Below are 56,097 nucleotides of genomic sequence, written 5' to 3'. Positions count from 1 at the left end.
TGCATCTCGCGATCCCGAAGCCGTCGGTGTTCGTGCGCGACAAGGAAGCGCCGAGCGCGTCGGTGTTCGTCGACCTCTACCCGGGCCGCGTGCTCGACGAGGGCCAGGTGCAGGCGATCACGCGGATGGTGTCGTCCGGCGTGCCCGACATGCCGGCGAAGAACGTGACGATCGTCGACCAGGACGGCAACCTGCTGACGCAGACCGCGTCGGCCTCCGGCCTCGACGCGAGCCAGCTCAAGTACGTGCAGCAGGTCGAGCGCAATACGCAGAAGCGCATCGATGCGATCCTCGCGCCGATCTTCGGCACCGGCAACGCGCGCTCGCAGGTCAGCGCCGACATCGATTTCTCGAAGCTCGAGCAGACCTCGGAAAGCTACGCGCCGAACGGCACGCCGCAGCAGGCCGCGATCCGCAGCCAGCAGACCAGCAGCGCGACCGAACTCGCGCAGGGCGGCGCATCGGGCGTGCCGGGCGCGCTGTCGAACACGCCGCCGCAGCCGGCCTCCGCGCCGATCGTCGCCGGCAACGGCCAGAACGGCGCGCAGTCGACGCCCGTCAGCGACCGCAAGGATCAGACCACCAACTACGAGCTCGACAAGACGATCCGCCACGTCGAGCAGCCGATGGGCAACGTGAAGCGGCTGTCGGTCGCCGTCGTCGTCAACTACCAGCCGGTCGCCGACGCGAAGGGCCACGTGACGATGCAGCCGCTGCCGCCGCCCAAGCTCGCGCAGATCGAGCAGCTCGTGAAGGACGCGATGGGCTACGACGAGAAGCGCGGCGACTCGGTCAACGTCGTGAACAGCGCGTTCTCGAGCGTCGGCGATCCGTACGCCGACCTGCCGTGGTGGCGCCAGCCGGACATGATCGCGATGGCGAAGGAAGCCGCGAAGTGGCTCGGCATCGCGGCAGCCGCGGCGGCGCTCTATTTCATGTTCGTGCGCCCGGCGATGCGCCGCGCGTTCCCGCCGCCCGAGCCGGCCGCACCGGCGCTCGCGGCGCCGGACGATCCGGTCGCGCTCGACGGCCTGCCCGCGCCGGAGAGGGCCGACGAGCCCGATCCGCTGCTGCTCGGCTTCGAGAACGAAAAGAACCGCTACGAACGCAACCTCGACTACGCGCGCACGATCGCCCGCCAGGATCCGAAGATCGTCGCCACCGTCGTGAAGAACTGGGTGTCCGATGAACGCTGAAGGCCTGACCAAGAGCGCGCTGCTGCTGATGTCGATCGGCGAGGAAGAGGCCGCTGAAGTATTCAAGTTCCTCGCGCCGCGCGAGGTGCAGAAGATCGGCGCCGCGATGGCCGCGCTGAAGCACGTCACGCGCGAGCAGGTCGAGGGCGTGCTGCAGGAATTCGCGAGGGAAGCCGAGCAGCACACCGCGCTGTCGCTCGATTCGAACGAATACATCCGCTCGGTGCTGACCAAGGCGCTCGGCGAGGACAAGGCCGGCGTGCTGATCGACCGGATCCTGCAGGGCAGCGACACGAGCGGCATCGAGGGCCTGAAGTGGATGGATTCGGGCGCAGTGGCCGAACTGATCAAGAACGAGCATCCGCAGATCATCGCGACGATCCTCGTGCATCTCGACCGCGACCAGGCGTCCGAGATCGCATCGTGCTTCACCGAGCGGCTGCGCAACGACGTGCTGCTGCGGATCGCGACGCTCGACGGCATCCAGCCGGCCGCGCTGCGCGAGCTCGACGACGTGCTCACCGGCCTGCTGTCCGGCAGCGACAACCTGAAGCGCAGCCCGATGGGCGGCATCCGCACCGCGGCCGAGATCCTCAACTTCATGACGAGCAATCATGAAGAAGGCGTGCTCGAAAGCGTGCGCCAGTACGACGCCGACCTCGCGCAGAAGATCGTCGACCAGATGTTCGTGTTCGAGAACCTGCTCGACCTCGAGGATCGCGCGATCCAGATGGTGCTGAAGGAAGTCGAGTCGGAAACGCTGATCATCGCGCTGAAGGGCGCGCCGCCCGCGCTGCGCCAGAAGTTCCTCGCGAACATGTCGCAACGCGCGGCCGAACTGCTCGCGGAGGATCTCGACGCACGCGGCCCGGTGCGCGTGTCCGAGGTCGAGACGCAGCAGCGCCGCATCCTGCAGATCGTGCGCAACCTCGCCGAGAGCGGTCAGATCGTGATCGGCGGCAAGGCGGAAGACGCCTATGTCTGATTCCGTGCGCGATCGGGCCGCCACCCTCACCGCGTACCAGCGGTGGGAGATGGCGTCGTTCGATCCGCCGCCGCCCCCGCCGCCGCCCGACGACGCGGCCGCGGCCGCCGCCGCGCTCGCCGAGGAACTGCAGCGCGTGCGCGACGCCGCGCATGCCGAAGGCCATGCGGCCGGTCACGTCGAAGGCCAGGCGCTGGGTTACCAGGCCGGTTTCGACCAGGGCCGCGAACAGGGTTTCGCGGCCGGCCAGGCCGAAGCCCGCGAACAGGCCGCGCAGCTCGCGGCGCTCGCCGCCTCGTTCCGCGAAGCCGTGTCGAGCGCCGAGCACGATCTCGCGTCCGATCTCGCGCAGCTCGCGCTCGACATCGCGCAGCAGGTCGTGCGCCAGCACGTGAAGCACGATCCCGCGGCGCTCGTCGCGGCCGTGCGCGACGTGCTCGCCGCCGAACCGGCGTTGTCCGGCGCGCCGCATCTCGCGGTGAATCCGGCCGACCTGCCCGTCGTCGAAGCCTATCTGCAGGACGATCTCGATACGCTCGGCTGGACCGTGCGCACCGACACGTCGATCGAGCGCGGCGGCTGCCTCGCGCACGCCGCGACGGGCGAGGTCGACGCGACGCTGCCCACCCGCTGGCAGCGGGTCGCCGCCGCGATCGGCAAGGTGAGCGCATGGTGACGCCCACGCCCGAATCGATCCTGTACGACGGGATGACGCCGCTCGAGCGCGAACTCGCGCTCGCGTCGTTCGGCCCCGACGGCGCGCATGACGCCGTACATGGCGACCTACATGGCGCCGACCCGCACGCGGCCCCCGTTTCGGACGATGCGCCGCGCGCCCCGCACAATCCGCATCTCGCGCACTGGCGCACGCACCTGAACGGGCTCGCGACGCGCAGCCACCGCGCGCTGCCGCTGCGGCCGTGCGGGCGCCTCACGCGCGCCGCGGGCCTCGTACTCGAGGCGATCGGGCTGCGCCTGTCGGTCGGCGCCGAATGCACGATCGAACTGCCGCCCGGCAGCACGCTGCCGCACGCGGAAGCAGAAGTCGTCGGGTTCTCCGGCGATCGCCTGTTCCTGATGCCGACCACCGACGTCGCCGGCGTGCTGCCCGGCGCGCGCGTGTGGCCGCGCGAAAGCGCGCCCGTCGCCGATCCGCTCGCAGGCGCCAAACGGCTGCCGGTCGGCTGGGAAATGCTCGGGCGCGTCGTCGACGCGTCGGGCCGCCCGCTCGACGGCCTCGGCCCGCTCGCGTCGAAGGTCGACGCTTCGCTGTCGGCGCCGTCGATCAACCCGCTCGATCGCGAGCCGATCCACCACGTGCTCGACGTCGGCGTGCGCGCGATCAACGCGCTGCTCACCGTCGGCCGCGGGCAGCGGATGGGCCTGTTCGCGGGTTCCGGCGTCGGCAAGTCGGTGCTGCTTGGCACGATGGCGCGCTACACCAGCGCGGAGGTGATCGTGATCGGGCTGATCGGCGAACGCGGCCGCGAAGTGAAGGAATTCATCGAACAGATCCTCGGCGAAGACGGGCTCGCGCGCTCGGTCGTCGTTGCGGCGCCGGCCGACGTGTCGCCGCTGCTGCGCATGCAGGGCGCGGCCTACGCGACGTCGCTCGCCGAGTATTTCCGCGACCAGGGCAAGCACGTGCTGCTGCTGATGGATTCGCTGACGCGCTACGCGATGGCGCAGCGCGAGATCGCGCTCGCGATCGGCGAGCCGCCCGCGACCAAGGGCTATCCGCCGTCGGTGTTCGCGAAGCTGCCCGCGCTCGTCGAGCGCACCGGCAACGGGCCCGAAGGCGGCGGCTCGATCACCGCGTTCTACACGGTGCTGACCGAAGGCGACGACCAGCAGGACCCGATCGCCGACTCGGCGCGCGCGATCCTCGACGGCCACATCGTGCTGTCGCGCGCGCTCGCCGAGGCCGGCCACTATCCGGCGATCGACGTCGAGGCGTCGATCAGCCGCGCGATGACCGCGTTGATCGACGAAACGCATCTCGACCGCGTGCGGCAGTTCAAGCAGATGCTGTCGCGCTACCAGCGCAATCGCGACCTGATCGCGGTCGGCGCCTATGCGCCGGGCCGCGACGCGCAGCTCGACCGCGCGATCGCGCTCTATCCGCGCATCGAATCGTTCCTGCAGCAGGGCTTTCGCGAATGCGCGCCGTTCGCGTCGAGCCTTGCCGGGCTCGATGCGCTGTTCGACGTACACGGAGGCTGATTCCGATGGCACACGGCTTTCCCCTTCAACTGCTGCTCGACCGCGCGCAGGAAGATCTCGACACGGCCACGCAGCAGCTCGGCACCGCGCAGCGCGAGCGCACCGCGGCCGCCGAACAGCTCGACGCGCTGCTGCGCTATCGCGACGAATACCACGCGCGCTTTTCGCAGTCCGCGCAGCACGGGATGCCGGCCGGCAACTGGCGCAATTTCCAGGCGTTCATCGATACGCTCGACGCGGCGATCGCGCAGCAGCGCAACGTGCTGGCCGCGGCCGAGCTCCGCATCGACGAGGCGCGCCCGAACTGGCAACAGAAGAAACGCACCGTCGGCTCATACGAAACCCTGCAGGCGCGCGGCGTCGCGCAGGAAACGCAGCGTGCCGCGAAGCGCGAACAGCGCGACGCCGACGAACACGCCGCGAAGATCCTGCGCATGCGGGCCGACGCGGCCCGCTCGGCGTAACCGCCCACCGCTTTCGAACGAGAGAATCGCCATGCCTCCCCTGCCCCTGCTCGGCGCGCTGCTCGACACCGCCGGCACCGCCATCAAGGCCGTCCGCGCCGCGGGTTCGTCCGCCTCCGCGACGTCCGCCGGCAACGATGCCGCGACCAGCCCGGCCGCCGTGCCGTTCGCGCAGACGCTGAAGCAAAGCGTCGTCACACGGCACGACACGGCGAACGCCCGCAAGCCGGATACCGCGACGCAACAGGCGTCGTCGACGTCACCCGCCGGCGCGAAGCCCGCCGAGCGCGTCGACGACAAGTCGACCGACGACGCGAATGCGACGCCCAACGCCGACGCCGCCGCGCTCGCCGCGGCCGCCGCCGTTCAGGCGCAACTGCAGGCGCGTGTGAACGACGCGACGCCGGCCAGTGCCGCTGCCGATATCGCCGCCACGGCCACGCAAACGACGGCCGTGTCCGGCCAGCCCGACGCCACGGCCGCGCTGACGAATCATGCCGGCAAGGATGCGGCCGCCGCGCCGGCGTTGCCGGTGTCGGGTCGCGACGCGCTGCAGGCCGCGCTGGCGAAGCTGACCGGCGGCGCGGGCGCGATCGCGCTGCCCGCGACGGGCACGGCAGCGACCGCGCCAGCGACAGAGACAGCGCCGGCATCGACGACATCCGCATCCGCCGCCGCCGCCGCACCGCTGACGCCGAAAGTCCCGACCTTCGAGCGCACGCTCGCCGACGCGAAAGGCGCGCTCGCGCCGCAGCCGACGCCCACGCAAGCCACCGCCCAGGCGCTGCAGGCGAGCGCCACCGGCCAGCCGGCCGCGCATGCGCTCGCGGCCGCCGAGGAAGCCGCCAGCCCGGCCGCCGACGCATCGGTCGCTGCCGCCGCAACGGCCGCGGCAGCCGCGCAGGCGAACCTCCAGGCAGCGCCCGCCGCCAGCTCGGTCGCCGCGGCCAACGCCCATGTGCTGGCCCCGCATGTCGGCACCGCCGACTGGACCGACGCGCTGAGCCAGAAGGTCGTGTTCCTGTCGAATGCGCATCAGCAGAGCGCCGAGCTGACGCTGAACCCGCCGGACCTCGGCCCGCTGCAGGTCGTGCTGCGTGTCGCGGACAATCACGCGCATGCGCTGTTCGTCTCGCAGCACGCGCAGGTGCGCGACGCGGTGGAAGCCGCGCTGCCGAAGCTGCGCGAAGCGATGGAAGCGGGCGGGCTCGGCCTGGGCAGCGCGACCGTCAGCGACGGCGGCTTCGCGTCGCAGCAGCAGAACCCGCAACAGAACTTCGCCGGCGGCCGGCCGTCGCCGCGCGCACGCGCCGGATCGTCAGCCGTCGACGCACCGGTCGACGCTGCGCAATCCGCAGCGGCCGGCGCGACCGTGAGCCGCGCGGGCCTCGTCGATACGTTCGCCTGAGCATCGTGCCGCTCGCGTGACGGTACGCGGCCGCTCAGCGGCCGTGCACCGCCGCGGCCACCTCACCGCGCGGCACCGCGCCCTTGCGCGTCGCGACGATGAAGTCCGCCGCGCGTTCGCCGATCATCACCGCCGGCGCATTCGTGTTCCCGCCGATCAGCGTCGGCATCACCGACGCATCCACCACCCGCAGCCCGTCCACACCTCGCACGCGCAGTTGCGGATCCACGACCGCGCGCACATCCGAACCCATCCGGCAGGTGCCGACCGGGTGATAGATCGTGTCGGCGTGCGCGACGATCGTCGCGCGCAGCTCGGCTTCGCTCTGGTCCGCCCGCGTGTACAGCTCGCGCCCGCCCTGCGACGCGAGCGGCGCCTGCGACACGATCCGGCGCATCGCCTGCGCACCGCGCACGAGCAAATCGAGATCGCGCGTATCGCTGAAGAAGCGCGGATCGATCAGCGGCGCGTCGCGCGCATCGCCGCTCGCGAGCGCAACCGTGCCACGGCTGAACGGGCGCAGCGCGCACACGTGCAGCGAATAGCCGAAGCCCCAGTGCATGTTGCGGTTGTGGTCGTCGACGAGCGCCGCGCAGAAATGCAGTTGCAGGTCCGGTCGGTCGAGCGACGGATCGCTCTTGATGAAGCCGCCGGCCTCCGCGACGTTGCTCGTCATCATCCCCGTGCGGCTCGAGAGATAGCGCGCGAGCGCCGGCGCCATCTTCGCGATTCCGCGCAGGCAGATGCCGACCAGCTCCGACGAATTCACGCGCGTGTTGATGATGAAGTCGATATGGTCGATCAGGTTGGCGCCGACGTCCGGCGCGTCATGCACGATCGCGATCCCGTGCCGGCGCAGCTGCTCCGCCGGACCGATCCCCGAGCACATCAGCAACTGCGGCGAATTGAACGCGCCGGCCGACAGAATCACCTCCGCCCGCGCGCCGAGCGTCTCGACGCGTCCGTCGCGCGACACCACGACGCCGACCGCGCGCTTGCCGTCGAAGCCCACCCGCAGCACCGTCGCATCGGGGACCACGTGCAGGTTCGGCCGGTTGCGGCCATAGATATACGCACGCGCGACGCTGCAGCGCGAGCCGTCGCGATGCGTGACCTGATAGAAGCCGACGCCTTCCTGCGTCGCGCCGTTGAAATCGTTGTTCAGCGGATAGCCGGCCGCGTGCGCGGCCTGGATGAATCGTTCGGAGAACGGATTGCGAAAGCGCAGATCGGCAACCGTCAACGGGCCGTCCGCGCCGTGCCATGCATCGGCGCCGCGCTCGTTGCCTTCCGCGCGGCGGAAATACGGCAGCACGTCCTGCCAGCCCCAGCCCGTTGCGCCGAGCTGTGCCCACTCGTCGTAGTCGCCCGGATGGCCGCGCGTGTAGATCATCGCGTTGATCGCGCTCGAGCCGCCCATCCCGCGCCCGCGCGGCTGGTAGCCGCGACGGCCGCCGAGGCCCGGCTGCGGCACCGTCTCGTAACCGTAGTTCGTGCCGAGCTTGAACGGCACGAGCGCCGCGATCCCCACCGGCATGTTGACGAGCAGGTTGCGCTCCGTGTGCGAGCCGGCCTCGATCAGCGCGATCGTCGCGTCGGGGCATGCATCGGCGAGGCGGCCGGCGAGGCTCGAGCCGCCCGACCCGCCGCCAACGATGATGTAGTCGTATTGCATGTCACGTCTCCTTCGTGTCATGAACGGCGCCCGGCGCGGCCGGCTCCCGCTTGTAATGTCCGGGCATTGTAGGAATGGCTGTCGCGCGCGCGGCACGCCGATTCAAGAGCGATTCCTCTAAACGCCCGCGTGAACTAAATTTAAGATGTATCGATTGATGCGACGCGATGTACCGGCCGCCAGAAGCCACGCTGTCGCAAAACTGGGGAGACGACGATGCAGCGCGACGTTCTGCAGGCCGCGTGCCGACCGGGTCGTCCGGACGCACCGCGCGCGGCCCGCATTTCATTTCAAACGGACGCCCAAATGGTTGCGACCGGCACCGTGCGCGCGGCCGGTCGAAATCGAACGACGCCACGTGTGGCCGACCGTTTGGACGGCCTGTCGAATGAGCGATCCGATCTGCCGATGCATCGGTCGACGCGCGCTTCGCGCAGCCTCGCTTCGGTGCGCGCGCAAGCGCCCGCAGCGCGCCATCGCGCGGCAGCAGGAAATCGCATCGGGCCGTACGCATGCACCGTGCAACCGCGTTTTGGGACGCGAACACCGTCGCGCGGATGCGACGCTTGCCGCACGCCGCACCCTGTTTTCACCCGCGCATCGCATCCGGCCCCGCGCCGCGCGACGCGCGCCGCCCTGATCCGCCCCGCCACGCTCGTCGAGCGCTCACGTGCGACCTGACTGCTGGCCGACGTGCCACGCCCAACTGGAGGAGACGATATGAAGAACGACCTGCCCGAACTGGCCCCGCAAGCGCTGCCGTCGGTCGATGCGCTGACGGCGCTGCTGCGCGACCAGCGCGCGGCCTACCTGCGCGCGCCCTATCCGGAGTGGGACACCCGCGCGCAGCACCTGCGCGCGCTGCGCACGATGCTGCTCGATCACGCGGATGCACTCGCCGACGCGATCAGCGCCGACTTCGGCCACCGCGCGAAGCAGGAAGTGCTGCTGTCGGAAATCTGGATGGCGAAGGAAGAGATCGACGACGCGCTCAAGCACGGCAAGCGCTGGATGAAGCCGGTCAGCAAGCCGATGAACAAGTGGCTGCGGCCGGCGCGCGCGAAGGTGCTGCCGCAACCGCTCGGCGTGGTCGGCATCGTCGTGCCGTGGAACTATCCGATCCTGCTCGCGGCCGGGCCGCTGATCTGCGCGCTCGCGGCGGGCAACCGCGCGATCGTCAAGATGTCCGAACTGACGCCGCGCACGTCGGCGTTGTTCGAGCAACTGATCGCGAAGACCTTCTCGCGCGACCACGTCGCGGTCGTGAACGGCGACGCCGAGATCGGCGCCGCGTTCAGCGCGCTCCCGTTCGATCACCTGCTGTTCACCGGCTCGACGCATGTCGGCCGCCACGTGATGCGCGCCGCGGCCGACAATCTCACGCCCGTCACGCTCGAACTCGGCGGCAAGTCGCCGGCGATCATCGGCCCGAATGCGCGCTTCGATGCCGCGGTCGACGCGATCATCGGCGGCAAGACGCTGAACGCGGGCCAGACCTGCATCGCACCCGACTACGTGCTGCTGCCGCGCGGGATGGAAGCCGCGTTCATCGAGCGCGCGCGGGCGCGCTTCGCCAAGCTGTATCCGGACCTGTCGACCAACGGCGACTACACGACGATCGTGTCGCCGCGCCATTACGCGCGGCTGCAGCAGCTTGCGACCGACGCGCAGGCGGCCGGCGCGCAACTGCATCCGCTGTCGGACGCGCAGTCCGATCCCGCGTCGCGCCGCTTCGTGCCGTGCGCGGTCACGCACGTGCCGGCCGCGTCGCAGCTGATGCAGGAGGAAATCTTCGGGCCCTTGCTGCCGCTCGTGCCGTACGAGCGGCTCGACGAGGCGATCGCGTACGTGAATGCGCGCCCGCGCCCGCTCGCGCTGTACCTGTTCGACGAGGATGGCGGCACGGTCGACCGCGTGATGCACGAAACGATCTCGGGCGGCGTGACGGTCAACGACGCGCTGCTGCACATCGCGTGCGGCAGCTTGCCGTTCGGCGGCGTCGGCGCGAGCGGGATGGGTGCGTATCACGGCTACGACGGCTTCGTGACGTTTTCGAAGATGAAGCCCGTGCTCACGCAGGCGCGCCTGAATACCCGCGGGCTGATCGCGCCGCCTTACGGCAAGCGCTTCGCCGCGGTGATCCGGATGATGCTGAAGTTCTGAGCGATGCGGGCCGCGCGCCATGCGTGGCGGCCCGCGCTGAACATGCTGCGCGGCGACGCTGCCGCGCGCACCGTCACACGGGCCAGAGCGGCCCTTCCTGCATCGCGCCGATCTGCTCGCGCAGCTCGAGTACGCGTGCTTCCCAGTAGCGATGCGTGTTGAACCACGGGAACGCGGCCGGAAACGCCGGATCGTCCCAGCGACGCGCAAGCCACGCCGCGTAGTGGATCAACCGCAGCGTGCGCAGCGCTTCGACCAGATGCAGCTCGCGCGGCTCGAATTCGCAGAAGTCCTCGTAACCGGCGAGCAGGTCCGCGAGCGCGCGCGATGCGCCTTCGCGATCGCCCGGCAGCAGCAGCCACAGGTCCTGGACCGCCGGCGCCATCCGGCTGTCGTCGAAGTCGACGAAATGCGGCCCCGCGTCGGTCCACAGCACGTTGCTCGGATGGCAATCGCCGTGCGTGCGCAGCAGGCGGATTTCGCCCGCACGCTCGAACGCGGCCTCGACGCCTTCCAGCGCGAGCATGACCGCCGTCTCGTACGCAGGTCGTACATCGTGGGGAATGAAATCGTGCGCGAGCAGGTAGTCGCGCGGCTCGTAGCCGAAGGTGCGGATGTCGAGCACCGGACGCGCGACGTAAGGCTGCGTCGCGCCCACCGCGTGAATGCGGCCGATGAAGCGGCCGAGCCATTCGAGCGTGTCGCTGCGGTCGAGATCGGGCGCGCGTCCGCCGCGCCGCTCGAAGATCGAGAAGCGGAAGCCGTCGAACGCGTGCAGCGTGCGGCCGTCGAACACGGTCGCGGGCACCACCGGAATCTCGCGCGCGGCAAGTTCGGCGACGAATGCGTGTTCTTCCAGGATCGCGTCGTCCGACCATCGCTCGGGCCGATAGAATTTCGCGACGACAGGCGGGCCGTCTTCGATGCCGACCTGGTAGACGCGGTTCTCGTAGCTGTTGAGGGCGAGCAGGCGCCCGTCGGTGCGCAGCCCGGCCGGCATCAGCACGCTGTCGAGCGCGTCGAGCACGCACTCGGGCGTGAGGCCGGCGAACGGCGGGCCGGCGGGAGCAGCGGGAGCGGAGGTGGCGTCTGTCATGCCCCGCATTGTGCCGTCAGCCGCGCCGAAACACGAGCGTCCGATGCGGCGCGCGTGCTCAGTGGATCGCGGCGCCGGCCGGCAGCACGGATTCGCCGGTGTCGATCAGGTCCTCGAGAAAGAACGGCTCGGTGTTGAGTTCTTTCGACTCGCCCGGCACGCCCGCGTACCAGGTCACCATGGCCATGTCGCCCAGAAGGCGCTGGACGATGCCGCGCGCGCCCTTGGGCACCGCGATATGGGTAGTGCAGACAATCGACCCGACATGCATGATGGTTCCCCACTCTTGAATCTTGAAACCCAGCCCGCTGACGGGCCGGCAAATGCACGATCCGCGCCGCCCTCGGCGGGGTGTTGCGCGTGATCCCATTGTTCACGGTTTATCGAAGCGCGAAAAGAAGAAGAAGCGGATGAAGTGCCGCGAATTCGTCGAATGTCTCCAATCAACCACTGCGTCGCGCGTGCGCTTGCACGGGCGGATACCCCCATCATACCCTGTCGAATGTGACTGTCCGCCGAATCCCGCCGGGCATGCGATACACGCGATACACACGCGAATTGCGCGGCGCGCGTATCGTCTGGCCTTTGCTCCGGCCGTCGGAAAGTCTCGCGTGACGGCAACCAACGAAACCCCGCCCGCGGCCGCGCGCCGTGCCACCTCCCCCGCCCTATCTCGAACGTGGCGCGCGCAACGACTGGCGCGCGAGCGTCGCGCTGCCGTCCGCCGGCTACGCGATCATCTCGCTGCGCTACTGCGCGCTGCCGCTGCTGCCGGAATGCTCGCGCACGTTCGGCGTCAGTCTCGCGCTGTCGGCATGACGTTCGCACACGCGGCGCTTTGCGCCGACAGTTGCGCCAGATAGCCGCCTTGCGGTACCGTTGAAGCTCATTCGCGTTCAAGCGCATTTCGACACGATGCATCCGTTCACGTCCGCACTCGCTCAATCCCGGCCGCAGTTCGACTCGCGGCCGCAGGCGTGCGCGCATCCGTCGGTCCTTCCTCCTCCTGTCGCACCGCCGCTCGTCGGCGCCGCGCCGCCCCCGCCGGCGGCACGCGTCGGCTGACCCGCCGGCTTTCGCTTTTTTCGTTTTCCATTCGCCCGTTTGCGGCCGTTCGTGCGTTGCCACGCACGGCGCGTCGCTGCGCGCGCGACATGGAACGTATCGATCCGTTCGACAGGTGGATTCACATGGTTTCGTTCAAACGCGCACTCGCCGCGCATGGCGTGACGTCGCTCTTCGTGCTGCTGTGGAGCAGCGGCGCGATCTTCGCTGAACTCGGTCTGCGTCATGCATCCGCGTTCGTCTTTCTCACCGCACGTTTCGCGCTCGCGTCACTCGTGCTGCTCGTACTGGCCGTCATGCGCGGCCGCTGGCTGCCGCCGCGCGGCGAGCGGCGCATGGCCGCGCTGACCGGCCTGCTGATGATGGGCGGCTATTCGATCTTCTACCTGCTCGCGCTCGATCAGGGGATCGCACCGGGCGTGCTCGCGACGATCCTCGGCGTGCAGCCGATCGTCACGCTCGCGCTGGTCGAGCGGCGCTGGCAACCGATGCGCGTCGCGGGGCTCGGGCTGTCGCTGGCCGGCCTCACGCTCGTCGTGTGCCGCGGCGTGGGGGGCACCGGCCTGCCGTTCATGGGCATTGCATGCGCGCTCACGGCGCTCGCCGCGCTGACCGTCGGCTCGCTGCTGCAAAAGCGCGTGCGCGCCGCGCCCGGCGACGTGCTGCCGCTGCAGAACGCGATCGGCCTCGCGCTGTGCGTGGCGATCCTGCCGTTCCGGCCCATCTCCGTCGATGCGAGCTGGGCGTTCGTCGTGCCGCTGCTGTGGCTCGGCATCGTGATCTCGGTGATCGCGCAGTTGCTGTTCTACCGGTTGATGCAGCGCGGCGATCTCGTCAACGTGACGAGCCTGTTCTATCTCGTACCCGTCGTCACCACGCTGATGGATGCGGTCTGGCTCGGCAACCGGCCCGCGCCGCTCGCGCTCGCCGGCATGGGGGCGATCGTCGCGGGGCTCGTGCTCGTGTTCCGCACCCCGGCCGTTCGCGCACAACCCGATCGCGCGTAAGCGGACAGCCGCCGCGCCCCACGGGTGCGGCGGCCCGTATCGAACCCGTACGACGTTTGGGCGCAAACGGAAAGGAGCCGGAAAGCATTGCGCAAGGCATTCGTCTGATTGCCGGTGGAAATGCAGAATTCCCGGGTTTTCCGCAGACTTTTAATGGTTCGGATAGCGAAAAACGCCGCGCGGTTGCCTATACTCGAACTGCCGGCCCCACCCGCAATCGGGTCGGCACACATTAGAAAATGCCCGGCATGGGCGGGTACAGGCGTGTGCGCCTGCGCCGGCCGACTATGGAGACACGCATGACGACCTATTTCACGATCGGCGACTTCATCCTGTTGATTCCGATGGCGCTGGCCGGCGCGCTATTTCTCGGCGCGGTGCCGTGCGCAACCGAATTCCGCCACAACCTGTTGCGCGTGCTCGGCGTCATGCTTGGCGTCGGCGTTGCGGTATTGCTCGTCGAAGGCCTCCCCGCGCTGCTCTAGCGACGCGTTCGCGCGCCAGTCACATCGCTGCACCGCAGCGACGTGACGGCTTGCTTGCGTGCGCCGCGATACGGGAGGCGATCATTCGCATTCCGTATCGACTGGCGTCGCTACCGGTCAGATCGCCTGATCGGTGGACGGCTTTTCCCACAGATTGATGCCGCCTTCGGTCGCATGGCGATCGATCTCCGCCAGTTCGTCGGCCGAGAATTCGAGGTTCTTCAGCGCGCCGACGTTTTCACGCACCTGCTCCGCGCGGCTCGCGCCGATCAGCGCCGACGTCACGCGGCCATTGCGCAACACCCACGCGAGCGCCATCTGCGCGAGGCTTTGCCCGCGCCGCTGCGCGATGCCGTTGAGCTTGCGCACGTGCTCCAGGTTGTCCGCGCTCAGGTGATCCTGTTTCAGCGAGCCGCCGCCCGGCTTGTTCACCCGCGCATCGGCCGGCACGCCGTTCAGGTATTTCGACGTCAGCAGCCCCTGCGCGAGCGGCGTGAACGCGATGCTGCCCGTGCCAATCTCGTCGAGCGTACCGAGCAGATCCTGCTCGATCCAGCGGTTCAGCATGTTGTACGAAGGTTGGTGGATCAGCAGCGGCACCCGGTATTGCGCGAGCAGTTCGGCCATCTCGCGCGTCTTCGCGGCCGAGTACGACGAGATGCCGATGTACAGCGCCTTGCCCTGCCGCACGGCCGACGCAAGCGCGGCGGCCGTTTCCTCGAGCGGCGTGTGCGCGTCGAAGCGATGCGAATAGAAGATGTCGACGTAGTCGAGGCCCATGCGCTGCAGGCTCTGGTCGAGGCTCGCGAGCACGTACTTGCGCGACCCGCCGCCGCTGCCGTACGGCCCCGGCCACATGTCCCAGCCGGCCTTCGTCGAGATCAGAAGCTCGTCGCGGTACGGCCGGAAATCCTCCTTCAGCAGCCGGCCGAAATTGGTTTCGGCGCTGCCGTACGGCGGCCCGTAGTTGTTCGCCAGGTCGAAGTGAGTGATGCCGAGGTCGAACGCGGTGCGCAGGATGTCGCGCTGCGTGTCGATCGGCGTCGAGTCGCCGAAGTTGTGCCACAGGCCGAGCGACAGGGCGGGCAGTTTGAGCCCGGATTTGCCGCAGGTGCGGTATTGCATGTCGGCATAACGTTCGGAAGCTGCTTCATAGGCCATGGGTCGGTTCCGTCAGGACGTCGGGGAAGGGACGCGCGCCGCACGCGAGCATCGCGCGCCGGCGGCGAAGGAAACACACGACGGCTATGGTAGCGAACGCGGCGCGAGCCTGCACGGCAATGGACGCGACCGCCCGCGTCGCCTACACTGCGGCGTCTCGAATCACCGTTACAGCGAGGTTGGTATGTCCCGGGTCATCTCGGTTGCACTGCTCGTCGGCGGCATCGTGCTGCTGTATTTCGGCGGCCAGTCGTTCCATTCGATCAACGACAACATGTCGCGCTTCTTCACCGGCTCGCCCGCCACGAAGACGATCCTGCTGATCGCAGGCGGCGCCGTCGCCTCGCTGATCGGCCTGATCGGCCTCGCGATGCCGGGCAACAAGCGCTGACCGCGCAGCCGCGCGGCTCGCGACGACTCGCGGCGCGCGGCGCGCTGCTCAAAACGCAACGGGCGGCCCAGGCCGCCCGTTTCTTCATCCGCCCGCGCGGCCGCAGCGCCGCATCGGGCGACCGGCATCGGGCGACCGGCATCGGCAACCGGCATCAGGCAAACGGCATCTCGCGACCGGCATCTGGCAACCGGCACGGCTGCGTCGCCGTCCGGACCGCTGCTAGAACTGCACTTCCGGCTTCGTCGCCGAACGCGTGCCCGGCACCGGCCGGTTGCTCACCCCGTGATACGTGTAGACGAGCGAGAACTTCACCTGGTCGGAGCGGTTCTGCCCCGCCGAATGCAGCGTGTTGCAGTGGAAGAACACGACGTCGCCCGTCTGGAGCGGCGGGCAGGTTGCCGCATCGATCATCTTGCGGTTCTCCGGCAGGTCGCCGCGGAAGAACTTCGCATCGTCGAACACTTCCGGCCCCAATTCTGCCGTGTGTGACCCCGGCACCAGCCAGAGCGCGCCGTTTTCATTCGTTTCCGGCCCGAGGGCGAGCCACACCGACACCATGTCCGCGCGTTCGAACGACCAATAGCGGAAGTCGCGATGCCAGCCCGTCAGACTCCCGTACGCGGGGTGCTTCGTCATCATGCAGTTGTGATGCGTGCGCGACAGCACCGGCTGCTCGCCGAAGTATTCGCGCATCCACGCGCCGATTTCGGGCGCGATCGCGCGTTCGGCGAACGCCGGATCGCGCCCATAGGCGTCCAGCAGCCGCCGCACCGTATGTCCGCCCGGCGCATGCTTCGACTCGGGCGCGCCCGGGTAGCGCAAATCCGCCTCGAACTCGATCGGCTCCGCCGCTTCCAGCAACTGGCGCTCGGCGATGCGCTTGAGCGCCGCGCACTGCGCTTCGCCGACGAGGCCGCGCGCGACGACGAAACCGCGTTCGCGCAATTCCGCGACTTGCGCGCGGATCGATTCCGACTGCAATGAAGACGACATGGGATGCCAGGCGTTTATTGTGTGAACTTGACGATTGTAAATCGGCGCCGGATGCTCCGAACAGCACCATTGCCGTACGCAGGGGCATGCCAATTGCCGATTTGATCAGGATCAAGGGAACTGTACGGCGCGGCGCGAGCCTCAGCGACAGGCGGTATGCGGCGACTCGCTTGCGGCACAAGGGTTTATCGCGACTTTTGCGCGTCACGAAACCCTTGTAGCCTGTCGCGGCCTGTCAATTCTGGCGGGCGCGGCGCGCAACGACTTTCGATAAGATCCGTTGCGCCATCCGAGGCCGTTCATACCAGTGCGCTCTTCAAGGGCGCCATCCATACAAGCGAAGCATCGTTCACATGCCATTCCGTCTGACTTCCCGTTTCAACCGCGCTGCGAAGCGCGTCGTGCCGTCCGCTCCCGCCCGCTCGCTGCGCCATCACCGCGCCCGCACGCAGGCGCTCGCCGAGCACACGCACGCGCACAGCCGGCTGGACGGCATCCGCGCGTGGTTCCACGCATTCTTCTCGATGATGAGCGCGCAGGCGTTCGCACGCCGCGCCGGCCTGCGTTCGCTGCTGCAGAAGCCGTCGTCGCTGCGTGCGCTCGCGCTGCGCCGCACGCTCGGCCCGCAGCGCCGCATCAACCGCCCGCGCCGCCTCGCGGCCAGCGACGGGTGGTTTGGGTTCGGCGCACGCTGAAACCGCGCCGGCGGGCAGGGCCCACCCTGATCGCCGTCATGTCGCCGGCGCTCGACACGCATAAAAAAACCCCGGCATGCCGGGGTTTTTCGTTTCAGGCGGGACGCCGCTTACGCGACGCGTGCCGTCGGCTCCACGCCGGCCGCTTCGGCCAGCACGAGTGCCTTGTCGGTTGCTTCCCACGAGAACTCCGGCTCTTCGCGGCCGAAGTGGCCGTAAGCTGCCGTCTTCTCGTAGATCGGGCGCAGCAGGTCGAGCATCTTGATGATGCCCTTCGGACGCAGGTCGAAATGCTCGCGCACGAGCTTCGTGATCACGGCATCCGACACGCGGCCCGTGCCGAACGTGTTGACCATCACCGAGGTCGGCTCGGCCACGCCGATCGCGTACGACACCTGGATCAGCGCGCGCGATGCGAGGCCTGCCGCGACGATGTTCTTCGCGACGTAGCGGCCGGCATACGCTGCCGAACGGTCGACCTTCGACGGATCCTTGCCCGAGAACGCGCCGCCGCCGTGCGGTGCGGCACCGCCGTACGTGTCGACGATGATCTTGCGGCCGGTCAGGCCGCAGTCGCCCTGCGGGCCGCCGATCACGAACCGGCCGGTCGGGTTCACCAGGAACTTGATGTCGCCCTTGATCAGGTCGGCCGGCAGCGTCGGCTTGATGATTTCCTCGATCACGGCTTCGCGCAGCGCCGGCAGTTCGATGTCCGGTGCGTGCTGCGTCGACAGCACGACGGTGTCGATCGAATCCGGGCGGCCGTCGACGTAGCGAACCGTCACCTGCGACTTCGCGTCCGGACGCAGCCACGGCAGGCGGCCGTCGCGGCGCAGGCTGGCCTGGCGCTCGACGAGGCGGTGCGACAGGTAGATCGGCAGCGGCATCAGTTCCGGCGTTTCGTCGCATGCGTAACCGAACATCAGGCCCTGGTCGCCCGCGCCTTGATCGAGGTTGTCGTCATGTGCGCGATCGACGCCTTGCGCGATGTCGGGCGACTGCTTGTCGTACGCGACGAGCACCGCGCAACCCTTGTAGTCGATGCCGTAGTCGGTGTTGTCGTAGCCGATGCGCTTGATCGTGTCGCGCGCAATCTGGATGTAATCGATGTTGGCCGTCGTGGTGATTTCACCGGCCAGAACGACGAGACCCGTGTTGCACAGCGTTTCGGCCGCAACGCGGGAATATTTGTCCTGCTCGAGGATGGCGTCGAGAATCGCGTCCGAGATCTGGTCGGCGACCTTGTCCGGATGGCCTTCAGAGACGGATTCGGACGTGAAGAGATAATCGTTTGCCACTTTTTCAGGCTCCTGTGTGGTTACGGTTGGTTTCACGTAGCCAGCTTCGTTGGGCCTGAAGCGGCGACGCTTTAGCGGATTACCAGGACCGGGCAGCGCGCTTCGCGCCAGCCGGCTTCGCCCCGCAAGTTGTCAGTTAACTCGGCGAAGCCCGTATTATAGCGGCTTTCCTGAATTGTCACAGAGCGCCGCCCGTGCTGCATCGCCCGCTGTCTTACCACCCTGTTCGCAACGTGCCGGCCAGCCGGCCCCACGGAGATTCCGCATGCTAGGCCGCCTCGGCACGCACCTCGCCATCGGCTTGCTGAAGTTGCTCGCCCTGCTGCCGTACGGTCTGACCGCACGGTTCGGCGATGGCCTCGGCTGGCTGCTGTATCAGATCCCCAGCCGGCGAAAGCGCATCGTACATACGAATCTGAAACTCTGCTTCCCGAACTGGAGCGACGAGCGGCGCGAGGAAGTGGCGGGCCAGCATTTCCGCCATGCGATCCGCAGCTACGTCGAGCGCAGCTATCAGTGGTTCGCGTCGGAACAGGCCTACCGCAAGCTGTTCACGATCGATAGCGAGATCGACCTGAACGATCCGGACATGCCGCCGACCCTCCTGCTCGGGCTCCATTTCGTCGGCATCGAGGCTGGCTCGATGGCGCTCAATCTCGCGCTCGGCCGTATGTGCGGCTCGCTCTACACGCCGATGAAGAACCCGGAAATCGACGCCGCGGCCAAAGCCGGCCGCAGCCGCTTCGGTGCGGAACTGGCGGGCCGCGCGGACAGCGCGCGCATCGTGCTGCGCTGGCTGCGCGACCGCAAGCCCGTGATGCTCGGCGCCGACATGGACTACGGGCTGCGCAACTCGACGTTCGTGCCCTTCTTCGGCGTGCCCGCCTGCACGCTGACGGCCGTCGGCCGGCTCGCGAAGACGGGCCGCGCGCAGGTCGTGCCGTTCATCGGCGAGGTGCTGCCGAACTACAAGGGCTACCGTCTGAGGGTATTCAAGCCGTGGGATCACTACCCGACCGGCGACGACGATCTCGACGCGCGGCGGATGAACGAATTCCTCGAGCAACAGATCCCGCTGATGCCCGAGCAGTACTACTGGGTTCACAAGCGCTTCAAGACGCGCCCGCCCGGCGAGCCGAGCCTGTATTGACCCTGCCGGGGGCACCCGCGGGCGCGCCGTCATGCGCGTGCCTGCGCGCTTGCGGGCCTCGCCCCCCGCCTCTCTTCGAGACTCACCGCCATTTCCGGCGGGATGCCGGCATGGCCGTGCGGGACGCCCCTCTCCGCTGCATGTATCATTTGCGGCTGAGATCAGCACGACGAACGACGCCGCCCGGCACGGCCGCAGGCCTCGCGTCGTGCTGGCCGCCTTGTTCGTCATGGAATTCCGGACCCAGTGAAACTCTCGTTCACCAAGATGCACGGCGCGGGCAACGACTTCGTCGTGCTCGACGGCTATTCGCGTGCGTTGCCGCCGCTCACCGAAGCGCAGGTGCGTGCGCTCGCCAACCGGCACTTCGGCATCGGCGCCGACCAGTTGCTGCTCGTCGAAAAGCCGACCGTCGACGGCGCGGATTTCAAGTACCGGATCTTCAATTGCGACGGCGGCGAGGTCGAACACTGCGGCAACGGCGCACGCTGCTTCGTGAAGTTCGTCAGCGACCGCGGCCTGACCGACAAGCGCAGCGTGCGCGTGCAGGTCATGAAGGGCCTGATCACGCTGACGCTGCAGGACAACGGCGAAGTCGTCGTCGACATGGGGGCGCCCGTGTTCGCGCCGGCGCAGGTGCCATTCGATGCGACAGGCCTCGACGGCCGCTCCGAAGGCCGCGACACCCTGTGGCCGCTCGACGTCGGCGGCGCGACGCGCTGGATTTCGGCGGTGTCGATGGGCAATCCGCATGCGGTGCAGGTCGTCGACGATGTCGAAGCGTATCCCGTGCTGGAAGAAGGCCCGCTGATCGAGCGCCATGCGCGCTTCCCGCAGCGCGTGAACGCCGGCTTCATGCAGATCGTGTCGCGCCACGAAGTGAAGCTGCGCGTGTACGAACGCGGCGCGGGCGAGACGCTCGCGTGCGGCACGGGTGCGTGCGCGGCGGTCGCGGCCGGGATCCGGCGCGGCCTGCTCGATTCGCCCGTGACCGTCCATACGCACGGCGGCACGCTGACGATCGGCTGGGACGGCGCGCGCGACGAAGCCGCGGCGCTGATGATGGCCGGGCCCGCCGCGACCGTGTTCGAAGGCGAGATCGACCTCACCGCCTGACCCTGCAACGTCCTTGATAACTGAACGCTCCAGCCACATGAACGATCGCGAAGTCGCCGACTACCTGCTCGCCAATCCCGAATTCTTCGCGCAGCACGCCGAACTGCTCGCGACGATCCGCCTCGCGAACCCGCACGGCAAGGCCGCGATCTCGCTGCAGGAGCGGCAGATGGAGATGCTGCGCGACAAGAACAAGCACCTCGAGCGCAGGCTCGCCGAGCTCGTGCGCTACGGCCACGAGAATGACAGCCTGTCCGCGAAGTTCAGCCGCTGGACCGCGCGCGTGATCGCGGAACGCGACCCGTACGCGCTGCCGCGCACGATCGCCGACGGCATCGCCGACGTGTTCGACGTGCCGCAGACCGCGCTGCGCGTGTGGGACGTCGCCGACACCTACGCGCAGGCCGATTTCGCGCGCCAGGTCGGCGAGGAAGTGCGCCTGTTCACGAACGGGCTGTCGACGCCGTACTGCGGTGCGAACACCGGTTTCGAGGCCGCCCAGTGGCTCGCGCCCGCGCTCGCGGCACCGGCCGCGAATGCGGCGGAAGGCGCCGAAGCCGCGCCGGCCGGCGACGGCGCGGCCACGTCGGTCGCGCTGCTCGCGCTGCGCGCGCCGCTCACCGGCACCGATGCGCCCGCGTTCGGCCTGCTCGTGCTCGGCTCGCCCGATCCGCGCCGCTTCCACGACGGGATGGCGACCGACTTCCTCGCGCAGATCGCGACGCTTGCGAGCGCCGCGCTCACGCGCCTGCTGCCGCACTGATGTCGCGCCCGCGATGACCGACGATCCGATCGCCGCCTACCTGTCGAACCTGAAGCACGTCAGGCAGCTGTCGGAACACACGCTGCGCGCGTACACGCACGAGCTCGACGAACTGAAGAAGCTCGCCGCCGGTCGCCCGCTCGACGCGCTGACGGCCGTCGACATGCGTGGCGCGGTCGCGCGCGCGCATGCGGGCGGACTGTCCGCGCGCTCGATCGCGCACCGGCTGTCCGCCTGGCGCGCGTTCTACCGCTGGCTCGCGCAGCGCATCGAGATGCCCGCGAACCCGGTCGCCGCGGTGCGTGCGCCGAAGCGCCCGAAAACTTTGCCGAAAGCGCTGTCGGTCGACGACGCATCGGCGCTGATGGACGCACCACTCGCCGGCACGACCGAAGGTATCCGCGATCACGCGATCCTCGAGCTGTTCTATTCATCGGGGCTGCGCCTCGCCGAACTGGTCGGGCTCGACGTCATGTACACGCAGGCCGACGGCTACCGCTCGGCCGGCTGGCTCGATCTCGCCGAAGCCGAAGTCACCGTGCGCGGCAAGGGCAACAAGGAACGCAAGGTGCCGGTCGGCCGCAAGGCGATCGATGCGCTGAACGCGTGGCTCGCGGTGCGCGGCGAATTCGTGAAGCACGACCCGCATCCGCTGTTCGTGTCCGTGCGCGGCAACCGGATGGCGCCGGGCGTCGTGCGCGACCGCGTGAAGCGCGCGGCGCTCGCCGCGGGCATCCCCGCCAACGTCCACCCGCACGTGCTGCGCCATTCGTTCGCGACGCACGTGCTGCAGTCGAGCGGCGACCTGCGCGCGGTGCAGGAACTGCTCGGCCACGCGAGCGTCGCCGCGACGCAGGTCTACACGTCGCTCGACTTCCAGCATCTCGCGAAGATTTACGACAGCGCGCATCCGCGCGCGAAGAAGCGCGACTGACGCGCGTCCCGTGTTACCCGCCGCGCGCGGCGGCCGGCAACGGCTGCTTCGCGCACGGCCCATTTCGATCTCATCATGCAAACCGTCACCCTCAAGCCGTCCAAGGAAAAATCGCTGCTGCGCCGCCATCCGTGGATCTACGCCAATGCGATCGACCGCGTCGACGGCAAGCCTGCGCCCGGCGCGACCGTCATCGTGCGTGCGCACGACGGCCGCTTCCTCGCGCGCGGCGCGTACAGCCCGCAATCGCAGATCCGCGTGCGCGTGTGGAGCTTCGACGAGAACGAGCCGATCGATCACGCATTCTTCAAGCGCCGCGTGCAGCGCGCGGTCGCGCACCGTACGACGATGGTGTCGGGCACGGGCGCGGTGCGGCTCGTGTTCGGCGAGGCCGACGGGCTGCCGGGGCTGATCGTCGACTACTACGTCGCGGACACGGCCGAAGCCGGCGCCGCGCCGCGCGGCCAGCTAGTCTGCCAGTTCATGGCCGCGGGCGTCGAAGCATGGAAGGAGGCGATCGTCGCGGCGCTCACCGGTGGGACCGGCTGCCCGAATGTGTACGAGCGCTCGGACGTGTCGATCCGCGACAAGGAAGGGCTCGAACAGACGACCGGCGTGCTGGCCGGCGATGCGCCGCCCGCGACGCTGATCGCGAACGAAAACGGCGTGCGCTATCACGTCGACGTGCCGCACGGCCACAAGACGGGCTTCTACGTCGACCAGCGCGACAACCGCGCGCTGGTCGCGCAGTACGCGGCCGACCGCGACGTACTGAACTGCTTCTGCTACACCGGCGGCTTCTCGCTCGCGGCGCTCAAGGGCGGCGCGAAACGCGTCGTGTCGATCGACTCGTCGGGCGATGCGCTCGCGCTCGCGCAGCAGAACGTCGTGGCCAACGGCTTCGACGCCGACCGCGCGACCTGGCTCGACGCCGATGCATTCAAGACGCTGCGCCGCCTCGTCGACGAAGGCGAGCGTTTCGACCTGATCGTGCTCGACCCGCCGAAGTTCGCGCCGACCCGCGACAGCGTCGATCGCGCGGCGCGCGCCTACAAGGACATCAACCTGAGCGGCTTCAAGCTGCTGCGCCCGGGCGGCCTACTGTTCACGTACTCGTGCTCGGGCGCGATCGACATGGACCTGTTCCAGAAGATCGTCGCCGGCGCGGCGGCCGACGCGAAAGTCGACGCGCGCATCCTGAAGCGGCTCGGCGCGGGCGTCGACCACCCGCTGCTCGCCGCGTTCCCGGAAGGCGAATATCTGAAGGGCCTGCTGTTGCAAATCGTCTGATCGCCCCGATCTTGGCGGACAACCCGGCGCGCCAGCCCGATCTGGCGGGCCAGCGCTTTCGCCTGTCGTCCGGACGACGGGCGGGGGCTTGACAGGTGTGTTTCAATGGATGGTTGTGCGCCCCCGCTCGCAGCGGGAGGCGCGACGCACATCCTGGTTTTGACCCCGATTCACGAACCACAGGCGACCGACATGGCCACTCCCGTCACCATCCTCACCGGCTTCCTCGGCAGCGGCAAGACGACGCTGCTCAAGCGCATCCTGAACGAACAGCACGGCATGAAGATCGCCGTGATCGAGAACGAGTTCGGCGAAGAGAACATCGACAACGAGATCCTCGTGCAGGACTCGAACGAGCAGATCATCCAGATGAGCAACGGCTGCATCTGCTGCACGATCCGCGGCGACCTCGCCCGCGCGCTCGGCGATCTGGCCGCGAAGAAGCGCGAAGGCAAGCTCGACTTCGACCGCATCGTGATCGAGACAACCGGCCTCGCGAACCCGGGCCCCGTCGCGCAGACCTTCTTCATCGACAGCGAAATCGCCGACGACTTCCTGCTCGATGCGGTCATCACGCTCGTCGACGCGAAGCACGCGAACGCGCAGCTCGACGAACACGAAGTCGTGCAGCGCCAGGTCGGCTTCGCCGACCGCCTGTTCATCACGAAGTCCGACCTCGTCGACGACCAGACCGTCGCCGGCCTGAAGCACCGCCTGATGCACATGAACCCGAAGGCGACGATCAAGATCGTCAATTTCGGCGAAGCCGACATCAAGGAGATCTTCGACCTGCGCGGCTTCAACCTGAACGCGAAGCTCGAGATCGACCCGGATTTCCTCGCCGAGGACGATCACGCGCACGATCATCACGCTCACGACCATGATCACGATCACGCCGATTGCGACCATGATCACGGCCAATGCGCGCACGATCACGACCACGGCCACCACCATCACCACGCGCACCACGACGACAAGATCAAGTCGTTCGTGTATCGCAACGACCGCCCGTTCGACCCGAACAAGCTGGAAGACTTCCTCGGCGGCATCCTGCAGATCTACGGCGAACGGATGCTCCGCTACAAGGGCGTGCTGTACATGAAGGGCGTCGATCGCAAGGTCGTGTTCCAGGGCGTGCACCAGATGATGGGCAGCGACCTCGCCGCGAAGTGGCTGCCGGTCGAGAAGAAGACCAACAAAATGGTGTTCATCGGCGTCGATCTGCCGCAGGACCTGATCACTGACGGCCTCGACGCCTGCCTCGCCTGAGCGTTCAGGCCAGGCGCCGGGCGCTCTCCACGCGGCCGCCTTCACGGGCGGCCGCGGTGCTTGCGCGGCGCGTTGCGCGGCAAGGGTTTCACCGTCATCGCTTTTTCGCGATTTGCGCGTTATATTTTCTAGATATTGGCGCAGCCGACGGGGATCGACCCGATACGGCGCCCGCTTGCGATTCAGTTACAATACGTGCCCGCTGGAGTACGGCAACAACAGGCCCGGTTCTTGCTGAACCAATCACCGGGCATCGCAACCGCGCCGGATCGCCCATCCGCCACCCGGCCGCGGCCGATGCGATCTGCCGCGCAGCACCCGGTTCGCCGCGCGCAAATCAGCGCCAGGCCTGTCCTGGTATTTGAGAACCGGTTTTCCAGAGGCTTTCGGCCCCGCGGCGGCACATCGCAAATGATTGCAAACGCAGTTGCGGGTAATCCCAAAGTGCAGGCAATATCTCCTGATTTGCCGCACATTGAAGAAGCAAGCAGATGACGAAGAAACTCTTGACCGAAGCCGAAATCCTGAAGATGAGCGACAAGGATTACATGAATGAGGATCAGCTCGCCTTCTTCAAAAATCGGCTCGAACAGTTGCAGGCGGACATCCTCAAGAATGCCGGCCAGACGACCGAGAATCTGCGCGAGACGGTGATCGTGCCCGATCCCGCCGATCGCGCGACGATCGAGGAAGAGCACGCGCTCGAGCTGCGTACGCGCGATCGCGAACGCAAGCTCCTCAAGAAGGTTCAGCAGTCGCTCGCCCGCATCGATTCCGGCGATTACGGCTGGTGCGAGGAAACCGGCGAACCGATCGGTATCCCGCGCCTGCTCGCGCGGCCGACGGCCACGCTGTCGCTCGAGGCGCAAGAGCGCCGCGAGCTGCGCCAGAAGCTGTTCGGCGACTGATCGAGCGGCGTTCCGCTCTGACACGCTGCTTCCCGGAAGCGCGCGGCCTGCCGCGCGCTTTTTGTTTTTCCGGCACCGCTCCCCGTCGGCCGATTTGCCCCTTTCGCCTCTTGATATCCCGGCGCCCGCCCTAAAATGAAACGGACGCGCGCCGGGCCGCTCCCCGGCGCACTGCGATTCACGCGGCGGCGCCTCGGCCCGCCCGACTCTTCCCCGTTTTTCTCAAGGAACGCAGATGGAGCAATTTCACGGCACGACCATCGTTTCGGTCCGGCGCGGCGACAAGGTCGCGCTCGGCGGCGACGGCCAGGTAACCCTCGGCAACATCGTCATGAAGGGTGGCGCGCGGAAAGTGCGGCGGATCTACAACAACCAGGTTCTGGTCGGATTCGCGGGTGGCACCGCCGATGCGTTCTCGCTGCTCGATCGCTTCGAGGCGAAGCTCGAGAAGCACCAAGGCAACCTCACCCGCGCGGCGGTCGAGCTCGCGAAGGACTGGCGCACCGACCGGATGTTGCGCCGTCTCGAGGCGATGCTGATCACGGCCGATGCGACCACCACGCTCGTGATCACCGGCAACGGCGACGTGCTCGACCCCGAAGGCGGCATCTGCGCGATCGGCTCGGGCGGCGCGTACGCGCAGGCCGCGGCCCGCGCGCTCGCGGAGAACACCGAGCTGTCCCCGCGCGAAATCGTCGAGAAGTCGCTCGAGATCGCCGGCGACATGTGCATCTACACGAACCACAACCGCATCATCGAAACGATCGAGTAAGGACCGAACCATGAGCACCATGACCCCTGCCGAGATCGTCTCGGAACTCGACAAGCACATCATCGGTCAGGCCAAGGCGAAGAAGGCCGTCGCGGTCGCGCTGCGCAACCGCTGGCGCCGCCAGCAGGTCGGCGAGCCGCTGCGCCAGGAAATCACGCCGAAGAACATCCTGATGATCGGGCCGACGGGCGTCGGCAAGACCGAAATTGCGCGCCGCCTCGCGAAGCTCGCCGATGCGCCGTTCGTCAAGATCGAAGCCACCAAGTTCACCGAGGTCGGCTACGTCGGCCGTGACGTCGACAGCATCGTGCGCGACCTGATCGAAATCTCGGTCAAGCAGACGCGTGAATCCGAGATGCGCAAGGTGCGCAGCAAGGCGACCGACCAGGCGGAAGACCGCATCCTAGACATCCTGCTGCCGCAACCGCGTGCGGTCGGCTTCGGCGGCAACGCCGATCACGCGAACGACGACAACAACGCGACGCGCCAGACCTTCCGCAAGCGCCTGCGCGAAGGCCAGCTCGACGACAAGGAAGTCGAGCTCGACCTCGAGCAGCCGTCGGCCGGCGTGGACATCATGGCGCCGCCGGGGATGGAAGAGATGACCGAGCAGATCCGCTCGATGTTCTCGAACCTCGGCGGCGGCAAGAAGCAGCGTCGCAAGGTAAAGATCAAGGAAGCGCTGAAGCTGCTGACCGACGAGGAAGCGGCGAAGATGCTCAACGACGAGGAAGTGAAGACGAAGGCCGTGCAGAACGTCGAGCAGAACGGCATCGTGTTCCTCGACGAGATCGACAAGATCACGTCGCGCAACAACGAAGGCAGCGGCGGCGAAGTGTCGCGCCAGGGCGTGCAGCGCGACCTGCTGCCGCTCGTCGAGGGCACGACGGTCAACACGAAGTACGGGATGGTGAAGACCGACCACATCCTGTTCATCGCGAGTGGCGCGTTCCACCTCGCGAAGCCGAGCGACCTGATTCCGGAACTGCAGGGGCGCTTTCCGATCCGCGTTGAGCTGGATTCGCTGTCGGTGGAGGATTTCGAGGCGATCCTCGACGCAACCGACGCGAGCCTCGTCAAGCAGTACCAGGCGCTGCTCGCCACGGAAGACGTGCAACTCGAGTTCGCCGCGGACGGCATCCGCCGCCTCGCCGAGATCGCGTATGCGGTCAACGAGAAGACCGAGAACATCGGTGCGCGCCGACTATACACCGTGATCGAGAAGCTGCTCGAGGAAGTGTCGTTCTCGGCCGGCAACCATGCCGGCGAGCGCGTGACGATCGACGCGCAATATGTCGAGCGTGCGCTCGGCGAAGTGTCGCAGGACGAAGACCTGTCGCGCTACGTGCTGTAACGCGCGCGGTGTCGAATGCGAAACGGGCGGCCCGGCGGGCCGCCCGTTTTCGTTGGTGCCGTTGGTGCCGTTGACGCGGCACGCCGACGGCGCGGCGCCGCTTACTGGCGCACCGGCTTCTTCGCGAGCTTGCGCTGCAGCGTGCGGCGATGCATGTTCAGCGCGCGCGCGGTGGCCGAGATGTTGTTGTTGTTCTCCGCGAGCACGCGCTGGATGTGCTCCCATTCGAGCCGGTCGACCGACAGCACGACCGGATTCTCGAGCGCCTCGTCGGCCTGCACTTCGCTGGCGTTGGTCTGCAGCGCGGCCAGGATCGACTCGATGTTCGCCGGCTTCGCGAGATAGTTGTCGGCACCTTCCTTCACGGCCTGCACGGCGGTCGCGATGCTCGCATAGCCGGTCAGCACGAGGATCCGCGCGTCGGGCTGCAGGTCGCACAGCGGCGCGATCAGGCTCAGGCCGGAATCCTCGCCGAGATGCAGGTCGACGGTGATGAACTGGAACTTGCCGCCGGCCGCGAGCCGCAGCGCCGCCTCCTTGTCGTGCGCCTGCTGGACCGCGTAGCCGCGGCGCTCGAGGCCGCGCGCGAGCGTGCCCGCGAACACCTCGTTGTCGTCGATCACCAGGAAATTGTTCTCGCTCATGTGGTTTCTCCGTCTACGTGTTGGTTGAGGCGGCCGGCGCCGCGATGCGCGCGACCGGCAGGCGCAGCACCGCGCGTGTGCCGCGGCCCGGCGAGCCGGCCGCGCGGCTGTCCGGCGTGGCTGCCGCCCGTTCGGTCGTGCGCTGGCCCGACGCGGCAGCGGCGTGACCATTCGCGCCGCCAGCGGTGCGCCCGTTGCCGGCGGCCGCGCGCGGCGTGACATCGGACAGCTCGATCTCGCCGCCCAGGCGCACGGCCGCGCTGAACGCGAGGTACAGGCCGACTCCGTGTCCGCCCTGCGTGCTGTCGACCGGCATCGCGCCGAGCGATTCGCGCAACGCGGCCGGAATGCCCGGGCCGTCGTCGCATACTTCGAATTCGATCTGGTCGGCCGCCCGCTCGTGGTGCGCGAGCTTCGCGGCCAGCGTCACGCGACGCGGGCTCGCCCGCGCGGCGTTGTCGAGCAGGATCGTCAGGATCTGGCCGGCCGCGACCGTGTCGTCGAGCGCGACGCCCGACGGGCGCGCGCCGAGCAATTCGAACTGCACGTGCGGATGCCGCAGGCGCCAGTGCTCGACGAAGGTATCGAGCCAGTCGTCCACCGGCTGGCGGCTCGCCGGCGCGCTCGCGCGGCTGCGCAGGCGCGCGAGCGCCGACGTGCAAAGCGTCATCTGCTCTTCCAGCACCTTCAGGTCGGCCTCGTAGCGCGCCAGCCCCGGATCGGCGCGTGCCGCGTCGCGCAGCTCCTCCGCGAGCATCGCGATCGTCGACAGCGGCGTGCCCATCTCGTGTGCGACGGTGGCGGCCTGCACGCCGAGCGCGACCGCGCGCTCGTCGCGCAGCAGGTGCGCCTGCGCTTCGCCGAGCGCCGAATCGCGTTGGCGCAGCGCGTTCGACATGCGCGCGACGAACCACGCGATCAGCCCGACGCTGACCATGAAGTTCACCCACATCCCGGTGCGGTAGTAGTCGAACAGGTTCGCCGGGTTATCCATGTTGAGCGGCACCGAATCGAAGCCGAGCGCCGCGTAGCACGCGACCGCGAACGCCGCGAGCCAGATCATCAGGTGCCACGGCAGCACGGCCGCCGCGATCGCGAGCGACGGCAGGTACAGCGACACGAACGGGTTGGTCGTGCCGCCCGACAGGAACAGCAGCGCCGACAGCGCACCGAGGTCGACCCACAGCTGGCCGAGCAGCTCGAAATCGCTCTCGCGCCGCGCGCGCAGCACGCGCACCCAGGTCAGCGCGTTGAAAACGATTTCGAGCGCGATGACCATCAGCATCGCCGGCAACGGCAGATGCACGCCGAAATAGGTCTGCACGACGCCGATCGTCACGAGCTGCCCGATGATCGCGAGATTGCGCAGCCAGAACAGGTGACTGAGGTTGACGCGCCCGGTGGTGGTGATTCGTTGCATCCGAGCAGTTTACCCGTTTAGCGCACGGCGCCTCTACCGGGGGCCGGATCGTGGCGGACGAACGCATGCACGCATGCACGAACGGACGGCCCGACGAGCCGGCGTCTCGGCCGGTGGCACGAGCCTGCGCCGTCAGCCGGCCGCACCGGCCATGCGCTGGGCGATCTCGTCGGCGAGGCACTCGGGGCACCGGCAGCGCGTGCCGGCCGCCGGCGGCGCGCCGCCGGGCACGACCGGCATCGACGCGCACCAGCACTCGAACGGCTGGGTACGGGCGCCGCAGTCGAAGCCGCGCCCGCAATGCGGGCAGCGCGCGCGGCGCGGGGTCGAACGGGCGTCGACGGCGGAATCGGTCATGGCGAAGGCACGGTAACAGGCATGAACGTCACCCTACGCGACAAGCATAGCGCGGCGGACGGATTTTGCACGTCGGCCGGTTGGCCGATGCGTCCCGCAAACACGTCCTGGCACGCGCGCCGCCCACCCGGCCCGCGTCGCCGTCGCGGGGCCCGGCGCCATGGCCGGCGGGCCGCCGCGTATGGTCCACGGCCCGCCATACCCACCGTCCGGCCAGCCCAAAAACCCGATGCTGCGCTGCGCCACTCCTGTACAATTCGCCCTGTTTCAACCGTTCCCAGCCAGAGCTGCCGCCATGTCCGAGCCCATCGACCTCTCGCAGATCGCCCCCACGCTGAAAGCAGAAATCCTCGCGGAAGCGCTGCCGTACATTCGCCGCTACCACGGCAAGACCGTGGTCATCAAATACGGCGGCAATGCGATGACGGAAGAGCGGCTCAAGCAAGGCTTCGCACGCGACGTGATCCTGCTAAAACTGGTCGGCATCAATCCGGTGATCGTCCACGGCGGCGGTCCGCAGATCGATCAGGCACTGAAGAAGATCGGCAAGGCCGGCACTTTCATCCAGGGCATGCGCGTCACCGACGAAGAGACGATGGAAGTCGTCGAATGGGTGCTGGGCGGCGAAGTGCAGCAGGACATCGTGACGCTGATCAACCACTTCGGCGGCCATGCGGTGGGCCTGACTGGCAAGGACGGCGGGTTGATCCACGCGCGCAAGCTGCTGATGCCGGACCGCGACAACCCGGGCCAGTACATCGACATCGGCCAGGTCGGCGAAGTCGAGGCGATCAATCCGGCCGTCGTGAAGGCGCTGCAGGACGACGCGTTCATCCCGGTGATCTCGCCGATCGGCTTCGGTGAGGACGGCCTTTCGTACAACATCAACGCCGACCTCGTCGCCGGCAAGCTCGCGACCGTGCTGAACGCCGAGAAGCTGCTGATGATGACCAACATCCCCGGCGTGATGGACAAGGACGGCAACCTGCTGACCGACCTGTCGGCACGCGAGATCGACGCGCTGTTCGAGGACGGCACGATCTCGGGCGGCATGCTGCCGAAGATCTCGTCGGCGCTCGATGCCGCGAAGAGCGGCGTGAAGTCGGTGCACATCGTCGACGGCCGGATCGAGCACTCGGTGCTGCTTGAAATCCTGACCGAACAGCCGTTCGGCACGATGATCCGCTCGCATTGAGCGCACGCCGCCTGCCCAAGCGCCCCGACCTGCCGGCGTCGCTGCGACGCCGGCGCATCTCCCGCAGCCGGCCGCGTGCCGGCGCGCCCGTCTGGCTGTTCGATCTCGACAACACGCTGCACCACGCATCGCACGCGATCTTTCCGGAGATCAACCGCGCGATGACGCAGTACATCATCGACACGCTCCACGTCGGGCGTGCCGAGGCCGACCGGCTGCGCACCGGCTATACGCAGCGCTACGGCGCCGCGCTCCTCGGCCTCACGCGCCATCATCCGATCGATCCGCACGACTTCCTGCGGGTCGTCCACACGTTTGCCGACCTGCCAGCGATGCTGCGCGCCGAGCGTGGCCTCGCGCGCATCATCGCCGCGCTGCCGGGCCGCAAGTTCGTGCTGACCAACGCGCCGGAGAACTACGCGCGTGCGGTGCTGCGCGAGCTGCGCATCGAGCGGCTGTTCGAGCGCGTGATCGCGATCGAACACATGCGCGACCGCCGCACATGGCGCGCGAAGCCCGATCACACGATGCTGCGCCGGGCCTTGCGTGCCGCGCATGCGCGGCTGGCCGACGCGATCCTCGTCGAAGATACGCGCGGCCACCTGAAACGCTACAAGCGGCTCGGCATCGGTACCGTATGGATTACCGGCCACCTGCCGGGCCATCTGCCGAGCATCGGCCGTCCACACTATGTCGACCAGCGCATTCGTTCGTTAAAATCGCTCCGACTGGGCACACGATCGGGGCGACAGAAATGCAGCCGACTTACCCGCAGGACCAAGCCGTAAAGGACGACCAGGCCACGCCGCCCCGCCCGCGCCCGAAGCCGGGCGAGCGCCGCGTGATGATCCTGCAGACGCTCGCCGCGATGCTCGAGGCGCCGAAACCCGAGAAAATCACGACCGCCGCGCTCGCGGCCCGGCTCGACGTGTCGGAAGCCGCGCTCTACCGGCATTTCGCCAGCAAGGCGAAGATGTACGAAGGGCTGATCGAATTCATCGAGCAGGCGCTGTTCGGACTCGTCAACCAGATCGTCGCGAAGGAGCCGAACGGCGTGCTGCAGGCACGCACGATCGCGCTGACGATGCTCAATTTCACCGCGAAGAACCCGGGGATGACGCGTGTGCTGACCGGCGAGGCCCTGATCGGCGAGGACGAGCGGCTCACCGAACGCGTGAATCAGTTGCTCGACCGGATCGAGGCGACCGTCAAGCAATGCCTGAGGGTCGCGCGCACGGAGGCCAACGCGCCCCAGGACGGCGCCGCACCATTCGTGTTGCCGGCCGACTACGATCCCGCCGCCCGCGCGAGCCTGCTCGTCAGCTATGTGATTGGCCGGTGGCATCGGTTCGCGAAGAGCGGGTTCAAGCAGGTGCCGGGTGAACAGGCCGATGCTCATCTGCTGCTGATCCTGCAGTGACGCACGATCCCGCCGGATTCGCCGCGAGCCATCATTGATAGCTGATCGTGAATGTCATCCGCCCCTTCGCCGGGCCAGCGTGACGGTTTGCGACGTCTGCACGTACCGGGCCCGTAGCGGAATCGAAAAGAAGCCGTTGCCAGTTGTACCCGCGTGACGTACAGCTTCGCGTCGACATTTTCGTCGCCGCTGGAGCAGATCAGGTTGATGGCGATCGGCTTCAGTTCGGATACTGTCCCGATTCCCGTGAGAAGTACCGCTGGCAGCAGGGAACGGGGCGTGGTGCCGTCGCGGGCAGGCAGGCGCGCCGCGCCCCGTGCGCGTCACGCGTCAGAGCGCGCGTTCCGCGATTTCCGCTATACTCTGCCGACTGTCGCCTGATTGGCGGCAGGTCGGAAGCGCGCCGATTTGCTGACTCGATTGCGGGCGCGCGAACCGGCCGGGGTTTGATGCGTCGATGCGTCGCTCCCCCGGCGGTTCACTACAAATGCGGCTAAAGAGGTCGTCAGCCGCGCACCTTCGCCTCCGCGCATCGCCGACACCGTTTAGCCGCCCAGTCATAAGGCGGAACGAATGGAATCGATCGGCATCGTCGCTCCACAGACCATGCACTTCGCCGAACCACTGCGCTTGCAAAGCGGCAGCGTGATCGGCAACTATCAGCTCGTCGTCGAGACGTACGGCGAGCTCAACGCCGCGCGCTCGAACGCGGTGCTCGTCTGCCACGCGCTCAACGCGTCGCATCACGTCGCCGGCGTCTATGCGGACGATCCGCGCAGCACCGGCTGGTGGGACAACCTGGTCGGCCCCGGCAAGCCGCTCGACACCAACCGCTTCTTCGTGATCGGCGTGAACAACCTCGGCTCATGCTTCGGCTCGACCGGCCCGATGAGCATCGACCCGTCGAGCGGCAAGCCGTACGGCGCGCGCTTTCCGGTCGTCACCGTCGAGGACTGGGTGCACGCGCAGGCGCGTGTCGCCGACGCATTCGGCATCGAGCGCTTCGCCGCGGTGATGGGCGGCAGCCTCGGCGGGATGCAGGCGCTCGCGTGGAGCCTGATGTACCCGGAGCGCGTCGCACACTGCATCGACATCGCGTCGACGCCGAAGCTGTCCGCGCAGAACATCGCGTTCAACGAAGTCGCGCGCTCGGCGATCCTGTCCGATCCCGACTTCCACGGCGGCAACTATTACGCGCACGGCGTGAAGCCGAAGCGCGGCCTGCGCGTCGCGCGGATGATCGGCCACATCACGTACCTGTCCGACGACGACATGGCCGAGAAATTCGGCCGTGCGCTGCGCCGCGCGGACGGCGCGCTCGACGCGTACAACTTCAGCTTCGACGTCGAGTTCGAGGTGGAGTCGTACCTGCGCTACCAGGGCGACAAGTTCGCCGACTACTTCGACGCGAACACGTACCTGCTGATCACGCGCGCGCTCGACTACTTCGATCCGGCCAAGGCGTTCGACGGCAACCTGACTGCCGCACTCGCGCACACGCAGGCGAAATACCTGATCGCGAGCTTCTCGACCGACTGGCGCTTCGCGCCCGCGCGTTCGCGCGAGATCGTGAAGGCGCTGCTCGACAACAAGCGCACGGTCAGCTACGCGGAGATCGACGCGCCGCACGGCCACGACGCGTTCCTGCTCGACGACGCGCGCTATCACAACCTGATCCGCGCGTATTACGAACGAATCGCCAACGAGGTGGGCGCATGAACCAGCAAGCCCTGAACTCCCTGTCCGCCCGCGCGGACTTCCGCACGATCGCGCGCTGGGTCGAACCGCGCTCGACGGTGCTGGACCTCGGCTGCGGCGACGGCTCGCTGCTCGCGCTGCTGATGGAAGAACTGGACGTGACCGGCTACGGGATCGAGCTGAACGACGCGGGCGTGCTCGCGAGCGCGAAGAACGGCATCAACGTGATCCAGCAGAACCTGGAAGACGGCCTGCGCCTGTTCGAGGACCACAGCTTCGACATCGCGATCCTGTCGCAGACGCTGCAGACGATTCACCAGACGGCCGCGATTCTGCGCGAAACCGCGCGGGTCGGGCGCGAATGCATCGTGTCGTTCCCGAATTTCGGCTACTGGCCGCATCGGCTGTCGGTACTGAACGGCCGGATGCCCGTGTCGAAGTCGCTGCCTTACCAGTGGCACAACACGCCGAACGTCCGGGTGCTGACGATCGAGGATTTCGAGGCGCTCGCGCCGGAAGTCGGCGTCACGATCCTCGACCGCGTCGTGCTGCACGAAGGCCAGCCGATTCGATGGGGAGCGAACTGGCGTGGTAGTCTTGCTGTCTATCGCGTCAAGCGCAGCTGAGCCCGGGGGCCGTTGACGGATGATCCGGCCCGCACGCGCGTGCGGCCGCCCCCTTCTGCGCCGTTCGCGCCGCCTGCGCTGCCGCCGCAATCAGTCAACGCTACCCAGTTCCATTCCATGTCCAAAACGCCACACGAGGCGCCCGCGCTCACCGCTCACGAGGATCACCCCGGCTGGCGAGCCTATCTGAACACGCACATGCTGATCTGCGTGTTCCTCGGGTTCACGTCCGGTCTGCCCCTGTTCACGCTCGTCTACCTCGTGCAGGCTTGGCTGCGCTCCGAAGGCGTGAACCTGAAGGAAATCGGCCTGTTCGCGCTGATCCAGTTCCCGTATACGTGGAAGTTCCTGTGGGCGCCGCTGATGGACCGCTACATCCCGCGCCTGCCCGGCTGGCGGCCGGGCCGCCGGCGCGGCTGGCTGCTGCTCACGCAGCTGCTGGTCGCGGGCGCGATCGCCACGCTCGGCTTCGTGTCGCCGCGCGACTCGATCTGGACGGTCGCCGCGCTGACGACGCTCGTCGCGTTCTTCGGCGCGAGCGCCGACATCGTGATCGACGCGTACCGCCGCGAGCTGCTGCGCGACACCGAGCAGGGCCTCGGCAACGCGGTGCACGTGAACGCCTACAAGCTCGCCGCGCTGATTCCCGGCTCGCTGGCGCTGATCCTGTCCGACCACCTGCCGTGGGACGCCGTGTTCGCGATCACCGGCGCGTTCATGCTGCCGGGCATCCTGATGACGCTCGTCGTGCGCGAACCCGAAGTGGTCGGCACGCCACCGCGCAACCTGCGCGACGCGATCGTGCTGCCGTTCCGCGAATTCATCCAGCGCGACGGCTGGGCCGGTGCGCTGCTGGTCATCGCATTCATCTTCCTGTTCAAGATCGGCGACACGATGGCGACCACGCTGTCGACGTCGTTCTTCCTCGACATCGGCTTCACGCGCACCGAGATCGGCATCGTCGCCAAAACCACCGCGCTCGTCGCGAGCGTCGCCGGCGGCATCATCGGCGGCGTGTGGCTCGTGAAGATCGGGATCGGCCGCGGGCTGTGGATCTTCGGCGCGCTGCAGATGGTGTCGACCCTCGGCTTCGCGTGGCTCGCGCAGCTCGGCCCCGGCTCGCCCGTGCTGGCCATGCTGTACGACTTCACGGTATCGGCGAGCCACGCGATCGCGTCCGCGCTGTCGGTGTTCGGCATCGTCGTCGCGCCGCAGTTCAGCCCGATGACGGTCGCGCTCGCGATCGTCTACGGCGTCGAAACCTTCACCACCGGCCTGACGATGGCCGCGTTCGTCGCGTACATCGCGAGCACGACCGACCCACGCTACACGGCCACGCAGTTCGCGCTGTTCACGAGCCTCGCGTCCGTGCCGCGCACGCTCGCGTCGGCCGCGAGCGGCTTCATCGTCGCGAAGATCGGCTGGTTCGACTACTTCATCGTGTGCACCGCGCTCGCGATCCCCGGCATGCTGCTGCTGTTCAAGATCGCGCCGTGGAACGGTGTCGCGCGCAACGGCGAGGCGAGCCGTGCGCAATGATCGCCTGCTTCGCGCCGCACGCGTCGCCGTCGCACTGAGCGTCGGCGTCGCGGCGCTTGGTGCGGCGGCAAGCACGCATGCGACCGACGCCGGTGCAGCCGCGGCCGGCTCCGCGCCCGCCACCGCGGCGGCTGCGCCGTCCACGCCGGCGGCCGCCGTCGCGCCGTCTGCCGCCGAAGCCGCGCAGCCGAGCGGCGGGGCCGTGCCGGCGAAAGCCTATACGCCGACGTCGCAGCAGGTCCGCTACGGCGACGCGATCGCGTTCCGCACGCTGATCCCGTCGCCGCTGCTCGAACAGCTGACCGCGAGCGAATACGCGCAGATCGTGCAAGCGGCCGCCGACGGCGACCGCCTGCTGCCCGCGAACCAGCCGCGGGTGAAACGCCTGCGCGCGATCGTCATGAAGCTGGCGCCGTATTCGGTGAAGTGGAACGATCGCGTGAAAAACTGGGCGTGGGACGTCAATGCGATCCGCTCGCGCGATATCCGCATCACGTGCCTGCCGGGCGGCAAGGTGCTCGTGTACGGCGGGATGCTCGATCGCGTCCGCCTGAACGACGACGAGTTCGGCGTGCTGCTCGCGCACGGCATCGCCCATGCGCTGCGCGAACACGCACGCAGCAATCTCAGCACGGCGTCGCAAACGTCGCTGCGCGCAGCCACGCTGCCGCCGCTGTTCGGCGTCGGTGATCCGCTGCCGCAGGCGCTGAACCTCGGCGCACGCCTGCAGACGCTGCGCTACGACCCGACCGACGAGACGGAAGCCGACGTGATCGGCGGCGACATCGCCGCCCGCGCGGGCTTCGATCCGCGCGCGGCGATCACGCTGTGGGACAAGCTCGCGGCGGCCACCCGCGCGAACAAGACGTCGGGCTTCATCTACATGCACCCGTACGACGCGACGCGCCGGCAGGATCTGCTGAACCGCCTGCAGGACCTGATGCCGCTGTATGCGAAGGCGACGGGCAAGCGCGTCGACACGCTGCCCGACTATGCGGGCATCAGCGCGCAGCGGCGCAAGGTCGCGCGGCGCTGAGCGTCGCAGGCCGCGGCTTTCCGTCGGGCATCGTCGGCGCGGGACGCGGCGCTACGCGCCGACGCCCGATTCGACCGGCCGGCTGCCGCTCTCGCGCATCGAGCGCACTTCGTCACCGGGGCTGCGGCCGAACAGCCGCTTGAACTCCCGGCTGAACTGCGACGCGCTCGCATAGCCGACCCGCGCGGCGGCGGCACCCGCGCCGACGCCGTCCTGCACCATCATCAACCGCGCCTGGTGCAGGCGCGCGGCCTTCACATACTGCATCGGCGACGTCGCCGTCACGTGCTTGAACTGCGCGTGGAACACCGCCAGGCTCATCCCGGCCTCGCGCGCGAGCGTCTCGACATCGAGATCGGCCTTCAGGTCCGCATGGATGCGCCGCAGCGCCTTCGCGACGCGCCCGAAATGATGCTGCTGGGCGAGCGCCGCGCGAATCGCGTCGCCCTGTGCCCCCGTCAGCACGCGGTATGCGATCTCGCGCATGATCGCCGGCCCGAGCACGCACGTGTCGTGCGGCGACGCGAGCGCTTCGAGAAGCCGCACCACCGCGTCGGCGAGCGGCGCATCGAGCGGCGTCGAATAGACGCCGTGGGGCTCGCTGACCGCCGCGCCGAGCGTCTCGTCGAGCAGGATCGCGAGTTCGGCGATCACCGCGAGATCGACGCGGATCGAGATCGCGAGAAACGGCTCGTCCATGCTCGCGAAGGTTTCGCATTCGAACGGCAGCGGCACCGACAGCACGAGATACTGCTGCGCATCGTAGACGAACGAGCGGTCGCCGAGATAGCCGAGCTTGCGCCCCTGGCACACGACGATGATGCTCGGTTCGTACAGCACCGGCATGCGCGGCACGGGGCGGCTCACGCGGAAGAAGCGCACGCCGTCGAGCGCGGCCAGCGTATCGCCCTCGTTCGGCGCCAGGCTCGAATGCAGCTCGATCATGCGGCGCCGCACACGGTCGCCCATATCGTCGAAAAGGGGCTGGAAGCTCATCAGGGTCGTCCTGTCCGGCAAGAGAATCTGGCTTGCAATGTAGCACTTTGAAAGCGTTTTGACGGCCGTTCGCGCGCAATTCGAGAGGAATGGGCAAACCTTCGAGACCTTCGTGTATTTCGCCGAGGCGGCTCGCTCCGTACGATGGGCACCTGTCTCGCCGCGTCGCCACATGGTGCGGCGGCAGTCTGTTTCGCCGGATGTTTTCCCGGACAAGGAGCCCCCTGCATGAGCACAACCTACGCTTACGCGGCGACCGATGCGCAATCGCCGCTCGCCCCGTTCGAATTCCAGCGCCGCGCGCTGCGCGACCTCGACGTCCAGATCGAGGTGCTCTACTGCGGCGTCTGCCACTCGGACCTGCACCAGGCTCGCAACGAATGGCGCAACACGATCTACCCGGTCGTGCCGGGCCATGAAATCGTCGGCCGCGTGACCGCGACCGGCCCGCAGGTGTCGCGCTTCAAGGTCGGCGAGCTGGTCGGCGTCGGCTGTCTCGTCGATTCGTGCCGCACCTGCCCGAGCTGTGCGGAAGGCCTCGAACAGTATTGCGAGAACGGCTTCGTCGGCACCTACAACGGTCAGGACCGCGTGACGGGCGACATCACGTACGGCGGCTATTCGACCCAGCTCGTCGTCGACGAGGCGTTCGTGCTGCGCGTGCCCGAGACGCTGGACCCGGCCGGCGCCGCGCCGCTGCTGTGCGCGGGGATCACGACCTACTCGCCGCTGCGTCAGTGGAATGTCGGGCCCGGCAAGAAGGTCGGGATCGTCGGCCTCGGCGGGCTCGGCCACATGGGCGTGAAGCTCGCGCGCGCGATGGGCGCGCACGTCGTGCTGTTCACCACCTCGCCGTCGAAGATCGAGGACGGCAAGCGGCTCGGCGCGCACGAAGTGGTGATCTCGAAGGACGAAGCGCAGATGAACGCGCACCTGAACAGCTTCGACTTCATCCTGAACACGGTGGCCGCGCAGCACGACCTGAACCCGTTCCTGCACCTGCTGAAGCGCGACGGCACGATGACGCTCGTCGGCGCGCCGGAGCACGACCATCCGTCGCCGCAGGTGTTCAACCTGATCTTCAAGCGCCGCCGCCTCGCGGGCTCGCTGATCGGCGGGATCGCGGAAACGCAGGAAATGCTCGATTTCTGCGCGGAGCACGGGATCACGTCGGACATCGAAACGATTCCGATGCAGCAGATCAATGCCGCTTACGAGCGCATGCTCAAGAGCGACGTGAAGTATCGGTTCGTGGTGGACATGGCGTCGCTCAAGCAGTAAGGCAGCAAGCGCCGCCCCCAGGCGAAACGGGCCGCATGTTCGACATGCGGCCCGTTTTGCATCCGGCTGCCGGTCGGCCCGGCCGCTACGCGCATCGCGTCGCGCGTAGCGCCGCCGATCACTTCTTGTAGTCGTAATCGACCGTCAACGGCGCGTGATCGCTGAACTTGATGTCCTTGAAGATCGACGTGCGCTTCGCGGTGCCGGCCACGCCCGGCGTCGCGATCTGGTAATCGATCCGCCACCCGACGTTCTTCGCGTAAGCCTGGCCGCGGTTGCTCCACCACGTGTACTGCTCGGGGCGCGGGTCGAGCGTGCGGAATACGTCGACATAGCCGACATCGTCGAACAGCTGCGTGAGCCACGCGCGCTCTTCCGGTAGGCAGCCCGAGTTCTTCTGGTTGCTCTTCCAGTTCTTGATGTCGATTTCCTTGTGGACGATGTTCACGTCGCCGCACAGGATCACCTCGCGCTTGCTCTTCAGCTCGGCGAGATGCGGCATGAACTCGTCCATGAAGCGGTACTTCGCCTGCTGGCGCTCTTCGCCGCTCGAGCCGGACGGCACGTACACCGACACGACCGACAGCTTGCCGTAGCGCGCCTCGACGTAGCGTCCCTCGGCATCGAATTCGCTGCTGCCGAAGCCGATGATCACGTCATCGGGCTCGTGGCGGCTGTACATGCCCGCGCCGCTGTAGCCCTTCTTCTCGGCGTGGTGAAAATAGCTTCTGAAGCCGTGCGGCTCGACGAATTCGGCCGGCAGGTCGTCGGCCGATACCTTGATTTCCTGCACGCACACGCAGTCGGCGTTCTGTTCGCCGAGCCATTCGAAAAAGCCCTTCTTCGCGGCGGAGCGGATGCCGTTCAGGTTGGCGGTAATCACTCGCATCATGTCGGGTTCCGTTGTTCAGTTCAGTTCGATGTGTTTGACGGGATCGCAGCCTAGCGGATCTTCACGCCTTCGAGCTCCGGCTTCGGCGGCGGGAATTCGAGCTTCATGTCGGTCATCGTGCGCAGCAGCAGCTCGGCGATCATCACGTTGCGATGGGTTTTCGAGTTCGCCGGAATCACGTACCACGGCGCATGCTCGACCGACGTCGCGGCGAGCGCGTCGCGGTACGCCGACTGGTATGCATCCCAGTGCTTGCGCGCGTCGAGATCGGAGATGTCGAACTTCCAGTGCTTCGTCGGATCGTCGATGCGTGCCTGCAGCCGCTCGCGCTGCTCGTCCTTCGAGATGTGCAGGAAGCACTTGACGATCGTCGTGCCGTTCTCCGCGAGCATCGTCTCGAAATCGCGGATCTGCCGGTAGCGGCGCTCGCATTCCTTGTCGCTGATGAGCTCGAGCACGCGCGGCACGAGTACGTCCTCGTAGTGGCTGCGGTTGAAGATCGCGAGTTCGCCCGCGGCCGGCGCCTGCGCATGCACGCGCCACAGGAAGTCGTGCGCGGCCTCGATCGGCGTCGGCGCCTTGAACGGCACGATGCGCAGGCCGAGCGGATCGACGTCGCGAAACACCGCGCGCACGGTGCCGTCCTTGCCGCTGGTGTCCATCCCCTGCAGCACCAGCAGCACGCGCTTCTTCTGCTGCGTGTGCAGGCGCTCCTGCTGCACGTCGAGCTCCGTCGACACGGCGCCGAGCCGTTCGCGGTCGGCATCCTTCGACCCCGACGAGAACGGCTTCGCAGCCGGATCGAACGCATCGAGCTTGAATGCGGCAGCTTCCTTCTCACGCGTGCTGTACGGCACGCGGAAATCGTCGAGCGACGGTTGTTTCGCCATTCGTTCCTCCGTTGGACGGTGCGATGCACACGCGCACACGATAACGCATGCACCAAAGCGACGGGCCGCCCCGAACAGGTTCGGCGGCGGCCCGTCGTCAGGCGCGGTTCAGGCGCGCGGCCATGTTCAGCCGAGCTTCTTCTTCAGCAGTTCGTTGACCTGCTGCGGATTGGCCTTGCCCTTGGTCGCCTTCATCGCCTGGCCGATCAGCGCGTTGAACGCCTTTTCCTTGCCCGCGCGGAATTCCTCGACCGACTTCGCGTTCGCCGCGAGCACCTCGTCGATGATCGCTTCCAGCGCGCCGGTGTCGGAGATCTGCTTCAGGCCCTTCGCGTCGATGATGCGGTCGGCCGCGGCTTCGTCGGTCGCCTTCTCGTCCCAGATCGCCGAGAAGATTTCCTTCGCGATCTTGTTCGAGATCGTGCCGTCGGCGATGCGCTGCAGCACCAGCGCGAGCTGCGCGGCCGACACCGGAATCGCGTCGATCTCGATGCCGTCGCGGTTCAGTTGCGACGACACGTCGCCCATCAGCCAGTTCGCGGCGATCTTCGCGTTCGCCGCGCCGGCCTTCGCGACCACGGCCTCGAAGTACGCGGCCATCGCCTTGCTCGACGTCAGCACGCCGGCGTCGTACGCGGACACGCCATATTGCTCGACGAAGCGCTGCTGGATCGCGGCCGGCAGTTCGGGCATCCCGGCCTGCACGCGCTCGATCCAGTCCTGGCCGATCACGAGCGGCATCAGGTCGGGGTCGGGGAAGTAGCGGTAGTCGTGCGCGTCTTCCTTGCTGCGCATCGAACGCGTCTCGCGCTTGTCCGGATCGTAGAGGCGCGTTTCCTGCACGACTTCGCCGCCGTCCTCGATCAGCTCGATCTGGCGACGCACTTCGTAGTTGATCGCTTCTTCAAGGAACCGGAACGAGTTCAGGTTCTTGATTTCCGCGCGCGTGCCGAACTTTTCCTGGCCGACCGGTCGCACCGACACGTTCGCGTCGCAGCGGAACGAGCCTTCCTGCATGTTGCCGTCGCAGATGCCGAGCCACACGACGAGCGCGTGCAGCGACTTCGCATAGGCCACGGCTTCGGCCGCGCTGCGCATTTCCGGCTCGGTGACGATCTCGAGCAGCGGCGTGCCCGCGCGGTTCAGGTCGATCCCGGTCATGCCGGCGAAGTCTTCATGCAGCGACTTGCCCGCATCTTCCTCGAGGTGCGCGCGGGTCAGGTTGACCGTCTTTTCGTACGCTTGCTTGCCGGCCTTTTCGTTGGCCGGCACCTGGATCGTGATCTGGCCGCCCTGCACGACCGGAATCTCGTACTGGCTGATCTGATAGCCCTTCGGCAGATCGGGGTAGAAATAATTCTTGCGCGCGAAGATGCTGCGCGGCGCGATGGTCGAGCCGATCGCGAGGCCAAAGCGGATCGCCCGCTCGACCGCGCCGCGGTTCAGCACCGGCAGCACGCCCGGCAGCGCCAGGTCGACCGGGCACGCCTGCGTGTTCGGCTCGGCGCCGAACTGCGTCGGCGCGCCGGAGAAAATCTTCGAGACGGTCGACAGTTGCGCGTGCGTCTCGAGACCGATAACGACTTCCCATTGGGTCATGCTTGCACTCCTGCCGGAACTTGCTTGTGCCAGTCGGTCGCGCGCTGGAACGCGTCGGCGACCTGCAGCATCCGGGCTTCGTTGAAATAGTTGCCGATGATCTGCAGGCCGACTGGGCGCTTCGCGTTCGCGCCCACACCGAAGCCGCACGGCACGCTCATGCCGGGCAGGCCGGCGAGGCTCACCGACAGCGTGTAGATATCCGCGAGATACATCTGCACCGGATCGTCGCCCTTCGCGCCGAGATCCCATGCGACCGTCGGCGAGGCCGGGCCCATGATCACGTCGCAGGACTTGAACGCTTCCTGGAAATCCTGCGCGATGATGCGGCGGATCTTCTGCGCCTGCAGGTAGTACGCGTCGTAGTAGCCGTGCGACAGCACGTAGGCGCCGACGAGAATCCGGCGCTTCACCTCGGGGCCGAAGCCTTCGGCGCGCGACTTCTTGTACATGTCGAGCAGGTCGCCATACTGCGCGGCGCGGTGGCCGAAGCGCACGCCGTCGAAACGCGACAGGTTCGACGACGCCTCGGCCGGCGCGATCACGTAGTACACGGGGATCGACAGTTCGGTTTTCGGCAGCGACACCGGCACGAGCGTCGCGCCGAGCGCCTCGTACTGCTTGAGCGCCGCGTCGATCGACGCACGCACGTCGTCGGCGAGGCCGTCGCCGAAATACTCGTTCGGCAGACCGATGCGCAGCCCCGCGAGCGGCTTGCCCGCATCGTTGCCGGCCGCCCACGGCTGGCCGAGGTGGCGCGTGAAATCCTCGTCTTCACGCTCGAGGCTCGTCGAGTCGCGCTCGTCGAAGCCGGACATCGCGTTCAGCAGCAGCGCGCAGTCGGACGCGCTCTGCGCCATCGGGCCGCCCTGGTCGAGCGACGACGCGAACGCGATCATCCCGTAGCGCGACACGCGGCCGTAGGTCGGCTTGATGCCGGTCACGCCCGCGAACGACGCGGGCTGGCGGATCGAGCCGCCGGTGTCGGTGCCGGTCGCGGCCGGCGCGAGGCGCGCGGCGACGGCGGCCGAGCTGCCGCCCGAGCTGCCGCCCGGCACCGCGTTGGTATCCCACGGGTTCTTCACCGCGCCGAACGCGGAGTTCTCGTTCGACGAGCCCATCGCGAACTCGTCCATGTTGGTCTTGCCGAGCGTGACCATGCCGGCCGCCTGCAGGCGGGCGACGACGGTCGCGTCGAACGGGCTCTCGTAGTTCGCGAGCATCTTCGAGCCGGCGGTCGAGCGCCAGCCGCGCGTGACGAACACGTCCTTGTGCGCGATCGGCAGGCCGGTCAGCGCGCCGCCCGCGCCGCGCGCGAGTTCGGCGTCGGCGGCCTTCGCCTGCGCAAGGGTGAGGTCGGCGTCGACGTGGACGAACGCGTTCAGGTCGCGTGCCGCGTCGATCCGTTTCAGGTAGAGCTGCGCGAGCTCGACGGCCGAGCATTCCTTGGCGGCGAGCGCGGCGCGCAGTTCGGTCAGGCTTTTTGCGTGCATTGAGTGGTTTTCCTGGGAATTCTGGGTGGCGCGCGGCGCGGCGCCGGCGCGCTTGTCATCGAATGCTTACTCGATCACCTTCGGCACCAGATAGAGGCCGTCCTGGACGGCCGGCGCCGGACGCTGGTTGTCGTCGCGATTGACGACTTCCGTCACGGCGTCGTCGCGCAGGCGCTGCGCGACTTCCTGGATCTGTTCGATCGGGTGGGCGAGCGGCGCGATGCCGGCGGTATCGACCGCCTGCATCTGCTCGACGAGGCCGAAGAATTCATTGAGCTGGCCGAGCATGTGCTCGGCGTCGGCGTCGGCCATTTCGAGTCGCGCCAGGTGCGCGATGCGTTTCACATCGGTCAGGGTCAGGGCCATGCGATCACCGGAAAAACAAGGCTGCGCGGCGCATCGACAGCAGCGCCGCGGCGGGGGGTTGGAGGGTGCGATCCCACCCTCAAAAATCGGGGCCGAAGCGGCAAAAATACCGCCCGTTTCGATTCAAATACCGTGAAATTATAAGGTATCATTACGCGTTCGACCCAAACCCGGCAGCCTTTTCCCGCACCGTTTCGCCTCGTTCCGGCAAGCCGTGCGTGCTTCGTGCGATCCCCGGTAGACATCACTCGCAGCTTCGTGCGCCGCGGCGGCCGCTTCCGCCACGCTTCCCGAGGCTGTTATTTTTTCCGCTGCCGCCCTCAGCGCTCGCTATGCAGGGCCGGCCCAGAGCGAAACAGGATTCTGAATGTTCGGTTTTTTGCGCAGCTACTTCTCCAACGATCTCGCGATCGACCTCGGCACCGCAAACACCCTGATCTACATGCGCGGCAAGGGCATCGTGCTCGATGAGCCCTCCGTCGTGTCGATTCGCCAGGAAGGCGGCCCCAACGGCAAGAAGACGATCCAGGCGGTCGGCAAGGAAGCCAAGCAGATGCTCGGCAAGGTGCCGGGCAACATCGAGGCGATCCGCCCGATGAAGGACGGCGTGATCGCCGACTTCACCGTCACCGAGCAGATGATCAAGCAGTTCATCAAGACGGCGCACGAGTCGCGCATGTTCTCGCCTTCGCCGCGCATCATCATCTGCGTGCCGTGCGGCTCGACCCAGGTCGAGCGCCGCGCGATCAAGGAAGCGGCGCACGGCGCCGGCGCGTCGCAGGTCTACCTGATCGAGGAGCCGATGGCGGCCGCGATCGGCGCGGGCCTGCCGGTGTCGGAAGCCACCGGCTCGATGGTCGTCGACATCGGCGGCGGCACGACCGAAGTCGGCGTGATCTCGCTCGGCGGCATCGTGTACAAGGGCTCGGTGCGCGTCGGCGGCGACAAGTTCGACGAAGCGATCGTCAACTACATCCGCCGCAATTACGGGATGCTGATCGGCGAGCAAACCGCCGAGGCGATCAAGAAGGAAATCGGCTCCGCGTTCCCGGGCTCCGAAGTCAAGGAAATGGAAGTGAAGGGCCGCAACCTGTCGGAAGGCATTCCGCGCAGCTTCACGATCTCGAGCAACGAAATCCTCGAAGCGCTGACCGATCCGCTGAACCAGATCGTGTCGTCGGTGAAGATCGCCCTCGAGCAGACGCCGCCGGAACTCGGCGCCGACATCGCCGAGCGCGGGATGATGCTGACGGGCGGCGGCGCGCTGCTGCGCGACCTCGATCGCCTGCTCGCGGAAGAAACCGGCCTGCCGGTGCTCGTCGCCGAAGATCCGCTCACCTGCGTCGTGCGCGGCTCGGGCATGGCGCTCGAGCGCATGGACAAGCTGGGCAGCATCTTCTCGTACGAGTGATCGCCGAGTGATCGCCTAAGCAGTCCCGTTTGATATGACGCACCCGCGGCGTGGCCGGATCGCTCGTTCAGAACGAACCGCCACGCCGTTTGCGCGTCTGAGCATTATTTAACCGATCGCCACGCGCCCGGCGCCGACCATGGAATACAGTCCGCCGCCCCTCTTCAAGCAAGGTCCGCCCGCGCTCGCGCGGCTCATCTTCTTCGTCGCCCTCGCCATCGCGCTCCTCGTGTCGGACGCGCGCTTCAGCACGCTCGAAATCGTCCGCGGCGTGCTCGGCACCGTGCTGTACCCGCTGCAGCGCGCGGCGCTCGTGCCGCGCGACCTGTTCATGGGCGCGGCCGACATCGCCGTCACGGGCGCGTCGCTGCGCCACGACAACGACGCGCTGCGCAAGCGCAACCTGCAACTGTCCACGCAGGCCAACCAGGCCGCCGTGCTCGCGCAGGAAAACATGCATCTGCGCGCGGTGCTCGATCTGCGCCAGCACATCGCGACGCAGTCGACCCCGGTCGAGATCCAGTACGACACGAGCGACCCGTTCACGCAGAAGATCGTGATCGGCCAGGGTTCGCAGCAAGGCATCCAGGACGGCTCGCCGGTCGTCAGCGAGGACGGCGTGGTCGGCCAGGTCACGCGCGTGTTCCCGCTGCAGGCCGAAGTCACGCTGATCACCGACCGCGATCTCGCGATCCCCGTGCAGGTGCTGCGCACCGGCCTGCGCAGCGTGATCTACGGCACGCCGAAGGGCGATTCGCTCGATCTGCGCTTCGTGCCGACGAGCTCGGACCTCGTCGCGGGCGACGAACTCGTCACGAGCGGCCTCGACGGCGTCTATCCGCCGGGCCTGCCGGTCGCGAAGGTCGTGCACGTCGACAAGCTCGCCGATACCGCGTTCGCCCGCGTGACCTGCGCACCGGTCGCCGCCGTGCGCGGCGCGCGCCAGATGCTCGTGCTGCATTACCAGAACGACGTCCCGCCACGTCCGGCCGAGCCCGAGCCGGCCGCCGACAGGAACGCGAAGGGCAAGAAGGGCGCGAAGGCCGCCGCGAAAGGCGAGAAAGCCGGGAAGGTCGACGCGAACGCGAAGCCGGCCGCCGCGGCCGCACCCGGCGCGAAACCCGCGCCGGCGGCGCCCGCCGCGCCGGCCCAGCCCGCTGCCGCGCCCGCGAAGCCCGCGGCCGGGCAACCAGGAGCCCAGCGATGAACCGTCCGCAATACATCCTGCAGCCGGTCAACCCGTACTTCATCGTCTTCAGTCTCGCCGCCGCGTTCCTGCTGAACCTGATGCCGTGGGGTCGCCTGCCCGGCGTGCCTGACTTCGTCGCGCTCGTGCTGCTGTTCTGGAACATCCACCAGCCGCGCAAGGTCGGGATGGGCGTCGCGTTCGTGCTCGGCATCCTGATGGACGTGCACGACGCGGGGCTGCTCGGCGAGCATGCGCTCGCCTATACGCTGCTGTCGTACGGCGCGATCACGATCCACCGCCGCGTGCTGTGGATGCCGATCGGCGTGCAGGTGCTGTATGTCACGCCGCTGCTCGTCGTCGCGCAGCTGGTGCCGTTCGTGATCCGCCTCGTGATGGGCGCCGCGTTTCCCGGCTGGCGCTATCTGGTGGACGGCTTCGTCGAGGCCGCGCTGTGGCCGATCGCGAGCCACTTGCTGCTGATGCCGCAACGCCGCCCGGTCGACCCGGACGATACGCGCCCCATCTGAGCCGCACCGGGACCGACCTTGAACACCCGCCGCCCCCACGCCCGCCGCGCGCCGCGCTCCGGGGCGGCCCCTCGCCCGCGCCCGCGCGCGGGCCAGATTGCCCTTAAATGACCGAATTCAACGACACCCAACAGCAGCTCTCGAAGTTCCGCCTGCGCGTCGCGGCGGCGGGCGTGTTCGTGTTCGTCTGCTTCGGGCTGCTCGCGAGCCGCTTCTTCTACCTGCAGCTGATGCAGCACGGCAAATACGCGCTGCAGGCCGAGGAAAACCGCATCTCGGTCGCGCCGATCGTGCCGAACCGCGGGATCATCACCGACCGCAACGGCGTGGTCCTCGCGAAGAACTATTCGGCGTACACGCTCGAGATCACGCCGTCGAAGCTCGACGACACGCTCGACAACACGATCGACAAGCTGTCCGAGATCATCCCGATCGACGCGCGCGACCGCCGCCGCTTCAAGAAGCTGCAGGAAGACTCGAAGAACTTCGAGAGCCTGCCGATCCGCACGCGCTTAACCGACGCGGAGGTCGCGCGCTTCACCGCGCAGCGCTTCCGCTTCCCCGGCGTCGACGTGCGCGCGCGGCTGTTCCGCCAGTACCCGCTCGGCATGACGGCCGCGCACGTGATCGGCTACATCGGCCGGATCTCGAAGCGCGACCAGGATCGCATCGATGCGATGAGCGACGACAACGACAGCGACCAGGAACATTACGATCCGCGTCGCGACGCGAACAACTACAAGGGCACCGACTACATCGGCAAGATCGGCGTCGAGCAGAGCTACGAAGCCGAGCTGCATGGCCTCACGGGCTTCGAGGAAGTCGAGGTGACGGCCGGCGGCCGGCCGGTGCGCACGCTGTCGCGCACGCAGGCGACGCCCGGCAACAACCTGGTGCTGTCGCTCGACATCGGGCTGCAGCAGGTCGCCGAACAGGCGTTCGCCGGCAAGCGCGGCGCGCTCGTCGCGATCGAGCCGAAGACGGGCGACGTGCTCGCGTTCGTGTCGTCGCCGAGCTTCGACCCGAACTCGTTCGTCGACGGCATCGACCAGCAGACCTGGGACGAGCTGAACAACTCGCCCGACAAACCGCTGCTGAACCGGCCGCTGCACGGCACCTACCCGCCCGGCTCGACGTACAAGCCGTTCATGGCGCTGGCCGGCCTGACGCTCGGCAAGCGCACGCCGGGCTGGGGCTTCCAGGATCCCGGCTACTTCACGTTCGGCGGCCACACGTTCCGCAACGACGTGCGCTCGGGCCAGGGCTGGGTCGACATGAACAAGGCGATCATGGTGTCGAACGACACCTACTTCTACATGCTTGCGCGCGACCTTGGCGTGAACGCGATCGCGAATTTCATGAAGCCGTTCGGTTTCGGCCAGATCACCGGCATCGACATCCAGGGCGAGGCGCGCGGGATCCTGCCGTCGACCGACTGGAAGAAGAAGGCGTTCAAGAAGGCCGCGCAGCAGAAGTGGTTCGACGGCGAGACGATCAGCCTCGGGATCGGCCAGGGCTACAACTCGTACACGATCCTGCAACTCGCGCATGCCACCGCGACGCTCGCGAACAACGGCGTCGTGATGAAGCCTCACCTCGTGAAGGAAGTCGAGGATCCGATCTCGCGGGCACGCCACCTGACCGTGCCGAAGGAAAGCGAAGTGATTCCGCTCAAGCAGGGCGACATCGACGTCGTGAAGCGCGGGATGGAAAACGTGATCGAGAATCCGTCCGGCACCGCGTACAAGGTGTTCCGCGGCGCATCGTACCTCGCGGCCGGCAAGACCGGTACCGCGCAGGTGTTCTCGCTGCAAGGCTCGAACTACAAGGGCCATCTGCTCGCCGAGCACCTGCGCGACCACGCGCTGTTCATCGCGTACGCGCCGGTCGATCATCCGCAGATCGCCGTCGCGCTGGTCGTCGAGAACGGCGGCTGGGGCGCGCAGGCCGCGGGCCCGATAGCACGCCGCGTGCTCGACTACTACCTCGTCGAACGTCAGAACCCGAACAACGAGGCCGCGGCCGTGGCCGCCGCCGCGTCGGCGACCGAGCCGGTGAGCGCGCCCGTGGTCGGCGACGCATCGAAGCCCGCCGCCGTCGCGGCCGGTTTCACCGCGCTGCCGCAGCCGGTCGTGCCGACCGCGGCGAGTGCGGCGAGTGCGGCGGACGCCGCGTCGGCGCCCGAGGCGTCGAGCGCGGCGCAGCCATCCGACGCGAGCGCCGCGGCGCCGATGGCCGCAAGCCTGCCGCCGATCCGGCGCCCGCACCGGCCGCACCGGCCCGCGAGCGGCGTCCAGCCGGTCGCCACCGCGCCGCGCGACGACAACTTCCGTGCCTCGGCCACCGCGAAAGCGGTGAACGCCGGCACCGCTCATTAACGGAGAAAGGCATGCAATTCGACAAGCGCGCCTGGCTCGACAAGATCAAGCAGATGTTCGCGGGTTTCGACCGCCCGCTCGCCCTCATCGTGTTCCTGCTGCTGTGCGTCGGCATCATTACGCTGTACAGCGCGGCGATCGACATGCCGGGCCGCGTCGAGGACCAGTTGCGCAACATCCTGCTGACGTTCGTGCTGATGTGGGTGATCGCCAACATCCCGCCGACGACGCTGATGCGCTTCGCGGTCCCGCTATACACATTCGGGGTCGCGCTGCTGGTCGCGGTCGCGCTGTTCGGGATGACCAAGAAGGGCGCGAAGCGCTGGCTGAACGTCGGCGTCGTGATCCAGCCGTCGGAAATCCTCAAGATCGCGACACCGCTGATGCTCGCGTGGTACTACCAGCGTCGCGAAGGCGGGCTGCGCTGGTACGACTTCGTCGCCGCGTTCGGGATCCTGCTCGTGCCGGTCGGCCTGATCGCGAAGCAGCCCGACCTCGGCACCGGCCTGCTCGTGTTCGCGGCCGGCTTCTTCGTGATCTACCTCGCCGGCCTGTCGTTCAAGCTGATCGTGCCGGTGCTGGTCGCGGGCGTGATCGCGGTCGGCTCGATCGCCGTGTTCGAGGAGCGCATCTGCCAGCCCGACGTGCAGTGGCCGCTGATGCACGACTACCAGAAACACCGCGTGTGCACGCTGCTCGACCCGACCTCCGACCCGCTCGGCAAGGGCTTCCACACGATCCAGGCCGTGATCGCGATCGGCTCGGGCGGCGCGCTCGGCAAGGGCTACCTGAAGGGCACGCAGGCGCACCTCGAATTCATTCCGGAGAAGCACACCGACTTCATCTTCGCGGTGTTCGCGGAAGAATGGGGGCTCGTCGGCGGCCTCGTGCTGCTGACGCTGTACATGGCGCTGATCGCGCGCGGGCTCTACATCGCCGCGCAGGGCGCGACGCTGTTCGGCCGGCTGCTCGCGGGCTCGCTTACGCTCGCGTTCTTCGTCTACGCGTTCGTCAACATCGGGATGGTGAGCGGCGTGCTGCCGGTCGTCGGCGTGCCGTTGCCGTTCATGAGCTATGGCGGCACCGCGCTCACGACGCTCGGCATCGCGATCGGGATGATCATGAGCGTCGGGCGACAACGGCGGCTGATGAAGAGCTGACGCTGCGGCGTGGCACGCCGCTGCAAGCGATCGCAAGCAGTCGCAGCAAAAGGAAAACGGCGCCGCGGGCGCCGTTTTTCATTGGGCCGGCCGAATTCAGCCGGCCGCCGTCACTGCGGCGTCGCGCGTGGGCTCCCATGGTCCGCACCGGCGCCCGATGCGGGCTCCTGCGTCTTCAGTCGCGCGCTCAGCTCCTTGAATTTCAGCTCGGCCGTCTCGTCACCCTGCGCGGCCGCGGCCGCATAGTACGCGCGCGCGATGTTCAGGTTCTGCGTGACGCCGTCGCCGCCACGCTCGTAGAACGACGCGGTCACGTACTGCGCGGTCGGCTCGCCCGCGTCGGCCGCCTGCTTGTACCACGCGAACGCCTGCCGGTTGTCGCGCGGCGTGCCGCGCCCGTCGAGGAACTGGTTCGCGAGCGACAATGCGGCCTGCACGTGCCCCTGCTTCGCCGCGCGCAGGAACCAGCGGTGCGCTTCGGCCGGATTGCGCGCGACGAATTCGCCGTCGTCGAACATCCGTCCGTACACGTACTGCGCATGCGACATGTTCGCGTCGGCCGCCCGCTTCAGCCAGCGCAGCCCTTCATCGACGTTCGCGGTCACGCCGACGCCGGTGAGCAGCATCATCGCGTAGTTGAACTGCGCGAGACGATCGCCGCGTTCGGCTGCGTCGTGGAACTGCACCAGCGCCGCGCGATAGTCGCCGGCGTTGTAGGCGGCCACCGCCGCTTGCGTCTCGTGTGCCGGATCCGGTTTCGCGCGTGGCGCATTCTGCGCCGACGCCGCGACGCACACGACCCACAGCCCGAGCATCGCACCGATCCGCCCGCACGCACCGGTTGTGCGCCGCGCGCGTCCCGCCCCCTCGCCGTCGTTCATGAGCGCACCTCCTGCAGCGCCTGCCGCGTTGCGCGCAGCAGCCAGGTCACGTCGGCCGACAGCGTGATCATCCGGTAGCCGGCCTCGCGATACTGGCGCGCGATGGCCGTATCGGTCGCGAAGATGCCGACCGCGACGCCGGCCTGCTTGCCGGCCGCGAGCACGCGCGCCATCGCGGTCTCCACATCCGGGTGGCGGCTGTCGCCGAGATGCCCGAGGCTCGCCGCCAGATCGGCCGGGCCGACAAACAGGCAGTCGACGCCCGGCGTCGCGGCGATCCGCTCGACTTCGTCGATGCCGCGCGCCGATTCGATCTGCACGATCACCGCAATCTGGGCATTCGCCGTCTGCAGGTAATCGCGGCGCATGCCGAACGCCGCCGCGCGCACCATGCCGGCCACGCCGCGCAGCCCGTCCGGGGAATCCGGCGACGGGAAGCGCGTGAGCCGCACCGCGTGCGCGGCCTCGTCGGCCGTCTCGATGCACGGGAACATCAGCGTGCGCGCGCCGGCGTCGAGCGCGCGCTTCACGAGCCACGGCTCGCGCCCCGGCACCCGCACGACGGGCTCGCTCGGCAGGTGCGCGGCGGCCAGCGCGCGCAGTTGCGACGCGACGTCCCGGCTGTCGTTCGGCGCGTGCTCCATGTCGATGCAGAGCCAGTCGTAGCCGGCGTGCGCGAGCGCTTCCGCCGCCGAATCGCAGCCGAGAGACAGCCACAGGCCGTACAGCGGCTCGTCGCCGTCCTGCAGACGTTGTTTGAGGGAATTGGTGAGCGTGCTCATCGATACGGCCTCCTGGCGGACAGGCAATCGAACGGAACAGGCAACGGGGGGGACGGCCGGAAGGCAGCAGCCCGATCGCGGGCGCGCAGGCTGCGCCACGCAACGATCATAGCGCGCCGTCGGGCGAAATGTGGGGAGACAGGCGAAGCGGGCCGATCGGGCACCGCATGGTGGGCGACCGGCGGCCAGCGGCCGGCCGCCGCGCGCACGCTCGGGCCGGCGATGCCGCGTCAGCGGGCGGGATCGCGCTCGACGTCGGCCCAGCAGTTCGGCGTTTCGTACAGGCGCACGCGCTCCAGCCGCAGGTTCACGCCGTAGTGCGCGTCGTACACGTTCGCGAGGATGTCGAACGCGATTGCAGCGAGGTTCTCGACCGTCGGGATCCGGTCGAGCACGACCGTCTTGTGGTCGGCCATCTGCTCGAGGAACGAGCGCACGACTTCGTCGCGCGCGTAGACCAGGAACGCGTGGTCCCACTTGTTCACGAGGTGCTCGACCGCGAGCGCCTTCACGTCGGCGAAATCCATCACCATGCCGCGGTCCGGCGCCCCCTCGGTATCGACGAGATCGCCGCGCAGCGTGACTTCGAGCACGTAGCGATGGCCGTGCAGGTTCCGGCACTGGCTGCGGTGATCGGGAATGCGGTGGCCCGCGTCGAATTCGAGTTTTCGGGTAATCAGCACGATGTCAAAGGCCGTGGCTCAGGGAATGTTCAGGTATTTATGGGTCTGCATCGACAGCCGCCACTGCGGATGCCGCTTGCACCAGTCGATCGCGAGCTTCGTGTTGAGATCGCGCGACGGGCCGTCCATCGGCTGCACGAGAAAATACTCGAAATCGAGCTTCGCGTAGTCGGCAAGCCGCTGGTTGTCCTGCGGGATCACGACCTTCAGTTCGTTGCCCTTCGTGACCACGAGCGGCGCGTCGGCCTTCGGGCTCACGCAGATCCAGTCGATCGTCTCGAGCACCGGCAGCGAGCCGTTGGTCTCGATCGCGATTTCGAAGCCCGCCGCGTGCAGCGCGTCGACGAGCGGCTGGTCGAGCTGCAGCATCGGCTCGCCGCCCGTGCAGACGACGAAGCGATGCGCTTCGCCGTCCGGCCACAGGCCGGCGATCGTCGCGACGAGCGCTTCGGCGTCCTTGAACTTGCCGCCGTTCTCGCCGTCGGTGCCGACGAAGTCCGTATCGCAGAAGCGGCACACGGCCTCCGCACGATCCTCTTCGCGGCCCGACCACAGATTGCAGCCGGCGAACCGGCAGAACACGGCCGGACGGCCCGCGTTCGCGCCCTCGCCCTGCAACGTGTAGAAAATTTCCTTGACCGCGTAAGTCATCGTGCTTCGTCCGGCTCGCGCCGCTCGTTTTCGATCAGAATCCGTTATTCATCAAGCGCTGCCGGCGCACCCGCGTCACAGCGGCGCTTCGGTCACCCGCTCGCCCTTCAGGTAGGCCTCGTAGCCGCGCTTGCGCAGCTTGCAGGCCGGGCATGCGCCGCAGCCGAAGCCCCAGTCGTGCAGTTCCGCACGCTCGCCCACGTAGCACGTGTGCGTCTCGACGCGGATCAGTTCGACGAGCGCATCGCCGCCGAGTTGTTCGGCGAGCTGCCAGGTCTGCGCCTTGTCGAGCCACATCAGCGGCGTCTCGAGCACGATGCGCGTGTCCATCCCGAGGTTCAGCGCGACCTGCAGCGCCTTCATCGTGTCGTCGCGGCAGTCGGGGTAGCCCGAGAAATCGGTCTCGCACATCCCGCCGACCAGCACGCGCAGCCCCCGGCGATAGGCGATCGCGGCCGCGATCGTCATGAACAGCAGGTTGCGGCCCGGCACGAACGTGTTCGGCAAGCCATTCGCCGTGGTCTCGATCTCGATCGTGCGCGTCATCGCGGTATCGCTGATCGCGCCGAGCACGGACAGGTCGATCATGTGATCGTCGCCGAGACGGCCGGCCCAGGCGGGAAACCGATGCTTCAGCGCGTCGCGCACGCCTTCGCGACATTCGAGTTCGACGCGGTGGCGCTGGCCGTAATCGAAGCCGAGCGTCTCGACCGTCTGGTAGCGTTCCAGGGCCCAGGCCACGCACGTGGCCGAGTCCTGCCCGCCGGAAAACAGCACGAGCGCGCCGTCTTTAGCGTCTGTCCGAATCACCGTGATACTCCGTGAATGTATAGGCTCGCGTCGCGCTGCGCCCCGGGGCCGGCTGCCGCCGGACGGCCCGACACGTGCCGGCCTGCGCCGGCTCGACCAGTATAGGCAGCGCGTCGTCCGCGAACGCGGCGGAGCGCTTATACCGCCCATCGCGCGGCATCGTTGCCGCGCGTCACGGCGGCGCCTGCGGGCAGCCCTGCCGTGCGCATGAAGCGATGCGCTAAGTCATTGAGCGGGCACGGATTTTATCACGCCCCAGCGAATGCTGCCGGACGCACCACCGATGCCGCGCAAACCCACCACAAACGA

At 67.9% G+C, this 56,097-nt stretch carries 54 protein-coding genes (1 of these 54 cut by a window edge); 34 read left to right on the top strand and 20 right to left on the bottom strand.

Annotated elements, in window-relative coordinates; all coding sequences use genetic code 11:
* The 6 genes in view from fliF to SB786_RS00520 are tightly spaced (at most 31 nt apart) and all read left to right on the top strand, a layout consistent with a single transcriptional unit that may run on beyond the window.
* Positions 1-1,196, top strand: the 3' portion of a protein-coding gene (gene fliF / locus SB786_RS00545) for a flagellar basal-body MS-ring/collar protein FliF (RefSeq protein WP_410725707.1). Its footprint begins 568 nt before the window's first position; 1,196 of the gene's 1,764 nt are visible here — the last part of the coding sequence; its start codon lies off the left edge, out of view; its stop codon occupies positions 1,194-1,196.
* Positions 1,186-2,181: a flagellar motor switch protein FliG gene (gene fliG / locus SB786_RS00540; RefSeq protein WP_006761726.1), complete on the top strand. Its 996-nt coding sequence runs from the start codon at positions 1,186-1,188 to the stop codon at positions 2,179-2,181. Before fliF ends, fliG begins: the two co-directional genes overlap by 11 nt.
* Complete coding sequence (gene fliH / locus SB786_RS00535; RefSeq protein ID WP_410725706.1) at positions 2,174-2,857, top strand: flagellar assembly protein FliH; 684 nt, start codon at positions 2,174-2,176, stop codon at positions 2,855-2,857. Before fliG ends, fliH begins: the two co-directional genes overlap by 8 nt.
* Complete coding sequence (fliI, locus tag SB786_RS00530; RefSeq protein ID WP_410725705.1) at positions 2,851-4,404, top strand: flagellar protein export ATPase FliI; 1,554 nt, start codon at positions 2,851-2,853, stop codon at positions 4,402-4,404. Before fliH ends, fliI begins: the two co-directional genes overlap by 7 nt.
* A 5-nt stretch (positions 4,405-4,409) precedes the next feature.
* Positions 4,410-4,868 (top strand): flagellar export protein FliJ, encoded by a 459-nt coding sequence (gene fliJ / locus SB786_RS00525; RefSeq protein WP_410725704.1) that lies wholly within the window; start codon positions 4,410-4,412, stop codon positions 4,866-4,868.
* 31 nt (positions 4,869-4,899) lie between these two features.
* A complete protein-coding gene (locus SB786_RS00520; protein ID WP_410725703.1) occupies positions 4,900-6,276 on the top strand; it encodes a flagellar hook-length control protein FliK in 1,377 nt (458 codons plus the stop codon).
* Positions 6,277-6,310: 34 nt separating this feature from the next.
* On the opposite strand, the gene SB786_RS00515 is transcribed toward SB786_RS00520, so the two are convergent.
* Positions 6,311-7,951 (bottom strand): GMC family oxidoreductase, encoded by a 1,641-nt coding sequence (locus SB786_RS00515; RefSeq protein ID WP_410725702.1) that lies wholly within the window; start codon positions 7,949-7,951, stop codon positions 6,311-6,313.
* A 720-nt stretch (positions 7,952-8,671) separates the two neighbouring features.
* Between SB786_RS00515 and SB786_RS00510 the strand changes: the two genes are divergently transcribed.
* Positions 8,672-10,114: a coniferyl aldehyde dehydrogenase gene (locus SB786_RS00510; RefSeq protein ID WP_410725701.1), complete on the top strand. Its 1,443-nt coding sequence runs from the start codon at positions 8,672-8,674 to the stop codon at positions 10,112-10,114.
* 73 nt (positions 10,115-10,187) lie between these two features.
* Here the strand turns inward: SB786_RS00510 and SB786_RS00505 are convergent, their stop codons facing one another.
* Both SB786_RS00505 and SB786_RS00500 read right to left on the bottom strand, forming a co-directional pair.
* Positions 10,188-11,210: a serine/threonine protein kinase gene (locus tag SB786_RS00505; protein ID WP_410725700.1), complete on the bottom strand. Its 1,023-nt coding sequence runs from the start codon at positions 11,208-11,210 to the stop codon at positions 10,188-10,190.
* A 58-nt stretch (positions 11,211-11,268) separates the two neighbouring features.
* A complete protein-coding gene (locus tag SB786_RS00500; RefSeq protein WP_006753011.1) occupies positions 11,269-11,481 on the bottom strand; it encodes a hypothetical protein in 213 nt (70 codons plus the stop codon).
* A gap of 380 nt (positions 11,482-11,861) precedes the next feature.
* On the opposite strand from SB786_RS00500, the gene SB786_RS00495 reads away from it, so the two are divergent.
* The 3 genes from SB786_RS00495 to SB786_RS00485 all read left to right on the top strand — a co-directional run bounded on the left by SB786_RS00495 (position 11,862) and on the right by SB786_RS00485 (position 13,767).
* Complete coding sequence (locus SB786_RS00495) at positions 11,862-12,029, top strand: hypothetical protein (RefSeq protein ID WP_410725699.1); 168 nt, start codon at positions 11,862-11,864, stop codon at positions 12,027-12,029.
* 371 nt (positions 12,030-12,400) lie between these two features.
* Complete coding sequence (locus tag SB786_RS00490) at positions 12,401-13,282, top strand: DMT family transporter (protein WP_410725698.1); 882 nt, start codon at positions 12,401-12,403, stop codon at positions 13,280-13,282.
* Between the two features lie 299 nt (positions 13,283-13,581).
* Positions 13,582-13,767, top strand: coding sequence for a hypothetical protein (locus tag SB786_RS00485; RefSeq protein ID WP_006753009.1), 186 nt, complete (start codon positions 13,582-13,584; stop codon positions 13,765-13,767).
* 117 nt (positions 13,768-13,884) lie between these two features.
* Here SB786_RS00485 and mgrA read toward each other — a convergent pair whose 3' ends face one another.
* Positions 13,885-14,928, bottom strand: a complete 1,044-nt coding sequence (gene mgrA / locus SB786_RS00480) for an L-glyceraldehyde 3-phosphate reductase (protein WP_410725697.1) — start codon at positions 14,926-14,928, stop codon at positions 13,885-13,887.
* A gap of 184 nt (positions 14,929-15,112) precedes the next feature.
* Between mgrA and SB786_RS00475 the strand changes: the two genes are divergently transcribed.
* The gene (locus SB786_RS00475) at positions 15,113-15,319 is read left to right on the top strand and encodes a DUF3185 family protein (RefSeq protein ID WP_410725696.1); all 207 of its coding nucleotides are present in this window, start codon (positions 15,113-15,115) and stop codon (positions 15,317-15,319) included.
* Between the two features lie 222 nt (positions 15,320-15,541).
* Here SB786_RS00475 and SB786_RS00470 read toward each other — a convergent pair whose 3' ends face one another.
* The gene (locus SB786_RS00470) at positions 15,542-16,315 is read right to left on the bottom strand and encodes a phytanoyl-CoA dioxygenase family protein (protein ID WP_410725695.1); all 774 of its coding nucleotides are present in this window, start codon (positions 16,313-16,315) and stop codon (positions 15,542-15,544) included.
* A 353-nt stretch (positions 16,316-16,668) separates the two neighbouring features.
* Here SB786_RS00470 and SB786_RS00465 point away from each other — a divergent pair, with 353 nt between their 5' ends.
* A complete protein-coding gene (locus SB786_RS00465) occupies positions 16,669-17,010 on the top strand; it encodes a hypothetical protein (RefSeq protein ID WP_006762122.1) in 342 nt (113 codons plus the stop codon).
* Between the two features lie 110 nt (positions 17,011-17,120).
* Here the strand turns inward: SB786_RS00465 and metK are convergent, their stop codons facing one another.
* Positions 17,121-18,308 (bottom strand): methionine adenosyltransferase, encoded by a 1,188-nt coding sequence (metK, locus tag SB786_RS00460; RefSeq protein WP_006753004.1) that lies wholly within the window; start codon positions 18,306-18,308, stop codon positions 17,121-17,123.
* A 265-nt stretch (positions 18,309-18,573) separates the two neighbouring features.
* Between metK and SB786_RS00455 the strand changes: the two genes are divergently transcribed.
* The 9 genes from SB786_RS00455 (at position 18,574) to hslU (ending at position 27,864) form a co-directional block, all read left to right on the top strand.
* Positions 18,574-19,458: a lipid A biosynthesis lauroyl acyltransferase gene (locus tag SB786_RS00455; protein WP_410725694.1), complete on the top strand. Its 885-nt coding sequence runs from the start codon at positions 18,574-18,576 to the stop codon at positions 19,456-19,458.
* A 246-nt stretch (positions 19,459-19,704) separates the two neighbouring features.
* A complete protein-coding gene (gene dapF, locus SB786_RS00450) occupies positions 19,705-20,574 on the top strand; it encodes a diaminopimelate epimerase (RefSeq protein WP_410725693.1) in 870 nt (289 codons plus the stop codon).
* A 37-nt stretch (positions 20,575-20,611) separates the two neighbouring features.
* The gene (locus tag SB786_RS00445; RefSeq protein WP_006760745.1) at positions 20,612-21,337 is read left to right on the top strand and encodes a DUF484 family protein; all 726 of its coding nucleotides are present in this window, start codon (positions 20,612-20,614) and stop codon (positions 21,335-21,337) included.
* A gap of 13 nt (positions 21,338-21,350) precedes the next feature.
* Entirely contained in the window at positions 21,351-22,271 is a 921-nt protein-coding gene (gene xerC, locus SB786_RS00440) for a tyrosine recombinase XerC (RefSeq protein ID WP_006760746.1), read from the top strand.
* Between the two features lie 75 nt (positions 22,272-22,346).
* The gene (locus tag SB786_RS00435) at positions 22,347-23,561 is read left to right on the top strand and encodes a class I SAM-dependent rRNA methyltransferase (RefSeq protein WP_410725692.1); all 1,215 of its coding nucleotides are present in this window, start codon (positions 22,347-22,349) and stop codon (positions 23,559-23,561) included.
* Positions 23,562-23,753: 192 nt separating this feature from the next.
* Positions 23,754-24,830 carry a CobW family GTP-binding protein gene (locus tag SB786_RS00430; protein ID WP_410725691.1) on the top strand — a complete coding sequence of 359 codons (1,077 nt, stop codon included), beginning with the start codon at positions 23,754-23,756 and terminating at the stop codon, positions 24,828-24,830.
* A 491-nt stretch (positions 24,831-25,321) separates the two neighbouring features.
* On the top strand, positions 25,322-25,738 hold the full coding sequence (gene dksA, locus SB786_RS00425; protein ID WP_006477498.1) for an RNA polymerase-binding protein DksA: 417 nt from the start codon (positions 25,322-25,324) through the stop codon (positions 25,736-25,738).
* Between the two features lie 235 nt (positions 25,739-25,973).
* Positions 25,974-26,510 carry an ATP-dependent protease subunit HslV gene (hslV, locus tag SB786_RS00420; protein ID WP_006760749.1) on the top strand — a complete coding sequence of 179 codons (537 nt, stop codon included), beginning with the start codon at positions 25,974-25,976 and terminating at the stop codon, positions 26,508-26,510.
* Positions 26,511-26,520: 10 nt separating this feature from the next.
* On the top strand, positions 26,521-27,864 hold the full coding sequence (hslU, locus tag SB786_RS00415) for an ATP-dependent protease ATPase subunit HslU (RefSeq protein ID WP_410725690.1): 1,344 nt from the start codon (positions 26,521-26,523) through the stop codon (positions 27,862-27,864).
* 101 nt (positions 27,865-27,965) lie between these two features.
* Here hslU and SB786_RS00410 read toward each other — a convergent pair whose 3' ends face one another.
* From SB786_RS00410 to SB786_RS00400, 3 genes are all read right to left on the bottom strand, one after another.
* Positions 27,966-28,508, bottom strand: a complete 543-nt coding sequence (locus tag SB786_RS00410) for a response regulator transcription factor (protein WP_011658200.1) — start codon at positions 28,506-28,508, stop codon at positions 27,966-27,968.
* Positions 28,509-28,521: 13 nt separating this feature from the next.
* Positions 28,522-29,928 (bottom strand): ATP-binding protein, encoded by a 1,407-nt coding sequence (locus SB786_RS00405; RefSeq protein WP_410725689.1) that lies wholly within the window; start codon positions 29,926-29,928, stop codon positions 28,522-28,524.
* A gap of 132 nt (positions 29,929-30,060) precedes the next feature.
* A complete protein-coding gene (locus tag SB786_RS00400; protein WP_410725688.1) occupies positions 30,061-30,285 on the bottom strand; it encodes a cysteine-rich CWC family protein in 225 nt (74 codons plus the stop codon).
* A gap of 295 nt (positions 30,286-30,580) precedes the next feature.
* Here SB786_RS00400 and argB point away from each other — a divergent pair, with 295 nt between their 5' ends.
* From argB to SB786_RS00365, 7 genes are all read left to right on the top strand, one after another.
* Positions 30,581-31,480, top strand: a complete 900-nt coding sequence (gene argB / locus SB786_RS00395) for an acetylglutamate kinase (RefSeq protein WP_006754950.1) — start codon at positions 30,581-30,583, stop codon at positions 31,478-31,480.
* A complete protein-coding gene (locus tag SB786_RS00390) occupies positions 31,477-32,268 on the top strand; it encodes a pyrimidine 5'-nucleotidase (protein ID WP_410725687.1) in 792 nt (263 codons plus the stop codon). The genes argB and SB786_RS00390 overlap by 4 nt, the downstream gene beginning before the upstream one ends.
* Positions 32,235-32,900, top strand: coding sequence for a nucleoid occlusion factor SlmA (gene slmA, locus SB786_RS00385; RefSeq protein WP_410725686.1), 666 nt, complete (start codon positions 32,235-32,237; stop codon positions 32,898-32,900). Before SB786_RS00390 ends, slmA begins: the two co-directional genes overlap by 34 nt.
* Positions 32,901-33,473: 573 nt before the next feature.
* On the top strand, positions 33,474-34,619 hold the full coding sequence (locus tag SB786_RS00380; protein ID WP_410725685.1) for a homoserine O-acetyltransferase: 1,146 nt from the start codon (positions 33,474-33,476) through the stop codon (positions 34,617-34,619).
* Positions 34,616-35,224, top strand: a complete 609-nt coding sequence (metW, locus tag SB786_RS00375) for a methionine biosynthesis protein MetW (protein WP_006755281.1) — start codon at positions 34,616-34,618, stop codon at positions 35,222-35,224. The genes SB786_RS00380 and metW overlap by 4 nt, the downstream gene beginning before the upstream one ends.
* 117 nt (positions 35,225-35,341) lie before the next feature.
* A complete protein-coding gene (locus SB786_RS00370; RefSeq protein WP_410725684.1) occupies positions 35,342-36,763 on the top strand; it encodes an AmpG family muropeptide MFS transporter in 1,422 nt (473 codons plus the stop codon).
* The gene (locus tag SB786_RS00365; protein WP_410725683.1) at positions 36,753-37,799 is read left to right on the top strand and encodes a M48 family metallopeptidase; all 1,047 of its coding nucleotides are present in this window, start codon (positions 36,753-36,755) and stop codon (positions 37,797-37,799) included. The genes SB786_RS00370 and SB786_RS00365 overlap by 11 nt, the downstream gene beginning before the upstream one ends.
* A gap of 51 nt (positions 37,800-37,850) precedes the next feature.
* Here SB786_RS00365 and SB786_RS00360 read toward each other — a convergent pair whose 3' ends face one another.
* The gene (locus SB786_RS00360; protein WP_410725682.1) at positions 37,851-38,795 is read right to left on the bottom strand and encodes an AraC family transcriptional regulator N-terminal domain-containing protein; all 945 of its coding nucleotides are present in this window, start codon (positions 38,793-38,795) and stop codon (positions 37,851-37,853) included.
* Positions 38,796-39,023: 228 nt separating this feature from the next.
* On the opposite strand from SB786_RS00360, the gene SB786_RS00355 reads away from it, so the two are divergent.
* On the top strand, positions 39,024-40,076 hold the full coding sequence (locus tag SB786_RS00355; protein ID WP_006755229.1) for an NAD(P)-dependent alcohol dehydrogenase: 1,053 nt from the start codon (positions 39,024-39,026) through the stop codon (positions 40,074-40,076).
* 118 nt (positions 40,077-40,194) lie between these two features.
* Here the strand turns inward: SB786_RS00355 and SB786_RS00350 are convergent, their stop codons facing one another.
* From SB786_RS00350 to gatC, 5 genes are all read right to left on the bottom strand, one after another.
* On the bottom strand, positions 40,195-40,968 hold the full coding sequence (locus SB786_RS00350; protein ID WP_410725681.1) for an exodeoxyribonuclease III: 774 nt from the start codon (positions 40,966-40,968) through the stop codon (positions 40,195-40,197).
* A 50-nt stretch (positions 40,969-41,018) separates the two neighbouring features.
* On the bottom strand, positions 41,019-41,858 hold the full coding sequence (locus SB786_RS00345; RefSeq protein ID WP_410725680.1) for a polyphosphate kinase 2 family protein: 840 nt from the start codon (positions 41,856-41,858) through the stop codon (positions 41,019-41,021).
* 126 nt (positions 41,859-41,984) lie between these two features.
* A complete protein-coding gene (gatB, locus tag SB786_RS00340) occupies positions 41,985-43,457 on the bottom strand; it encodes an Asp-tRNA(Asn)/Glu-tRNA(Gln) amidotransferase subunit GatB (RefSeq protein WP_410725679.1) in 1,473 nt (490 codons plus the stop codon).
* A complete protein-coding gene (gatA, locus tag SB786_RS00335; RefSeq protein ID WP_410725678.1) occupies positions 43,454-44,950 on the bottom strand; it encodes an Asp-tRNA(Asn)/Glu-tRNA(Gln) amidotransferase subunit GatA in 1,497 nt (498 codons plus the stop codon). Before gatA ends, gatB begins: the two co-directional genes overlap by 4 nt.
* A gap of 66 nt (positions 44,951-45,016) precedes the next feature.
* Positions 45,017-45,316, bottom strand: coding sequence for an Asp-tRNA(Asn)/Glu-tRNA(Gln) amidotransferase subunit GatC (gene gatC / locus SB786_RS00330; RefSeq protein ID WP_006477478.1), 300 nt, complete (start codon positions 45,314-45,316; stop codon positions 45,017-45,019).
* A gap of 367 nt (positions 45,317-45,683) precedes the next feature.
* Here gatC and SB786_RS00325 point away from each other — a divergent pair, with 367 nt between their 5' ends.
* The 5 genes from SB786_RS00325 (at position 45,684) to rodA (ending at position 51,981) form a co-directional block, all read left to right on the top strand.
* Entirely contained in the window at positions 45,684-46,727 is a 1,044-nt protein-coding gene (locus SB786_RS00325; protein WP_004189550.1) for a rod shape-determining protein, read from the top strand.
* A gap of 139 nt (positions 46,728-46,866) precedes the next feature.
* Positions 46,867-47,934, top strand: coding sequence for a rod shape-determining protein MreC (gene mreC, locus SB786_RS00320; RefSeq protein WP_410725677.1), 1,068 nt, complete (start codon positions 46,867-46,869; stop codon positions 47,932-47,934).
* The gene (gene mreD / locus SB786_RS00315) at positions 47,931-48,443 is read left to right on the top strand and encodes a rod shape-determining protein MreD (RefSeq protein ID WP_006755847.1); all 513 of its coding nucleotides are present in this window, start codon (positions 47,931-47,933) and stop codon (positions 48,441-48,443) included. Before mreC ends, mreD begins: the two co-directional genes overlap by 4 nt.
* Positions 48,444-48,550: 107 nt before the next feature.
* Complete coding sequence (mrdA, locus tag SB786_RS00310) at positions 48,551-50,821, top strand: penicillin-binding protein 2 (RefSeq protein ID WP_410725676.1); 2,271 nt, start codon at positions 48,551-48,553, stop codon at positions 50,819-50,821.
* A gap of 11 nt (positions 50,822-50,832) precedes the next feature.
* On the top strand, positions 50,833-51,981 hold the full coding sequence (gene rodA, locus SB786_RS00305; protein WP_410725675.1) for a rod shape-determining protein RodA: 1,149 nt from the start codon (positions 50,833-50,835) through the stop codon (positions 51,979-51,981).
* Between the two features lie 110 nt (positions 51,982-52,091).
* Here the strand turns inward: rodA and SB786_RS00300 are convergent, their stop codons facing one another.
* The 5 genes from SB786_RS00300 to queC form a co-directional block, all read right to left on the bottom strand.
* The gene (locus SB786_RS00300) at positions 52,092-52,862 is read right to left on the bottom strand and encodes a tetratricopeptide repeat protein (protein WP_410725674.1); all 771 of its coding nucleotides are present in this window, start codon (positions 52,860-52,862) and stop codon (positions 52,092-52,094) included.
* On the bottom strand, positions 52,859-53,644 hold the full coding sequence (locus SB786_RS00295) for an HpcH/HpaI aldolase family protein (protein ID WP_410725673.1): 786 nt from the start codon (positions 53,642-53,644) through the stop codon (positions 52,859-52,861). The genes SB786_RS00300 and SB786_RS00295 overlap by 4 nt, the downstream gene beginning before the upstream one ends.
* 230 nt (positions 53,645-53,874) lie before the next feature.
* Positions 53,875-54,327 carry a 6-carboxytetrahydropterin synthase QueD gene (gene queD / locus SB786_RS00290; protein ID WP_006755431.1) on the bottom strand — a complete coding sequence of 151 codons (453 nt, stop codon included), beginning with the start codon at positions 54,325-54,327 and terminating at the stop codon, positions 53,875-53,877.
* A gap of 18 nt (positions 54,328-54,345) precedes the next feature.
* Complete coding sequence (gene queE, locus SB786_RS00285; protein WP_006755430.1) at positions 54,346-54,978, bottom strand: 7-carboxy-7-deazaguanine synthase; 633 nt, start codon at positions 54,976-54,978, stop codon at positions 54,346-54,348.
* A 75-nt stretch (positions 54,979-55,053) separates the two neighbouring features.
* Positions 55,054-55,788: a 7-cyano-7-deazaguanine synthase QueC gene (gene queC / locus SB786_RS00280; RefSeq protein WP_410725672.1), complete on the bottom strand. Its 735-nt coding sequence runs from the start codon at positions 55,786-55,788 to the stop codon at positions 55,054-55,056.
* Between the last annotated feature and the right edge of the window lie 309 nt (positions 55,789-56,097).

The sequence above is a fragment of the Burkholderia sp. SIMBA_062 genome, assembly GCF_046534765.1.
In the GTDB taxonomy this organism is placed as follows: Bacteria; Pseudomonadota; Gammaproteobacteria; order Burkholderiales; family Burkholderiaceae; genus Burkholderia; species Burkholderia ambifaria.
Note: the sequence above shows the minus strand (reverse complement) of the source record. Positions and strands in the feature narration are given on the sequence as shown.

What these genes read in the sequence shown, in the direction of transcription:
- fliG (WP_006761726.1), top strand. Translation starts at nt 1,186, where the DNA reads ATGAACGCTGAAGGCCTGACCAAGAGCGCGCTGCTGCTGATGTCGATC.
- fliH (WP_410725706.1), top strand. Translation starts at nt 2,174, where the DNA reads ATGTCTGATTCCGTGCGCGATCGGGCCGCCACCCTCACCGCGTACCAG.
- fliI (WP_410725705.1), top strand. Translation starts at nt 2,851, where the DNA reads ATGGTGACGCCCACGCCCGAATCGATCCTGTACGACGGGATGACGCCG.
- fliJ (WP_410725704.1), top strand. Translation starts at nt 4,410, where the DNA reads ATGGCACACGGCTTTCCCCTTCAACTGCTGCTCGACCGCGCGCAGGAA.
- SB786_RS00520 (WP_410725703.1), top strand. Translation starts at nt 4,900, where the DNA reads ATGCCTCCCCTGCCCCTGCTCGGCGCGCTGCTCGACACCGCCGGCACC.
- SB786_RS00515 (WP_410725702.1), bottom strand. Translation starts at nt 7,951, where the DNA reads ATGCAATACGACTACATCATCGTTGGCGGCGGGTCGGGCGGCTCGAGC.
- SB786_RS00510 (WP_410725701.1), top strand. Translation starts at nt 8,672, where the DNA reads ATGAAGAACGACCTGCCCGAACTGGCCCCGCAAGCGCTGCCGTCGGTC.
- SB786_RS00505 (WP_410725700.1), bottom strand. Translation starts at nt 11,210, where the DNA reads ATGACAGACGCCACCTCCGCTCCCGCTGCTCCCGCCGGCCCGCCGTTC.
- SB786_RS00500 (WP_006753011.1), bottom strand. Translation starts at nt 11,481, where the DNA reads ATGCATGTCGGGTCGATTGTCTGCACTACCCATATCGCGGTGCCCAAG.
- SB786_RS00490 (WP_410725698.1), top strand. Translation starts at nt 12,401, where the DNA reads ATGGTTTCGTTCAAACGCGCACTCGCCGCGCATGGCGTGACGTCGCTC.
- SB786_RS00485 (WP_006753009.1), top strand. Translation starts at nt 13,582, where the DNA reads ATGACGACCTATTTCACGATCGGCGACTTCATCCTGTTGATTCCGATG.
- mgrA (WP_410725697.1), bottom strand. Translation starts at nt 14,928, where the DNA reads ATGGCCTATGAAGCAGCTTCCGAACGTTATGCCGACATGCAATACCGC.
- SB786_RS00475 (WP_410725696.1), top strand. Translation starts at nt 15,113, where the DNA reads ATGTCCCGGGTCATCTCGGTTGCACTGCTCGTCGGCGGCATCGTGCTG.
- SB786_RS00470 (WP_410725695.1), bottom strand. Translation starts at nt 16,315, where the DNA reads ATGTCGTCTTCATTGCAGTCGGAATCGATCCGCGCGCAAGTCGCGGAA.
- SB786_RS00465 (WP_006762122.1), top strand. Translation starts at nt 16,669, where the DNA reads ATGCCATTCCGTCTGACTTCCCGTTTCAACCGCGCTGCGAAGCGCGTC.
- SB786_RS00455 (WP_410725694.1), top strand. Translation starts at nt 18,574, where the DNA reads ATGCTAGGCCGCCTCGGCACGCACCTCGCCATCGGCTTGCTGAAGTTG.
- SB786_RS00445 (WP_006760745.1), top strand. Translation starts at nt 20,612, where the DNA reads ATGAACGATCGCGAAGTCGCCGACTACCTGCTCGCCAATCCCGAATTC.
- xerC (WP_006760746.1), top strand. Translation starts at nt 21,351, where the DNA reads ATGACCGACGATCCGATCGCCGCCTACCTGTCGAACCTGAAGCACGTC.
- SB786_RS00435 (WP_410725692.1), top strand. Translation starts at nt 22,347, where the DNA reads ATGCAAACCGTCACCCTCAAGCCGTCCAAGGAAAAATCGCTGCTGCGC.
- SB786_RS00430 (WP_410725691.1), top strand. Translation starts at nt 23,754, where the DNA reads ATGGCCACTCCCGTCACCATCCTCACCGGCTTCCTCGGCAGCGGCAAG.
- dksA (WP_006477498.1), top strand. Translation starts at nt 25,322, where the DNA reads ATGACGAAGAAACTCTTGACCGAAGCCGAAATCCTGAAGATGAGCGAC.
- hslV (WP_006760749.1), top strand. Translation starts at nt 25,974, where the DNA reads ATGGAGCAATTTCACGGCACGACCATCGTTTCGGTCCGGCGCGGCGAC.
- hslU (WP_410725690.1), top strand. Translation starts at nt 26,521, where the DNA reads ATGAGCACCATGACCCCTGCCGAGATCGTCTCGGAACTCGACAAGCAC.
- SB786_RS00410 (WP_011658200.1), bottom strand. Translation starts at nt 28,508, where the DNA reads ATGAGCGAGAACAATTTCCTGGTGATCGACGACAACGAGGTGTTCGCG.
- SB786_RS00405 (WP_410725689.1), bottom strand. Translation starts at nt 29,928, where the DNA reads ATGCAACGAATCACCACCACCGGGCGCGTCAACCTCAGTCACCTGTTC.
- SB786_RS00400 (WP_410725688.1), bottom strand. Translation starts at nt 30,285, where the DNA reads ATGACCGATTCCGCCGTCGACGCCCGTTCGACCCCGCGCCGCGCGCGC.
- argB (WP_006754950.1), top strand. Translation starts at nt 30,581, where the DNA reads ATGTCCGAGCCCATCGACCTCTCGCAGATCGCCCCCACGCTGAAAGCA.
- slmA (WP_410725686.1), top strand. Translation starts at nt 32,235, where the DNA reads ATGCAGCCGACTTACCCGCAGGACCAAGCCGTAAAGGACGACCAGGCC.
- SB786_RS00380 (WP_410725685.1), top strand. Translation starts at nt 33,474, where the DNA reads ATGGAATCGATCGGCATCGTCGCTCCACAGACCATGCACTTCGCCGAA.
- metW (WP_006755281.1), top strand. Translation starts at nt 34,616, where the DNA reads ATGAACCAGCAAGCCCTGAACTCCCTGTCCGCCCGCGCGGACTTCCGC.
- SB786_RS00370 (WP_410725684.1), top strand. Translation starts at nt 35,342, where the DNA reads ATGTCCAAAACGCCACACGAGGCGCCCGCGCTCACCGCTCACGAGGAT.
- SB786_RS00360 (WP_410725682.1), bottom strand. Translation starts at nt 38,795, where the DNA reads ATGAGCTTCCAGCCCCTTTTCGACGATATGGGCGACCGTGTGCGGCGC.
- SB786_RS00355 (WP_006755229.1), top strand. Translation starts at nt 39,024, where the DNA reads ATGAGCACAACCTACGCTTACGCGGCGACCGATGCGCAATCGCCGCTC.
- SB786_RS00350 (WP_410725681.1), bottom strand. Translation starts at nt 40,968, where the DNA reads ATGATGCGAGTGATTACCGCCAACCTGAACGGCATCCGCTCCGCCGCG.
- SB786_RS00345 (WP_410725680.1), bottom strand. Translation starts at nt 41,858, where the DNA reads ATGGCGAAACAACCGTCGCTCGACGATTTCCGCGTGCCGTACAGCACG.
- gatB (WP_410725679.1), bottom strand. Translation starts at nt 43,457, where the DNA reads ATGACCCAATGGGAAGTCGTTATCGGTCTCGAGACGCACGCGCAACTG.
- gatA (WP_410725678.1), bottom strand. Translation starts at nt 44,950, where the DNA reads ATGCACGCAAAAAGCCTGACCGAACTGCGCGCCGCGCTCGCCGCCAAG.
- gatC (WP_006477478.1), bottom strand. Translation starts at nt 45,316, where the DNA reads ATGGCCCTGACCCTGACCGATGTGAAACGCATCGCGCACCTGGCGCGA.
- SB786_RS00325 (WP_004189550.1), top strand. Translation starts at nt 45,684, where the DNA reads ATGTTCGGTTTTTTGCGCAGCTACTTCTCCAACGATCTCGCGATCGAC.
- mreC (WP_410725677.1), top strand. Translation starts at nt 46,867, where the DNA reads ATGGAATACAGTCCGCCGCCCCTCTTCAAGCAAGGTCCGCCCGCGCTC.
- mreD (WP_006755847.1), top strand. Translation starts at nt 47,931, where the DNA reads ATGAACCGTCCGCAATACATCCTGCAGCCGGTCAACCCGTACTTCATC.
- mrdA (WP_410725676.1), top strand. Translation starts at nt 48,551, where the DNA reads ATGACCGAATTCAACGACACCCAACAGCAGCTCTCGAAGTTCCGCCTG.
- rodA (WP_410725675.1), top strand. Translation starts at nt 50,833, where the DNA reads ATGCAATTCGACAAGCGCGCCTGGCTCGACAAGATCAAGCAGATGTTC.
- SB786_RS00300 (WP_410725674.1), bottom strand. Translation starts at nt 52,862, where the DNA reads ATGAACGACGGCGAGGGGGCGGGACGCGCGCGGCGCACAACCGGTGCG.
- SB786_RS00295 (WP_410725673.1), bottom strand. Translation starts at nt 53,644, where the DNA reads ATGAGCACGCTCACCAATTCCCTCAAACAACGTCTGCAGGACGGCGAC.
- queE (WP_006755430.1), bottom strand. Translation starts at nt 54,978, where the DNA reads ATGACTTACGCGGTCAAGGAAATTTTCTACACGTTGCAGGGCGAGGGC.